The following is a 40,405-nucleotide window of genomic DNA, read 5'->3' as shown; positions in this document are numbered from 1 at the left end:
TTTTTGTTAAAAAGTTCGACTCTCTCTAAAGCCATTTAGAGGGTCGGCATCGCAATTGAAGACTCACCCATATCTATGTTTGCAGACCTGGTATCAATGTGCTCATAAGTTGTCTCAATAGCTTTTGGCTGTGCATCTATAAAACGAGTAAGCTTTTTCTGAAAAACGAGTTTAACATGTCCGGTAGGACCATTTCTCTGTTTACCGATAATAATTTCAGCATCTTCTTCTTCTTTTTCAATATATTCTGATATAAATTCTTTACCTTCAGCTTTTGCAGCTTTTTCTCTCTCTTTTTCTTCTTTGTAAAGATATACATCATCACGATACACAAAAAGAATAATATCTGCATCTTGCTCAATTGAACCAGACTCACGGATATCGCTTAGCATAGGTCGTTTATCATTTCTAGATTCTAGTCCACGGTTTAACTGAGAAAGAGCTACAACTGGCATCTCAAGCTCACGCGCAAGCATCTTAAGACCACGAGAAATCTCCGAGACTTGTATGTGTCTATCTTGATTACCGATACCCTGCATAATTTGAAGGTAGTCTATGACAGCTATCTCAATTTCTGGATGCTGGTTCTTTAGTTTTCTGAGTTTTGAGCGAAGTTGATTAATGTTTATGCTACCTTGATCATCCACAAAAAGTTTAGCCGAGTTCATTTTGTCTATTGCACCATTAAGAGAACTCCACTGATCATCATTCATATCTCCAACACGAAGTTTTTGAAGTGGTATTGAAGTCTGAACAGAAAGAAGTCTAAGCATCAGCTGTTCTGCCGGCATCTCCAGTGAGAAGAAGGCTACACCTTTTCCTTGCATGATAAGAGAATTTACCGTGTTTAAAATAAAAGAAGTTTTCCCCATTGCAGGACGAGCAGCGATAATAACCAAGTCTCCTTTACCAAAACCAGTAGTCATCTTGTTAAGTTCATGAAAACCTGTATCTACACCAACAAGGACACTGTTTCCACGAGCTTTCATCTCTTTGATATACTCCATAGTGTCAAATGTCATTTGCGGAGAGTCTTTGAAGTCGCTTGTTTGATTGTCTTGAGTTATCTCATATAGTTTTTTTTCTACTATATCTATAACTTCAGCAGATGGTAGCTCCTCTTCAACTGTAACTCTTTTTATCTCTGTTGTTAAGGTTAAAAGATGTCTCTTTAGTGATTTATCTTTTATTTCATCAACATAGGCTTTTGTATTTGATATAGGATTTGCAGATAGGATCTCTATCATTACCTGTTCATCAAATTTCTTTATCTTGATAAGCTCTTTTTTTATAAACTCTTCATCAATTGGTTGATCCTTTTGAAGAAGAGTTGTCATTGCTGAATAAATATCTTGATGAGCCGGAAGATAGAAATCATCTTTTTTTAGTGCAGTGCTAAGCTCATCAAATTGTTGAGGTTCAAATACGATTGAACTTAAAATTGAACGTTCAAAAGCGAGGTTGTATAGATTGTCTTGCATTATTTTGATTCCTCTGCCATTTTTTCTACTTCACTTACAAACTTATCGACAAGTTCGTCTTCGTTTAGGTTAGCAATAACTTCGCCTTTAACCATTACAAGACCTTTTCCTTTCCCGTATGCTATTGCTACATCAGCGTGAGCTGCTTCACCGATAGCATTTACGACACATCCCATAACCGATACATTAAGCGGTGTTTTTATATGTGCTGTTCTTTTTTCTATCTCAGCAACTGCAGAAACAAGATCTGCTTCGATGCGTCCACATGTAGGGCAAGAGATGATGTTAAGTCCATCTGGCATCGCACCGCTGTCTTTTAAAATAGCTCGCGCAACATTTATCTCTTCTTCTAATTCACCTGTAATAGATACACGCATAGTATCACCAATACCGTCAAGTAAAAGTGCACCAAGACCAATAGAGCTTTTTACAGTAGCGTGAAAAAGTGTTCCGGCTTCTGTAACTCCAAGGTGAAATGGGTAAGAGTTTTTAGGACGTAACATTCTGTACGCATCTACAGTTCTTTGTACATCACTTGCTTTTAGAGAAATCTTGATGTCTGTAAAGCCTAAATCTTCGAGGTATTTTATATTGTACTCAGCAGATGCAACCATACCTTGGGCAGTTTGACCGTACTTATTTAAAAACTCTTTTTCCAGCGAACCTGCATTTACGCCGATACGGATAGGAATATTACGAGCCTGACAAGCTTTTACTACCTCTGCAACTTTTTCTTTTGAGCCAATATTTCCCGGATTGATACGAATACAGTCAACGACTTCAGCAGCTATAAGTGCTAATTTATGGTTAAAGTGAATGTCTGCTACAAGAGGTAGTTCAATCTGCTCTTTAATAGATTTAAGCGCTAATGCATCTTCCATATCTGGAACAGCACAACGGACTATATCGCAACCTGCAAAATGAAGTCTTTTTATTTGCTCAACTGTTGTTGCAACATCGGAAGTTCTAGAATATGTCATAGATTGCGTAGATATTGGGGCATCACCACCAACTGCTACATTACCTACAAAAATCTGTTTAGTTTTTACTCTGTTTATCATGAAGAGATTTTATCTTCTTTGGCATAAAAGGGTGCTTTAGAAATTTAGTTTATATTTCTACTTTGTTTATAGCGCTATTTTTTGCTTTTAGAAGATCTGCATCTGCCATATCTATTAGTGTTTGTAAAGTGCTGTCACCAAAGTTTTGTATTTGTGCACATCCAATACTTACAGACATTTTAATATCATCATCATTTATATGAATAACTTGTTCAACTTCTGTTTTTATCTTTTGAGCCAACTTTTGAGCAGTGTTTAAATCGAGCATAGGAAAAATTAAAAGAAATCTAGCCCCTTTATATCTGCCAAATATATCTGTACTTCTAATATTATTGTGAATAGCTCTTGTTAATTCAATAAGAACTATATCACCTATTTTTTGTCCATATTTTTTATTGACTTCTTTAAGCTGATCATATTCTATGAATAGAGCTGATATTGGTGATTTTGTTCTTTTTGAGATAGCAAATTCATAGTTTGCTAACTCCAATGTATGTCGTTGATTATATATTTTTGTAAGTTCGTCATACTGAACATGATATGATGGCTTTTGATCAGCTTGTTTTAGTCTGTTTGTAAGAGTAATAAGTTTATATGAGAGTATAGGTGTTGCTATAGTCGGCACTATTAAAGACAAAATTACGCCAATGTTATAGTAACTTATAGACTCTGATCCAGCTAGCATATCTACAATGGCCATTATAAACATTACAAGAATAAATGAAGCTATGATGCTGAAAAATGTAAGTATAAAAACTGCAGCTAAAGTATTTGTATGGATAAAACTATTATATATATTTGTGATTGCTTTCATTGTGATATTCTATTTAAATTGTCTTTTGTTTTTACTTTATGAGAGGGAATTATTAACAAGAATCTACAAAGTGTAGAGACTTGTTATATATTGGATATTAGAATTTGAAGTTTAGATTTGTGTAAACGTATCTTCCAGGTTCGTTCATTAACATAATGTCTGACGAACCACCTGCTGTAATAAGAATTAAGTCCGCATATGTATTGTTCATTGCATATGTTTCATCAAACAAGTTATTTACACCAAGAGTAAAGTTGAAGTTTTTGTTAACTGCATGTTTTACTTTGAGGTTGAGAATAGTCCAAGCATCTAACACTTGCTCACCATTGTCTGAGTCTATTGTATCCCATTTATCAGAAGCTTGCACCTCTACTGTGGCCATTGAACCATTCATATACTCATAGTTTACAGCTACGTTTCCTCTAAGCGGTGCCATATCTGATAAATCTGTATCAGTTTGTCCTGTTAGAGCTTTGTCTTTTTCACCTTTTTTATAAGAAGCACCCATATCAACTGTTATATCATCTGTAGCATAAACAGAAGCAGTCAATTCGGCACCATAAACAGTAGCATCTATGTTTTCAAAGTTGTTAGAGGCAGCACCTTTATGATAGTAGATATAATCACTTAGCATTGAGTAAAAACCTTTGATTTTTACTTTAAAAGTATTATTGTCTGCTTCATATCCTAAATCAACTTCTCTATTTGTAGTTTGATTTAAATTAGGTGTACCAGACCATGAACCATTTGAACTTCTAAAGTATAGCTCTCTTGCATCCGGAACACGAGAAGCTTGACCAAAACCTAAAAATACTTTATTTTCTTTATTTAGATTATATGAAGTCATAAGGTTAGCACCAAAAGATGTATAATCGTTTGACTGCTCTGTAGCGTGTGTAATTTTTGTAGAATCATATCTTGCACCAAGACTAAATCCAAAAGCTCCATATTTTTTATCTAGTTTTGCAAAAATTGCAGCATTTTTTGTATCAGCATCATCTAAACTTTTTGAATTTCCTGCTGCTAGAGGTAAACCAGTAGTTGTATTGTAGTAGTTACCGTCCCAAGTTCTTTTGCTTCCATCAAGACCAACTAGAAGTTTAAAATTATTAATATCAAAATTATTTTTTAGCTTCAACCCTTGCATAGTTGTCTTGAGATGATTTGTATTATTTTGCGCTACTACATTTGATGACATTCTATATTTTGTAGCCATTGGATGGTCAACATCAGAGTAATAATATTTTAGGTTGATGTTTTTATATACTTCACTGATGTTTTTGATATTATATTCTACTGCATAGATATTAGAATCATCATATAAAGCATCCATTTTAGAATTACCGTAAAGAACATCATCACTCTTATTTTTTGTAACACTCAAACGCAACTCTTGGTCATCTGTTACATTTACAAATAGCTTAGCCATAATACTTTTCTTCTTGTATGCTGGCATTTCTTTATATTCAGGTTTAAACTTTGTTCCAGCAGCTGCAGGATTAGTAACAACATATTTGTCTATTTGTTCTGCTATTGTGTCTCCGTTGCCATCTTTGTATTGATCACTTGATTCACTAGAGCCACTTACTAATGCACGAACTCTGTCATTTCCACCACTAACGGTTACACCGATTTTAGTATAGTTCCAGCTTCCATAACCAAAGTCAACTGACCCATGAAGATCTTTTGTAGGCTTCTTAGTCTTGATTCTAACACCACCACTAAGTGTTCCCATGTTCTCAACATCATAAGGACCTTCGATTACTTCTATCTCATCGATTTGACTAGTGATGATATGAGAGATTGGAGGATCCATTCTGTTTACACATGCCCCTTGTACCTTCGTGCCATCAACATCAACAGAGATATTATCCCTTTTTTGTCCACGGATATATATGTCATTTGCTATACCGCTACGACGGTTCATATCTATACTAGGTACACTTGTACTTAGTGCTTGAGCCAAGTCTGCTGATACTTGAGCGTTTTGACTTACTTCTGTAATTACAGTTGATTCCACACTGATCGGAGCTAGTTCAACTTCACTTGAGTATAGTGTAGCGATAGCAATTAGTGATAGAGGAATAATCTTATTCATATAACTTCCCTTAAATATTAAAATTACTTTATCATATATAAAGAGTGTTAGGAAAGTGTTAATTTGTTCATAAAAAGCTGATAGAATTTCATCATGAGTAAAATAGAGAAAATAAAAAGAGTAGTTTTAATAGCACTTGGTTTTGGGTTAGCAACCTATTTAATAATGAGTGGAATGGCTATGTTGGACCAAGAGGATAAAGCCTCTTTAGTTGATGCTAATTCCACTGGCAAAGTTCATAGTGACACAGTGAAGTGATCCGTGTTGCTTTATAAGAGCAGAACAGTCAACTCCAATGATATCTCTGTCTGAAAATGTAGTTCTAAAGATATCTAGGGCTTCTTCATCCTGCTTAACTCCATAAGTCGGAACTATAACAGCTCCATTTACAAAAAGAAAGTTTGCGTAAGTCGCAGGCAGCCTCTCTCCTTCAAAATATACAGCATCTGTCATAGGAAGAGGGATTAGTCTAAAGCTTTCATCAGATGCTATTGCTTGGAGTTCTTCTTCCATAAGTTTTAGCTCTTTGTAATGCTCGTCATTTTTATCTTTACACTTAACATACATAATACTTTTTTCATCTACAAATCTGGCAAGAGTGTCTATATGAGAATCAGTATCATCACCTGCTAAGTAGCCATGCTCTAGGTATAAAATCTTAGTCGATCCAAAAAACGCATTTAATTTTTGTGTGATTTTAATCGAGTCAAATTCAGGGTTTCGATTTTTATTTAGCATACATGCAGAGGTAGTTAAGATGATACCATTTCCATTACTCTCAACTGCACCGCCTTCTAGAACAAAGTCTATAGATTCAAGTTTCGCATTGTAATGCTTGGAGAGACTAGTGCTCATTAAGTTGTCTTTTGAAGATTCAAACTTTGAACCCCAGGCATTAAAAGTAAAGTCTAGTAGTTTGATTTCATCCTTCTCTGATACACAAAGAGCAGAACAATCTCTAGCCCAAGTGTCATTTGTTTCATACTCTACAAATAATAGGTTTTCATTTTCTTCAAAATGTTTTTTTACAGCTTCTACTCTCTCACAAACAACTAGACACTTTTGATACTTTATAATCACATTGATAATATTTATAAAGCATTTTTGTGCTTCTTCTAGATAGTCAACCCAATCGCTCTTTGCGTGAGGAAATATAATCTGTGTAAAACTCTGTTTTTCAAATTCTGCAATAAATCTTTTTTTCATAAGCGTATTATAACTATAAACTTTGATATAATCTTCTTAATATATTTTAAAATTCATTTTTTTAGGAGTTGTAAGTATGGAACCTAAAGATCTACTCTTTGATGTGGTTAATACTCTATCATCACCTATTATCTTACTTGATACTAAAGATACTGAGTACACAATAATTTATGTAAATGAAGAGATGCAGAGGCTGTTAGAAAATGAAGCGGCTCAAGAAATACAAGAAGATGAAGAGCCTAAAGAATTAAGTCTTACGAATGATTTTCTGAACCTATTAAGCTCATATAAAAATGAATCAAACTCTGATAACTTTACACTTTACGATGTAGAAGTATTTGGCAAGATATATAACATTAACTTCAGCAAAAACTCAAATCACCTTTTTATAACTTTCATTGAGATCAGTATCGAAAGGCTTTTTGAAAATATTACTTTCCATAATCTTAGTGGAGCATGTAGTGCTATAGTTGTAGTCTTAGATGCCCAGGGAAAACTAATAGATATGAATGATTGCTTTTTAAACTCTGTAGGTATGACAAAAGATGAGGCATACGAAAAGCCTTTTTTTGAGACTTTTATTCCAGGTGATATGGAATTATTAAATCACTACTTAGAAGAGTTGATGACTAATGAATCTCCACATCAGCAATTTGTTACGCCAATGAAAGGTATAGACGATGAGGTCTTTAGAATCAATTGGCAGGTATCAAAAGTTGTAAAACAAGATCAAAACTTTATTATTGCGGTGGGAAGTGATATAAGTAAGTTTGTCGAACAAAACAGCAACCTCAAAAAGCAGATTCAGAGTATAAAAGTCGGGTTTGACTATTTTCCATTTGCCATAGGATATATGAATGTAAAAGGGGAGTTTATAAAGATGAACTCAAGTTTCTTAAAAATGTTTCGTATTAAAGATGAAGGAAAAAAAATAAGCTTTGATCAAATACCTTTGTTTAAAAAAAGTATAGGGTTTATTAAAATGCAGGAACACATAAAGCTCATTAAAGAGATGAGTTATAAAGTTGATCATATTGTTCGTGGTGAAACTGTAAAACTCAAGATAAATATCAAAATGTTGAGTGGTAAACAAGAGACTTCAAAGTTTTATATTGTAGTTGCTCAAAAAGTTACAATCTAGTAAGGTATAATTGCATTTATGGCTTATATAACTCTAAATAAAAATAATTTTTTTAACAACCTAGATAAAATCACACAAAAGACTAAGACTAAAGATAAAATCGCAATAGTCCTAAAAGATAATGCTTATGGACATGGGCTAAGAGAGATGGCTTCTCTTGCAAAAGAGTATGGTGTCACAAAAGCTGTAGTACGAAATGATGATGAAGCTTTAACAATAGAAGAATTTTTTAAATATATTTTAGTGCTTGGTGATATCCCAGAGAAACCAAGTTCTAAAATAAGGTATACAATCAATGACATTAATAGCATTGATAAATTTCAAAAAGATACATTAGTAGAGTTAAAAGTTGATACAGGTATGCATCGCAATGGTATCTCAATGAGCGAACTTCATGATTCGTTTATTAAAATCAGAGAGGCAGGACTTATTTTAGAGGGAGTATTTACTCATCATAGATCTGCGGATGAACTCACGAGCGAGTGGTTTTGGCAAAATGACAACTTTAAAAAAGTAAAAAAAGAAGCAAAATATTTAGCACAAGAGTTTGGATTCGATCCACTTAGGTTTCACTCTGCAAACTCGGCTTCACTATTTAGAACAGATTCTTTTGATGAAGATATGGCAAGAGTAGGCATCGCTTCTTACGGCTGTTTAGAAGGTTTTGAAGAACTCTCGCCTGTGCTTTCTTTGTATGCTGATAAGATTTCATCAAGAGAAATTAAACAGGGTGAAAGAGTTGGATATGGCGGTACTTTTAAGGCACAAAAAAACTGTATAGTGTCTAACTATAACTTTGGTTACGGAGATGGATTTTTGAGAAATTCTTCTAACGACTTTGTTACTTCAAATGGAGTAAAGCAGGTTGGTAGGATCTCTATGGACAATAGTTCATTTCTAAGTGATGAAGATAATCTTTTAGTTTTCAATAATGCTATAGATGCAGCAAAGTCAGCTGGAACCATAAGTTATGAAATTTTAACATCCTTAAAGGACTCTCTAAAAAGAGAGATTATTTAGTTTTTCTCTTCTATCTTTGAAATATAGTCAGCAAGCACTCTTATGTCATCGCTTGATAGATCAACGATTATACCTTTCATTAAATAGCCAAATCTATGTCTGTCTCTCTTGCCCTTTTGATATAGAGTAAGTGCTTCAATCAAATCTTTTTTGCTATAGTGAGCAATGATATCTGATTTTGTTAAAGCAGCTATTTCAGCTTTCATACCGTGACATCTTTGGCACCTTTGAAATATGGCTTTTGCTTTCTCGTTTTCGACTTTTGTATTTGGTATATCCTTGAGAACTTTTGTCTTATTCTCGCATCCACTTAAGATAAATATAGAGATTAATATTAGAAGTAAACGCATAACTTTTCTCCACTAACTTAGTTTATAAGAAAAGGTATCATATTATTTATAAATATAAATTAATATAATATAATTAGGGCAGGATTCTTCTACTCTGCCAGTATCTACTTTTCCAATATGGATTACTCAAGCTCGAGATGCTGACGCCATTTTTTTTTGAAGTGTGCATAAATTTATCTTCTTCAATAATTATACCCGCATGTCTTGTATTAAAGCCGGTTTTGAAAAAAACAAGGTCACCTTCTTTGGTAGAATTTTTACTAATTAGATAACCTTTTTTGACTTGATCTTTCGTAGTCCTAGGAAGTGAAATACTAAAAGCATCTCTGTAAACTATCTGTATTAGTGATGAACAATCAAGTCCATTTGTATTTATCCCACCAAGTTTATGCGGAGTTTTATACCATTTTTTATATTCATGATATAGAGCTGTTGTTATCCAATTTTGTTTTTTAGGTTTATATGAAGGGGTTGCTTTTGGTTTAGAGCTTGTATTTTTATTTTGTTCTTGAGATTTTGAGTGTTGCTTATAATGTTTAGTTGAGCATCCGCTAAAGAGAAGAATGAGAGAGATAATAAGAGTTAATCGCATCATCTCTTATACGCTTTAAGAGTTGATCTTTATAATAGCATTCGAGAAAATAACACCATCAACACCAAGTATCGCCAGCTCTTCAATCTCAGTTTCTTCGGTGATATGAATAAGAATCTTAGCATCAAAAAGATAGTTGTTTGCTATGTTCTGAGCTGTTTTAGCAAGCTCTTTTGGTACAACAATAAATGAAGCACCAAGTGATGAAGCGTAAATAATCTCAGTAATATTAACAGCCCCAAGTGCCAATATAACGCTGTTTGAAGTAGCATGGCTGATTATTTCTAAATTTTCTTCGCTAAAATCTAGGTAAATTGTCCCATTTGATGGAGTGTTTTGTATAGCATCTATGTTTGGTACGTGATAGAAGCTATCACTCTCTATAAATCTATGTCCATATATATACATTATGACTTCTTTAAACACTCTTGCGAGCAGTAGTATTTATTATTACTTAGGATTGTATCATCTATTTCACAGTAGATGCCACACTCTGCACACTCTATCATGTCATTGCTTTGTACTTCTTCTTTGCTTTTCATCTGGGTAGAATCTTTTTTATGTTGTCTAACTGCAGGTCTTTTCTTTATAAATATAAAGTAGACAGCTACAATAAGTACGATAACTACAATCCATTGTGGTGACATTAATCTTCTCCTATTAGTAAATAGTGTCTATTTTTAGTTTTAATAATTTTGTGTTTCATACTATTATCGACTTCATCATAAACTCTCTCGCCTTTGTAAAAAAGTAGTTTTGAGTTTTCATCACGGAAGTTTTTGCTTAAGTTTAGTAGCATCTGTGTATCTGTAACCGCTCTTGAAGTTATAATGTCAAATATTTCATCTTCCATTTCTTCTACGCGTTTTTTTACAACTCTAACATTAACAAGACCTAAGTCAGCTTTTATAAACTGTAAAAAACTGGCTCTTTTTGTCAGAGGTTCTACTAATGTTACTTTTGTATCAGGAAGAGCAAGTGCCAAGATCATACCTGGAAAACCTGCACCTGTGCCTATATCCAAAAGAGTATCAGCTTTGGGTAAGAAGCTAACAGGGAAAACGGCATCATATATAAATTCATCGATTGATTTCTCATCTTTTGCACCAGTCATATTATGGATTTTATTCCATTTAAAGAGATGCTCTTTGTATTTTTGAATATTATAAAAAAAGTCGTCTGGCAATGTAATATTGTCTTGAGAGAGTGTAGCTTTTAAGTCCACTAAAATATCCTTTTAAAAGGATATTTTATCATATTATAAGAACATCTTTTTCATAGCTGCGAAAAAGACTTTAAATAGACCGCTATTTCCAACTAAATCGTTCACAAAATCATCATAAGTAGTATTGTTTTTTTCTAAAAATTCACGAAGATAGCTTTCACTCGCTTCCATACCACCTTCTTGCTCAAGCTCTAAAAGTTTTGCATAGATAGGAATCATAGTGTTAATAGCTTTTTGAGGAGCAGCTTTTCTAAAAGCAGTGTGTGATATTATCTCATTTGTTATTGGATCTACTTTTGGCTCAAAATCTGTTACAACCCAGTAATAACTTCCATCTTTAGCTAGGTTTTTAACTACAGCCATGAAATTTTTACCTTGTTTTATTCTGTCCCACATGAGTTTAAATGCAATACGAGGCATATCAGGATGTCTTACTATTGAATGTGGTTTACCGATAAGCTCAGCTTCTGAGTAACCTGATATCTCGACAAAGTAGTCATTCCCGTACTCTATAATCCCTTTTGCATCTGTTTTAGAGACTATATATCTTTTTGTACTAAGTTTTATTTCATTGTTTTTAGGCTCAGGATGTGTCACTTGAATATCCTTAAAAAATTATTAAAACAATTATATACTTATTTTATTAATTTTATGTAATAATGTGATAAATTTAATCAGAGCATTAATAAATGGATAAAACAAAAACACTGGAATCAATTCAAAATGCAAGAAGGGCTCATGAAGCTCAGATGACTAAAATCAAGGCTGCAATAGATGGTGAAAAAGTAGATAATCCGACTGCGGTTGCAAAGACTAAATGTGCCTTTGGTATGTGGTTATACGATGATGAAAATCATCTGCGAGATATTTTAGGCTCACTTTTTTATGACAATATGGAAGTATTGCATTCCAAATGGCATAATGAATATTTTAGACTATTTGAGATATTTTTTAAAGAGCAAAAAAAAGGGTTTTTCTCAAAAATACTTGGATCTGCTAAGGTAAGTGAAATGGAATTAGACAGGGCAAAACTTTATTACTCTGAACTTGAAACGACAACACAAGAACTTTTAAAGGCTTTGGGCTCTTCCGAGAGAAGAATAGGTGCTTTACCTGAGTCTAAATTCTATTAGACATGATAATTTAAATACAATATTGATATGATGTCAATATGAAAATGATATCACTTACATTACTTTTACTTTTTTTAGCGATAGATTCAGAAGCTGATAAAAACTGGATAAAAATAAATCCGCAAGAGCAAACAAAAACTTTAAAATCAGACACAAAAGCAGATTTGAATCTATCCCAAATTCAACCTATAAACAGAATACTAAGAAATGCTACTCTAATTAAACAGCTCATAGATAATAAAAGAAAAGAAAAGCCAACTGCTAATGATAAAAATTGGTTTGTACTTAATACTAAGGATAGTAAGTGATAATCTTGGACTTTGAAACTAACTCTGCAAATATACATGATGTTATTGAGGTAGCTGCTTTTCGTGTCGAGCTTATAGATAATGAATATAAAATCATTGATACTTTTCATCGTTACTACTTATCAGAATATGAAGTAAACCCGCATGCACTAGCTGTACATAAACTCTCTCCTGATAGACTTGAGAAATTAAGAAAAGATGTAGATTATGAAGAGTACTTTGAAGATGACTCAGACTTTAAAGAGTTTTGTAAAAATGCTAAAACTTTAGTTGCTCATAACATCTCATTTGAACTTCGGCATCTTGGAGATTTACTATCTTTTGAAAATCACTTTTGTACAATGAAAGAGAATAAAAAAATTGTTAAAGCTACTAATGTTAGAGGTAATCTAAAAAATCCAAAACTTATTGAGACTTGTGCTTATTATAATATTGAGTTTGATGATGAACAGTATCATAGTGCTATATATGATGTGACTAAGACTTTGGAGATACTAAATAAGATGCAATCGCTAAATTAAGTGACCCATCTCATCTTTTTTTATGTTTAAATAATCTTCATTATGCTTATTTGAGTCCATTATTATAGGAACTCTCTCTACAATTTCTATGTCGTTTATAGAGTTTATTTTATCAGGGTTATTAGTCAGTAGTTTTATCTTTTTGATGCCAAAGTGATGAAGTATCTTAGTGACAACTTCATAAGTTCTTTCATCAGCTCTAAAACCTAGTTGATGGTTTGCCTCTATTGTGTTAAGACCTTTATCTTGAAGAGCATAAGCATTTATCTTATTTAATAAGCCTATGTTACGACCCTCTTGTCTTAAATAGATAACCATGCCTTCATTTTTACTAGCCAGACTTAGCGCATACTCAAGTTGATCCCTACAATCACACTTTAAACTACCTATTGCATCTCCGGTTAAACACTCTGAATGAACACGTACTGTTGGTACTTCAGGTAAGTTTTCTGTGTATATAACCAGATGTTCTTTTTGGCCCTCTTTAAAGGCTTTTACTTTGAAGTCTCCAAACCTTGATGGTAACGAAGCTACCTCTGAAATCTTTATATTCAATTAATGTACCCTAATTTAAACTTTAAAACGATAAAATAAATTTTTCAAAATTATAGCTAAAAAAGGTTTATTATGTTTCAAAGATTTCGTAGAACTCGTTTAAACAAGCATCTTCGTTCATTGGTAAGAGAAACAAGTGTTACTACAGATGATTTTATTTATCCACTTTTTGTTCGTTCTGGTGAGGGTATAAAAACAGAAGTTGCTTCTATGCCAGGTGTGTTTCAAATGAGTTTAGATGAAATTTTAAAAGAGTGTGTAGAGCTTAAAAAGCTTGGACTTTACTCAATTATCCTTTTTGGAATTCCAGATGTCAAAGACTCTATTGGTTCAGATTCTCTATGTGAACATGGAATAATTGCATCTGCAGTTCGCGCTGTAAAAAAACAGCATCCGGATATGTTTGTTGTGACTGACTTATGTTTTTGTGAGTATACTGATCATGGACACTGTGGAATTATTGATGAAGTAAATGAGACAGTAAACAATGACGCTACTCTAGAGATTTCTGCACAGCAAGCTATAATTCATGCAAAAGCCGGTGCAGATATGATTGCACCCTCTGGTATGATGGATGGAATCATTGAGACACTAAGAGATGCACTAGACGAAGGTGGATATGAGAATATTCCTATTATGAGTTATTCTACTAAGTTTGCATCTGGATACTATGGACCTTTCCGTGATGTGGCAGAGTCAACACCAAGCTTTGGTGATCGTGCTTCATATCAGATGGATCCGGCAAACAGAAGAGAAGCTATAAGCGAGTCTATATCTGATGAGATGCAGGGTGCTGATATCTTAATGGTAAAACCTGCTCTTGCTTACTTAGACATTGTTCGTGAGATTAAAGATAATACATCGCTTCCAATGGCAGTTTACAACGTGAGCGGCGAATATGCAATGTTAAAGCTTGCCGGAAAGCATGATTTGATTGATTATGACAGAGTTGTAATGGAGACTATGATTAGTTTCAAAAGAGCGGGAGCGGATATTATTATCTCTTATCACGCTAAAGAAGTTGCAAAGATGTTATTAAAGTAAATTACTATAGAATAACAGCTTATTTAAAAAGTTTGGGGAAATTTTGAGACATTTTTTAACACTAAAAGACTTTACAAAAGAAGAGATATTAGAGATCATAGAAGTTGGTCTTGATATCAAAAAAAATCTAAAATCTAAAATATACAAAAAAGAGCTTGAGAACCAGACTCTTGGTATGATTTTTGAGAAAAGTTCTACTAGAACAAGAGTAAGTTTTGAAACAGGAATGTTTCAGCTAGGCGGTCATGCCCTATTTTTATCAAACCGCGATATTCACCTAGGTCGCGGTGAACCTGTAAAAGACACAGCAAGAGTTATATCTAGTATGTGTAATATGGTAATGATAAGAACGTTCGAACACTCTATGATAGAAGAGTTCGCTTCTTACTCTAAAGTACCTGTAATAAACGGCTTAACAGATTCGTATCACCCCGTACAACTATTAGCTGACTACATGACTTTAGTAGAACACAGTGCAAATGAAAATATCGTATGTGCATATATCGGTGATGGAAATAACATGACTCATTCATGGATGATGCTTGCAGCTAAACTTGGATTTGAGCTTCGTATTGCCACTCCAAAAGGTTATGAAGTTGATGAACAGATCTTAAAAGAGTCACTTTTGCTAGCTAAAGAGAGTGGAGCTGTAATCAAGACTATGAATGATCCAAATGAAGCTGCAAAAGGTGCAACTGTTATTACTACAGACACATGGACTTCAATGGGTCAAGAAGAAGAAAAAGAAGAAAGGATCAAAATTTTCAAAGGCTTTATGGTTGATGAAAAGATGATGCTTCTTGCCGCAAAAGACGCTAAATTCCTGCATTGTTTACCTGCATATAGAGGACTTGAAGTAAGTGAAGCAGTTTTTGAGAAGTATTCAGAGATTATTTTTGATGAAGCGGAAAATAGACTGCACGCCCAAAAGGGATTGATGGTTTGGTTAGACAAACAAAGGTAAGCGACCTCCTCACATAAAATTAAGATTTTGTCATAATAATGTCACTCTCAGCTTCTTTCTGTTAGAATTTTGTCATATTTACAAGACATACTATAGAGTAGAAATGCTTTAATTAAAGTATGCTCAATAGGAAGAAACAAAATGAAAGTTGTTTTAATTATTGTTGCTATAGTAACAGCATTATATGCCGCAAAAGTAGTAGAAGTCTCCAAAGAATATCAAACCTCACAAAAATGTAAATCTTGTCATTTGCAAATTGTAAAAGATTGGGAACAATCTTGGCACTCCAAAAGTCATTACTTAAAAGATGAGTACTTTAGAGCTACATCAGAATATGTTGCAAGAAAAACAAGAAAAAGTTTAAACAGTGTCAAAGTAGAGTGTGCTACATGTCATAATCCAAGAATTTCTGTAACGAGCACAGGTTTTGATTATGAAGTGAAAGTTTTGATGAAGTTAGATAAAGATTCAGAAGTAAACAAAGCAACTCAAAACAGCGCTATAAGTGAAGGTATAAACTGTGTAGTTTGTCATAATATAGATAAGATACATGATGATAGAGATAGCTCTCATAGAGGTATGAATCGTGTTTCTTGGACAAAGTCTGGAACTATGGTAGGACCATTTAGTGATTCAAAGTCACCATATCATAAAACTGAACATCGTGACTTTATGGATGAAAAATCTGATCAATTATGTTTTGTATGTCATGCTAATGACAAGTCTGTAGAAGGACTAGTATTTACAGATATGCAAAGCGAGTATAAAAAAAGTGAAAAGGGCTGCGTAGATTGCCATATGGGACCAAAAGTCTCAGGAGTAGCTGCAACTCTTAGACTAGATAACGGAAAATCTAAAAAAAGAGATATCAGAGCACACACATTCTCCGGTGGGCATGTTCAAAGCCTCTGGAAAGATGCACTAGGTCTTAGTATGTGGCAAAAAGATAGTGATATTATTATTGTCATTAAAAATCCACAACCTCATAATATTCCTAGTGGTTTTGGCTCAAGAGAGTTAATTATAGACGTTTCATATAAAAATGCTAATAAAGAGATAGATAGTAAATCTATTTCTTTGACTAGATATTATAAAAGAAAAAGAGGAAAAGCTTCTATCCCTCATTTAGCAATAGAAGCTTCTGAAGATATGAGCATTCCGGCTCTTGGAAAAAGAATATTAAAAGTTAAAAACGTAGCCGGTGCCAGTAGTGTGAATGTGAAAGTTTATTATCGTTTAGTAAATGATGAAGTCAGATCAATTTTAAATCTTAAAGAGGCTATTTGGTCTAAAAAAAGTTTAATAACATCTACAAATTTAAAACTTAAATAAAGAGGATGGTCTTTATAGCCATCCTTTTGAGTCATCAAGTATAACTTTATTGTTGATATTATAAACATCAATAAGAAGAGTAATCAGGTCAGTTCCCATATTAAAATACTCATCGGTATCAAAAGAAATTTCTTTTTTATCTAGAACTTCACTGTTTGTTAGAGATATATAATTTTTACTAGATTTTTCTATAGAACTTAGTTTAGCATCTAGGTCTGAATCAAAGCTTTCCTTGTTATTTGAAGCTATAATCCTAATATCTGTAATAAGCTGAGAAGTAAGAGACTGTATTTCATGAATAATAGCTAGCAACTGAGCTTTTTGAGTGCTTGTTATCTTACCTTTAGCAATAATACCAGAACCCATCCCTCTCATCTGTCCAACATTTTCAGATAGTGGTAAGATAACCTCCATCATTACAGTAGATAATCTTTTTCCAAGAGGATTTAATTCTTTAGAACCGTGCTTACTGACTGTTTGTGCAAGCATCAATGTTTGTTCAATAAGTTCTGTATATTGCTCAAACACAATAGCAGGATCTTTTTTAAAAGCTTTACGGTTTAGTTTGATTAGAGATTCACTGATGTTAGTAGCTCTGTTGTTAATTATAGGGTCAGATGCCAAAGGTAATGATTCCATTGTCCCAATAGCTTTTTTCATTTCTTTTCTATTTCCATATACTAATAACATAGAAGTAGTATTACCATTTAAGTAGTTATTTGTAAGACCTCGAGTTTTTTGCGTTGCAATAATGAGGTCTTTAAGTGCACCGATATATTTTGAGTTGTCTGCTTGATTAGAATTACTGAATAGTGATTTAGCATTTAGGCTAAAAATTAACGCGGCTATTAAAAGAAAAATACGCATTACTGTCCCCCTGAAATTTTCGTCTAATCATTATAACGACATTTCAGGGAATTTTTCTTGTCTTGGGACAAGTAATAAAGTTGTTAGTAACTGATTCCGGTTACGCTTCTTATTTTTTCTATCATTGGCATTGCAACTTCTCTAGCCTTGAGCGCTCCCATATTTAAAATCTCTCTAACTTCATCTTGGTTATTTTCGTAGTATTCACGTTTTTCTCTAAACTCCCTAAAATACTCCCACATTACCTCACCAAGGTAGATTTTAAAGTGACCATGACCTTCTCCACCTTTTTTATATCTATCCTGAAGAGCTATGAGGTTATCACCTTCTAAAAAGAGCTTAGCCATATTGTAAACATTACAGTTTTCAAACTCTTTTGGTTCTTCCATCGCAACATTTTGGGTAACAATTTTTTTAATTGTTTTCATCTGTTTTTTCTCTTCACCGAAAATGTTCACAATGTTTCCATAACTTTTAGACATTTTTTGTCCATCTATTCCTGGAACAGTTTGAACTTCTTCTTGAACACGAAATTCAGGTATAACTAAAATATCACCATATTGATTGTTAAATTTTGTAGCTATATCTCTAGCTATTTCAACATGTTGAATCTGATCTTTTCCAACCGGGATGATTTCTGAACCAAAAAGAAGGATGTCCGCTGCCATTAGAACAGGGTAAGAAAATAGTGAGTGATTAGTAGCTTGACCACGAGCCGTCTTGTCTTTGTAACTGTGAGCACGTTCCAGCAGTCCCATAGGAGTAAATGATGATAAAACCCAGTAGAGTTCTAAAACTTCTTTTACATCTGACTGAACCCAGAATGTTGATTTGTTCGGGTCGATTCCAAGTGCAAGAAAGTCAGTTGCACATTGCATAGTCAGTTCGCTTAATCTCTTACCGTCACTAACACTAGTCTGAGCGTGATAATTGGCAATAAAAGCAAATGTGTCACTATCTTGTTGAGCGTCGACCATCTGCTTTATAGAGCCAAAATAGTTTCCAATATGTAAATCTCCAGAGGGTTGTATGCCTGTAAATACTCTCATTGATTAAAATCCTAAATCTTTTTAAGTCGTATTATACCAATCTCAGCTTTATTCTGTTATTATTAAAGCATATATAGGGTGGCTAGAAGCTACTCACTTAAAGGATTTATTATGAACGTACAAATTCGTGCGAAAGACGTAACACTACACGATAACACTAGAGCTCACATTGAGTCTGCGATTGATGGATTTTCAAAATATACATTAGATATTACAACTGTAAATGTTAACGTTAAAGCTGAAAAAAAAGGTGTATCAATTGAATTTGATATTCATATCGCTCACTCTGAGCCTGTAATTATTAATCAAACAGATGATAACTTAGATACTGCAATAGATTTAGCAATTGAGAGAGCTTCTAAAGCACTTCGTCGTCTTCATACAAAAGTTGTTGATCACAAGAACACTTCTGTTAAAGATTTAGAAATTCTTGACGTATAGTCAAGTTTCTCCAATTAATGTACACCCAAATAAGGGTGTACAAAACTCTCCAACATACCTCTATTAGGAAATATTTTTGAAATACTTAGTTTTATTGTTCTTGTTTTTAAGTTTGAGCGCAGATGATAACTACTCACTTAGAATAGCACACGGTAAGGTTACAAACAGTGATTTTGGTGAAGTGATTTTTTTAAACGTCAAGTCATATCCTGAAGACTTGAAAGTAACCGCTGTTGATGCCGGTTATCTACTAAAAAAAGATGCTTTTGATCTTCCTTTGGATTTTTATGTAAAAGGCGGTTTATCCCATTTTGATGAAGCCGGTCTACAAAATGACATCTACGAGGCTGCTCTTTACATAAAAGTTTATTGGAATATAGATTTTTTAAGCAATCGTGTCAGACTTGGTTTTGGTGAAGGTCTTTCATACACAAGTGATATCTTGTACTGCGAAAAACAGGAAGCTATACAAAACAATGACAATAACTCTGAGTTTCTAAACTATATTGATCTGAGTTTAGATTTTGACATCGGTAGATTAGTCAGATATGAACCATTGAAAGAAACTTACCTTGGTTTTGCCGTAAAACACCGTTCAGGTATCTTTGGTTTGTTTAACAATGTTGAAAAGGGCGGCTCCAACTACTACGTACTCTCTTTAGAAAAAAACTTTTAGTAGGGACATAGATGAATATTATGGATTATTATTTATGGATCGTTGTATTCCATGTTATGGCAGTTATGTCATGGATGGCAATGCTCTTTTATCAACCAAGATTATATGTATATCACACAGAACATAAAAATAAACCTGACTTTGTAGAAGTTGTGAAAATTCAAGAATACAAAATGTACAAATATATAGGACTTCCTGCAATGTGGGCAACGGTAATCAGTGGACTTTGGATGCTATTTCTAAGACCGGAATTATTACAAGGTGATATATGGATGTATGCTAAAATTTTAGTAGTTATCGTACTAATGGCATATTCATTTTCTTTAGAGTACTATAGAGTTCAACTAGAACGTGAAGACTATTCTAAAAGCGGAAACTTTTTTAGAGCTTATAACGAAGTACCGACGGTATTGTCTTTGTTAATTGTAGGGTATGTAATTACTAAAACATTTTCTTTTGCTTTTACTTTCATAACTTTAGCAATTGGTACTTTTGTAATTTATAGAGTGATAAAACAAGTGCCTAAAGACATTAAAAAGTAGAAGGAACAAGTTCCTTCTACTTTTCCCCTCTCTTCTTAGCTTTAAACAATAATGGCGTTCCCGTAAAGTTAAATGCTTCTCTCATCTTATTTGCTAGGTAACGTCTATATGTAAAGTGAAGACCACTTGGTTTATTCATAACAATAGCTACTTTTGGCGGTCTTGTCTCATACTGAGTTGCATAGTAGATACGAATTACTTGTCCGCTGACACTTGGCAAAGTGTGACGACGAAGTGCAAGTTCAATAACTTCATTTATTTTTGAAGTAGGAATTCTTTGAGAGTAGTTTTCATTTATCTCTAAAATCATATCGTGAAGTTTATCAACTCTTAGGTGTGATTTTGCAGATAGAGTGATAATTGGTGCATAAGCTAAGAACTTAAATCTATCACGAATCTCTTTTATTATTTTGTCGTGTTCATCTCTTTTAGAGATATCCCACTTGTTTAAAACAATTATAGAAGCTAGTCTATTGCTGTCAACAAGTCCGGCAATTTTCTCATCTAAGTCTAAAAAAGGCTCACTTGCATCTAAAACGATTAAAGCCATATTAGAGTTATCAAGCATCTCTGTTGTTCTCATTAGAGCATACTTCTCAATGCCTAAAATTTTACCACGACGACGAAGACCTGCAGTATCTACGAATGTAATCTGCTTATCTTTATATTGAACCGTTTCATCAATAGGATCAATAGTTGTTCCTGCAACTGAGCTTACAACAGAACGTTCTTCTCCAAGAAGAGCATTTAGAAGTGAACTTTTTCCAACATTTGTACGACCAATAATCGCAATTTTAATGTGGTTAACGTCCTCTTCATCAAACTCTCTAATGCGGTCATTGTTTCCAAAGATAGTATCATCTTCAACAATCCCGTCCATTTCATCTTCATCCCAGTAAGTAAATCCGTCATCTTCTTCATCATCATTATGGCTATGATTCGCAAAAAAGTCTTCATCACTTATTTCTGGCTCTATAACTTGAATATCTTCTTCGTCTTCATCTTCTTCCTCTTTAACTATATCACTATCAGGAATTTTTGAAGCTATCCAATCAAGAAGTTCAACTGTATTTCTATTGTGTGCAACAGAGATTCCAAAGATGGCATCTGTACCAAACTCGTAGTAGTCCCAAAGTTTCTCTTTCATCTTATCGTTGTCTATTTTATTTACAACAAGAGCCATATCCTTGCCCATCGCCTGAAGTTCATAAAAAAGTTTTTTATCTTCATCTTCAGGTAGACCTTTTCCATCAACCATAAATAAAATTATGTCTGCTTTGTATGCAGCCTTTAAAGACATCTCTTTTATCTTGTCAAAAAGCTCGCATCCTTTATCTAACCCGCCAGTATCTAAAAGTTGCACTTCTTTATTAAGAATAATGGCAGTTTTACGTTTTACATCTCTGGTTGTTCCAGCTAAGTCAGATGTAATTGCATCTCGTTTTTTAACTAAACGATTAAAAAGAGAGCTTTTTCCAACATTAGGACGACCGATAATTGCGATTTTTTTCATGATGATAACCTTGTTATATATAGAGGTAGAAATATTTATGGAATTATATCTAATTTAGAGGAGATAAAAGATTGTATCGATAAATTCTCTCATGAAGAGAGAACTTTTTTAGTCCATTACCATCCATATAAAAAGCTCTCCGGAGATCTTATCTTCGTGAACAGCTTCTATATGAGCAGTGATAGTACCTTTAGTTTGGTAGTTAGCACCCACATTCATTTGTGTACTTCCACTACCGTTTTTATAACTCTCTTGCTTAGTCAAGCTCATTTCAACTTTTACACCACGTTGGAGCGAGAGTTCATCAAGAGCACGGGTAATAGCAAGCTTTCTTTGAGTAGATGTCTTTTGGTCGTAAGTTCTCATTGAACTACCAACAGCACCATTTTTTCCACTTTGATTTGGATTTAAAATCCAAGATGGAGTCGTACTAGTTTTTGGTGCAGGCTGTGAGTTGCAACCCGCAAAAATAAATAGCACCATTAATAAAGAGCTAAGTAACTTAATCATTAGTCAGTTGGGAACTCTTTATCTAAACTCTCAAGAGCATTTTTAGCTTGAAACTGTTGCCATAGAGCTTGGTCATTTTTGAAACTAGTTTTAACTGCAGCTTTAACTTCACCATTAACAGTAGCTTCTGGAACAGTAACTAACATGTAAAGAGAACCTGATGGAGCAGTCCATGCGTCAACACCTTTTGAACCTTGAAGATCAACTTTCGCGATTTGCTTAGAAACAGCGGTATTTACTTGATCTACAGTCTCACCCTCAGCAACACCAGTTGTACGAGTGAAAGTCTCAATCTTATCTTTTACTTGAGACTTGATTTGTTGAGCTAAGTCTGAACGACCGTTAGCTAAAGCGACTCTTCTCATATGACCCATACCAGCAGCACTTTTTTGAGCAATACCAACACCAGCATAAGCACCTTCAACCATAGGAACACAAGTCCATTTAGGAGCTAATACGTTCTCTTGCTTACAACGGTTATCAAACTCTTCTTTTGGCTCTGGTGCAGCGCCACCACATCCTGAAATTGTTGCAGCTACTAAACCTGCTAATGCTATTGACGATAAAGTTTTGATCATATGATCTCCTTTTTTAAATATAATTTGATTATACTACTTGTAATCTTAAATAATATTTATCAACCACAAATCTATTTGCTTTGAACACCAATGAAGTTATATATGCCTAATTGCTTTACTTTTGTTTTTATATGTTCAATAGTTTGAAGCTTTGCATCTTTATGACTTTTTCTAGATTTACCAATGAATGTGTGTTGTCTAAAAAGTATTTTATTTTTATTTGCATCAAAAGTAGTAAACTTCACCAAGTTCTTACTTACGTTGAATGTGTACTCTTGCTTGTTGTCGGTTTTTGAACTAATTAGTAGTTTAAGAGTATGTGAATCTCTATTCTTTGTAGAAATATTTAGTCCGTCTTTTTCTATCGCATCTCTGATAGCTTTAGAATAAACTCTTGAATTACCATCACTTAGTATGTAGAAATTAATTGTAGATTGTAGATTATGGTATTCACTGCCAAGCTCCTGTAGGAGTCTAAAGTTATCATTTCCATTATATGTAGAAATACTGATTTGTGCAAAAGCTGTTCTAGATGCCAAATATGCATACTGGGACATAAGAGGTTTAAGGTATACATATCTCTCAATAGCAATAGTGTCATTATGAGCATTATATGATTTTTCCAAATTTTTGATTTTAGTATTTAAATCATCTTGAACTTTTTTAAATAATTCTACTCTTGGAATTGAGATAAGCATAAGTGTTTTAGAGTTAAATAGTTCAGATTTTTCTACTTTTACAGCTCTCATAGATAGAGTATTGGAGAGATGTGAATTAGCACTTCTTATCTCTCTAAGCATATCTGCTTGTGGAGAAAGTTGATGGTTTGGAGTTTTAAATGAAGCATCTAAATCTTTACTTATATTTTGTCTCAGTATGTTAATAGCCATACTTTTTACTTTTGTCTCATCACTCGCAGCTGCAACTGCATAGAAGTTTTTATAATCTTTTGGCGGATTTGTATACCAGCTTGGTGCCTGTTCTGGTTTTGGAGCTGAACATCCAGCAAATATAGCGATTATTATTGCAAGTAAGATATTTTTATACATTTTATTTTCCAGTTTTTTTAAAATTCTACCTTAAGAGTTTTAAATTAAGTATAATTCGACCATGAAATATTATTCCTATGAAGATTTTAGAATTGATACAAAAAAATTACTCTCCGACGTAAAAGAGTTTAAACCAGAAGTAATAGTGGGGATTGCAAGAGGTGGACTTACTCTGACTCATGCTTTAGCAGAGGGACTGGATATACGAGAGGTTCAAACATTAAGAACAGAACTTTATGATGACACACATAAAAGAGAGACCCTCAGCATTTTTGGTGATTGTGATTTTGGTGATAAATCTAGAGTTTTGGTTGTTGATGATATATCTGACAGCGGAGACACTTTAAAAGCTGTAATGCTGCATCTCACATCTAAACATGAAAATATTGAGTTTAAATCATCTACTCTTTTTTACAAAAAAACATCTGTTTATGAACCGGATTTTTGGATAAATGAAGCAGATGATTGGATAGACTTCTTTTGGGAGAGAGACTTTAAGGTTGACTAAACTTTAATCTTTATGGCCCTTATGTTCTTTAGAAAAATCTGTCTCATAAACATAAGCAGCTATCTCTTTTAGGGAGTCTAAATCATAGTGTAGATATGGCATAAGCTCATACTTTTTTATAGCTCCAAGCATTATAGAAGTCTCTTCTTTAGGGTTTTTTACCCATGTAGACATATATGCTATAAAATCCTCTTTATCTGGAAAAGCTCTAAGGTAGTTTTCTCTTACTTTCATCATTGATGGTGCTGAAACGTCTTTTACCTCAAAGTGACATGTAACACAGTTACCATGAAAGAGCATAGAACCGAAATCACTTGCCCATAGATTTAGTACACAAACTAGTACGATGAAAATCTTTTTTATTTTTTAACCTTTTTTATCATCTCATAGGCTTGGTTTATCTCTTGAGTTTTAGCAGTTGCTTCTTGCATATATGCTTCACCTTTTCCTTGAGACTTAATGATGTCAGGATGATATTCACGAATCAGTTTTCTATATGCTTTTTTGATTGTACTGATATCATCATTCTCACTTACTCCCAGAAGTTTGTAAGCATCTGAAATATTTGCTTTTGGCTGGATGTTTTTCATCATCTTTTCAAACTGGTCAAAAATAGCATGGTAATCATTTGGATCAAATTCAAAAGCTGAAGCAATAGTCTGAAGAACCAAGTCCTCACTTTGAGATACCTCGCCGTCTATAAATGCAAGCTGGATTAAGAAGCCCATAAACTGCTGTTGTTTCGATCTATCTCTTTTGATTGCCAAACCAAGTGCATGTGCAATGTCTTGAATGTTGTCAGTTCTGTCTTTTTCTTCGTTAAATATCTGTTTTAAGATATCTTTTGTTTTCTCAGGCTCTGGAAAAACATTTGATATGTCATCAAACATGATTCCGATAAGTTCAGCTTCTAGAGCATCTACTCTACCATCAGCTTTTGCTACTTTTGCAACAAGTCCTACAAAAAGACCTAGGTCACTTTTTTGAAGTGACTCTTTTGATACAGAGAAGTTTTTAAACGCTTTTTGAGAGTATGCTGTATATCTAGAATAGCTTTGAAATATCCAGTAAAAAAATCCACCAACAATAAGAAGTAGTAATAAGTTGCCCATAATTTTCCTTTATTAATTGCATAATTATACGAAATAGAAGCTAATAGCTTGCTATAATTGCATTTATGCAAAGAATAAAAAATTTAAACAGCGGTGTAAAGTATATGCTTTTTGCATCGCTAAGTTTCGCAATTATGGGTGCTTTTGTAAAGTTGGCATCTGAGCATATGTCTTCATTGGAAGTTGTATTTTTTAGAAATCTTTTTGGCGTAGCGATTATAGGTTACGCTGTATATAAAAGCCCTATGACTCATAAAGGTGGAAAACCATTTTTACTTTTGTTTCGTGGTCTAATGGGTTTTTCAGCGCTTCTTGCTTACTTTTACAATATCGCAAATATTCCTCTTGGAGATGCTGTGACATTCAGTAAAACTGCTCCAATATTCACAGCTATATTTGCTTGGCTTTTCTTAAAAGAAAAACTTTCTGCATCTGCGTGGTTGGCTGTTTTTATTGGTTTTGGCGGGATAGTTCTTATAGCTCAACCGGGTGCTATAGGACTTACAAAGTATGATGTGCTTGGAATATTTAGTGGTGTAGGAGCTGCACTGGCTTATACTTCCATAAGAGAACTCAGAAACTATTACGATACTAGAGCAATCGTGCTTTCCTTTACAATGGTAGGAACACTAGGACCGATAATTCTCTTTATCTTGTCAGAGTTCATACAAGTGCCAGAGTTAGATTTTATGATGGGTAAGTTTGTGATGCCAAGTGGCATAGTATGGCTATATGTAATCGCACTAGGACTTCTAGGGACACTCTCACAGTACTTTATGACAAAAGCGTATGGAGAAACAAAGGCCGGAATAGTCGGAGCTGTGAGTTATACAAATATCGTTTTTGCTATTTTAGTAGGTCTGCTTTTGGGAGATTCACTCCCAAACATTACTACTGCAACAGGAATTGTTTTAATTGTTATTGCAGGGATTATGGTGGCTAGAGCTAAGTAGAATTTAGATTATTCTCTTAGTTCACTAAATCTTTTTAGTAAGTACTCAAGTTCTACTCTTTTTTCAACTTTAGCATCTACTTTCTCTTCTAGAAAATCAACTACACATTTTTGTAGTTTTAATTTTTCAAGTTTGTTTATATTTGTAATTCCACCAGGGTTAAGTACATTTACTTCAAGGATTTTATCCCCTATCATATCAAGACCTACAAAGTATAATCCATCAGCTACAAGCTTAGTACCTACTTTTTTACAAACTCTTTTTTGACTCTCAGTCATTTTATATCTATGAGCTGTTCCACCTGTTTGTATATTTGCTCTTATCTCACCTTCTGCAGGCTTTCTGTTGTATGCTCCTATGAACTTACCATTTAGCATAAGTACACGAACATCGCCTTCTTCAGCCCCTTCTATGTACTCTTGAAGTATTACATAGTTGTCACCTGAATCGTCTATGTAGAAATCAAGCAGAGAGTTTATATTTGATCTTGCATTTTTTTCAAGAACGATTACTCCTCTTCCTCCAGACCCATCAAGAGGTTTCAGTATCATCTTTTCACCATCCGATTCATCAATTGTTTTATTGATGAACTTTTTACTTCCTGATACATGTGTTATTGGGAGATATGTGTTGTGCGGATCATGAAATGTTGTAGTGTATAGTTTGTTATTTGCTTTTCTTATTCCATCAACATCGTTAATCATAACAACTTCATCTTTTATAGCATCTAAAAAGTTTAATACAAGTGGGTTGATTGGAGGGTCTTTTCTAATCATCATACAGTCAAATACATGAAGAGCTTTTAGCTTTTTATCAAATGTTGCTTTCTTGTAAAATGTTGTGATGTTTTCTGGAATCTTGTCCATTACATTTATTGTCTCTATAAAACCGTGAACAACATTATTTCTAACCGTAAGATTATCTGTGTAAAGAACTGAAACTTCATGATTTCTGATTAAACATTCTCTGATTATTGCCAATGTTGAACTGTTTACAGGATCTATTTCGTCCCAGCTTGCGATGATAAAACCTACATGCATATGTTGATCTCCATGTTAATATATTTGTAGCGAGAGTATACAGCATGTTTGTATAAATAAAAGCCATTGTTTTAAAGAAAATTTATCAAATATTAGCACTTGTATTGTAGTGGATTTGTATTGGTTAATAGCACTTTAAATCAATTATGATACAATCTCTACTTTATTTTTAAACGGTATTCAAAGGTAAACTACATGGTATTACTTACAGGACCTTGTGTCATTGAGAGTGAAGAAAATATATTTAAAATTGCTAAATCTTTAGAGTCTTATCACCAAGATGAGTCTATAGATTTTTATTTTAAAGCTAGTTTTGACAAGGCAAACAGAACATCTTTAGAGAGCTTTCGCGGGCTTGGCATGGAGGAGGGTCTTAGAATCCTTCAAAAAGTCAAAGATGATTTCGGATATAAAATAGTTACAGATGTACATGAGTCAGTTCAAGTACCGACTGTTGCAGAAGTAGCAGATATGCTTCAGATTCCAGCTTTTTTATGTCGTCAGACAGATTTGTTAGTAGCTTGTGCAAAAACAGAAGCTAAAGTCAACATCAAAAAAGGGCAATTCTTAAGCGGTGATGCTATGCTTTACCCGGTAATGAAGGTTCTTCAAACTAGAGGCTGTTCAGAAGCTACTTATGAAAACTCTCTAAAACACGGAGTATATCTTTGTGAGAGAGGAAACTCTTTTGGATATGGCAACATGGTTGTAGATATGAGAAACTTGGTGACAATGAGAAACTTTGCACCAGTTATCTTTGATGCGACTCACTCTGTACAGATGCCAACAGCTCAAGATGGTAAGACAGGTGGAGACAGCTCAATGGTTCCATACCTTGCATCTGGAGCTGCAGCAGTTGGAGTTGATGGTTTCTTTATGGAAACACACTTTGATCCAAGCGTAGCACTAAGCGATGGTCCAAATATGATAAAACTAGACGAGCTAGAAGCTCTGGTAGCAAAAATTAAAAAAATACAAAACATATAAAAAAAAGGAAGTTAGATGAAAGTAGTTGAAGGTAGACTAAAAGTAATAAACGGCAAAAGAATTGCAATCGTAAGCACAAGATGGAATCACTTTATTGTTGATAGATTGGTTGAGGGTGCTGAAGACGCATTTAATCGTCATGGTGGTAATGCTGATGATTTAACACATGTTTTAATTCCTGGAGCATTTGAGCTTCCAATGGTTGTTGATCAGTTGCTTGCTTCTGGTAAGTACGATGCTGTTTGTGCTTTAGGTGCAGTTATCCGTGGAGCGACTCCTCACTTTGATTATGTCTCTGCTGAAGCGACTAAAGGTATCGCTACTATGAGTCTTAAGTACCAAAAGCCGGTTTCATTCGGTCTTTTAACTACTGATACTATCGAGCAAGCAATCGAGAGAGCTGGTACAAAAGCCGGTAACAAAGGTTTTGAAGCAATGACTACTGTTATTGAGATGCTTGACCTATATGAGAACATCTAATGGCAACTAGACATCACGCAAGAATGGCAGTTGTTAGTCTGCTGTACGCATATGACTTAGGTAATGGAAATATTGCTGATCATACTGATGAGATCTTAGAAGAGAAAAAGATTCGTAACAAACAAAAAGATTTTGCATTAGCACTTTTTGAAGGTGTTATGGAGAATCTTGAAGCTTGTGATAAAGCAATTATAGAACATTTAAAAGAGTGGGATTTTGAGAGACTTGGAGCTATTGAGAGAGCAACTCTTAGACTAGCTACTTATGAGATTCTTTTTGGTGAGCTTGATTCAGCTGTAGTTATAAATGAAGCCGTAGAGATCACAAAAGCTTTTGGAACTGAACAGTCTCCTAAGTTTATCAATGGTGTTCTTGACGCTATCTCAAAAGATAAGCCCCAATAATTTATGAATAAAATCGCTTTTTTTATCATACTTCTTTCTTCTTTGCTTTTTGGCGCTAACGAATGTATAGTTTGTCATAAAGGCATCGAAGATATCAGAGATAGAGACTCTGGTATGATGAAGGCAATTTTAGAAGTAGCCGAGAAGGCTGGTCATAAAGGCAACGATTGTATCGTTTGTCACGGTGGAAACCCGTATAACAAAAGTGTAGAGTATGCGCATAAAGGTACTGTTAAGTATTTTAAAACAAATAAGGGACCAAAAGATTATTATCCTGCACCGGGAAGTACATGGATAAATAAAAACACTTGTGGTACATGTCATCCAAATCAAGTCGGCGCTCAGATGAACTCACTTATGATGACAGAGCAGGGCAAGATACAAGGGGCTATGTGGAGTTTTGGTGCAAAAGAGGGTTATCAGCACACTGCTGGAACTTACGACACCAAAAATCCAGATGATCCAAACAAACGTCTTGGTACTGATGTATATAAAAAGTACATGGCTAAACTTGCAACCATGGAACCTCAAGCTTTTCCCCAAGAGATGCATGAACTTCCAGATGCACCTACTGTTGAGGAAGTTCATAAAGACCCATCTTTAGCTGTTTTTACTTACCTTCGCCAAGAGTGTCTTAGATGTCATACCGGAAGTAAGGGTAGGCAAGAACGAGGTGATTATAGAGGGATAGGGTGTTCATCTTGTCACATTCCTTACTCAAACGAAGGTTACTATGAAGGTGGAGATAAGAAGACTTCTAAAAAACAGGGTCATCTTCTAACTCACCAGATTCAAAGTTCAAGAAAAGTAAAAGTAAAAGTTCATGATGTAAACTACTCTGGAATTCCAGTTGAGACTTGTTCTACTTGTCATAACCGTGGAAAACGTATTGGTGTTTCTTACCAAGGACTTATGGAGACAGAGTACCAGTCAACATTTGATAGTGGAGGAAATGCTCAGCCAGAACTTCATACAAAACGTTACCTGCATATGAAAGAAGATATTCACTACCAAAAAGGGATGTTATGTCAAGATTGTCACACTTCAAATGACCTTCATGGTGATGGCTTTTTAGGTGGAGCAAATCTGGCAGCTGTTGAGATAGAGTGTCAGGATTGTCATGGTACTACAAAGAAATATCCTTGGGAGTTGCCTATCGGTTACTCTGATGAGTTTAACACAACTGTGGCAACTGGCAAAGGCAGAGGTGTAGCATCGAGCGTAGCTGAATACCTAAAACAGGGTTATGTCCCAGAACCAGAAGATGGTTATATTTTAACTGCTCGTGGAAATCCACTTCCAAAAGCGGTAAAAAAAGGTAACAAGATCATTATGCATCTGGCATCCGGAAAAGATATAGAGCTAAAACCTCTAAAGCTTTTAAAGGAGAAGAAAGCGCTATCTAAAAAAGCACTTATAGCTATGGATGTGATAGAACCTCATACTACAAAGATGGAGTGTTATACTTGTCATGCTACTTGGGCGCCTCAGTGTTATGGTTGTCATGTAAAGATCGATTATAGTGGTGGTAAGCAAAATCCAGATTTTTTAAAAGCTTCACATGATAAAGATATTCACGGAACTACTGGAGGTATGAGAGATCTGAAAAAGTATCTGGTACCAGGACAAGTGACCGAGACTAGAAGTTACCTAAGATGGGAAGATCCTGCTTTAGCCCAAAACGGTGAGGGTAGAGTGTCTCCAGTTGTTCCAGGCTGTCAGACGACTATTACAGTTATAGGAAAAGAGGGGAAAGCTCTTCTTCAAAATCATATCTTCAAGATTCCAAATGTGGAGGGTGCCGGCGAAGAGGGACAAAATGCAATAGATATGGCACCTATTCAGCCTCATACTATTCAAAAAGAATCAAGAAGCTGTGAGTCATGTCATGCATCTGACAAAGCATTAGGTCTTGGTATAGGTGGTGGAAAACTAAACGCTGATCCAAGTAAGACTACTATCATAGACCTTATGAGCGCGGACAGAAAAATACTGCCAAAAAAGACTGATAAGCAGATTCCGGCTATAGCAAATCTAAAACATGATTACTCTAAGTTTATAGATGAAAACGGTACTCAGCTAATGACGGTAGGTCATCACTTCAAACTTTCACAGCCATTGAGTAAAGAACAGAGAGAAAAGCTTGACCGTCGCGGTGTTTGTATCTCTTGCCACCAAGATATACCCAAAGGAAATCTTGCAGTCTCAGCTATCACTCATATATCGGAGATGGCAGAGATAGATATAGATAGAAAAACACACTCTAACATTCTAAACAAACTCTTAAATATTGGAGCTTGGATTCAAGTAATAGGCGGACTTTTTGTTTCTCTGCTTATAATGTACGCAATATATGTTTTCTTTTTGAAAAAAGAACCAAAAAATCCAAGAAATGAAGGATGGAAATAGTGAAAAAAATAACTAAGAAGCTGGACAATGCAAAAAAGATTAACTAAAGAAGAAGCATTAGACTTAATAAAAAATGCTGACTTAAAAGAACTTGGGCGTATGGCATCGGCTCGTAAGAAAGAGCTGCATCCAAAAGGAATAACAACATTTGTCGTAGATAGAAATATCAACTATACAAATATCTGTTGGGTAGACTGTAAGTTTTGCGCTTTTTACAGACATGAAAAAGATGCAGATGCTTATGTTCTTACTTTCGATGAGATAGATGCAAAGATAGATGAGCTTTTAGAGATTGGCGGAACTCAGATATTATTTCAAGGTGGAGTACATCCAAAGCTAAAGATAGAGTGGTATGAGGATTTAGTTGAGCATATCCATACTAAATATCCAGAGATTACTATACATGGTTTCTCATCCATTGAGATAGACTTTATAGCTAAAGTCTCTCGCATCAGTGTTGAAGAGGTTTTAGAGAGACTAAAAGTAAAAGGTCTTGCATCTATTCCTGGCGCAGGAGCTGAGATACTTAGTGATAAGGTTCGTGATATTATCGCACCTAAGAAGATTGACTCTGAAGTTTGGATTGATATTCACAGGAAAGCTCATAAGCTTGGTATCATGTCAACTGCAACTATGATGTATGGAACTGTTGAGAGTGATGAAGATATTATTGACCATTTTGAAATGGTTAGAAAACTTCAAGATGAGACAGGCGGATTCCGTGCATTCATTATGTGGAGTTTTCAAGGTCAGAACACTGAGCTTCTAAGACTTATTCCAGATATGGACAAACCATCATCAAACAGATACTTAAGACTTTTAGCAGTAGCTAGACTCTACCTTGATAATGTACCAAATATCCAAAGCTCATGGGTAACTCAGGGTGCTTACATAGGTCAGATGGCTCTTAGATTTGGAGCAAATGACTTAGGCTCGACTATGATGGAAGAGAATGTTGTAAGCAGTGCCGGAGCAGCTTACTCCATGGCTAAAGAAGAAATGGTAGCTCTTATCAAAGATATAGGTGAGATACCGGCAGTACGCAATACAGCTTATGAGACTTTAGAGAAGTTTGCATAATGAAAAAATTAATCTTTACTTTACTAATAACAGGACAAATAATTATGGCAGCAACTATAGAATATATTGAAACAAATGGATTGAGAGTACCTGTGATTTTTGAAGAAGACAAGAGACTTCCTCTTGTCACTATGCAGTTTATCTTTCAAAACAGCGGAAGCATCACTGATACTAAAAAAGCAGGACTTGCAAAATTCAGTGCAAGAGTTATGGGAGAGGGAACTAAAAAGCTTGGTTCATCAGCCTTTGCTGAATCACTCGAGAGTAAAGCTATTCATATATCTTCATCAACGGGTAAAGAGACATTTGTGATGGAAGTCGGTTGTCTAAAAGAGCAGTTTGATGAAGCTCTAAAGAAATTCAACTCTCTACTTAAAGACCCAAACTTTACCGATGAAGCGGTAAGTAAAGTGAAAACTACAACTATGGGCGCACTGAGTTCAAAAGCAAATGATTTTGACTATGTAGCATCTAATGAGTTAAAAGCAGTTCTATTTAAAGGAACTCCACTTGCAAATCCTGCATCTGGAACTTTAGAGAGTGTACAAAGTATAGAACTGGAAGATGTGCAGGCATTTATAAAAGAGCACGTTGTTAGTTCAAGACTTATTGTAGTAATCGGTGGTGATGTTGATATCAACATCATGAAGATTGAGATAGAAAAAATCATCAAGGCTATGCCTAAAGGCAAGGTCGCTCCTTTAGCTCACTACGATGTAACAAAAAAGGCTTCCCAGAGCATTTTAAAAAGAGATACTCAACAAGCATATGTATATTTTGGTTCTGCGTACAACATCAAGTATAATTCAGAGGATTACTACAAGGCTAGAGTTGCTACTTATATCTTGGGAACAGGCGGTTTCGGCTCACGCCTTATGGAAGAGATAAGAGTTAAAAAAGGCTTGGCTTACTCTGCCTATGCAAGAGTTAGTGTAAGTAAGTCTAGCAGTTATATGACAGGTTATCTACAGACCAAACTGGACTCTTTAGATGAAGCTCAAAAGACAGTTAAAGAAGTAGTGGCTGAGTTTGTCAAGAATGGTGTTACAAAAGAAGAGCTAGAGCAGACTAAGAAGTTCTTGCTTGGAAGTGAACCACTAAGAGTCGAGACAATGAGCCAAAGACTAAATCGTACTTTTATGGACTTTTATAAAGGTCAAGAGTTAGGTCACTCTGTTAAAGAGTTAGAGTTAATCAGAGAGTTGAAACTAAAAGATCTTAATGAGTTTATAAAAAATCATAAAGAGATTTTAGAGATGAGTTTTGCAATAGTTACTAAGTAATTATTGCAAATTGCAATATTTTTATATGAGGTCCATAAAAAGAGGTAGTATTAGTAACTCAAGGAAATAAAATGAACCTCACAAAAGATTTAGAGTCAAAGTTTAAAAAACTAAGTGTCAACTCTTGGTGTGAACTAGCTCTTAATATTCCTCACTCTTACGAAGACCTAACTTTTCATCCTACAATCCAAATGGGAAAACCACAATTAATAGATGCAACGGTAGAATCTATTTTTCGCGCTCCAAATACAATCCAAATAACTTTTTATGCTCACAATCTAGGTCATACAATAAGCGGTGTGTTATTCCGTCCAAAGCCATATATGATGCATCAGTTCAAAGTCGGAGAGAGAGACTACTTTTATGGAGTAGTTGATTGCAAAACTGGAAACTGTAGTATGACAATGCCTAGAAAAACTACAACTGTCGGTGCCATTACTCCAAAGTATAAATCAGCCTTGAGAGCTGATGTAATGCTTCGCCTGATACAAAATAACCTGACACTGAATAAATTACTCTCAGAGGGCTTAAAAGAAGATATAGCGTTAGAAGTTTTAAAACTTCATTTCCCTAAGCATCTAATAAATCTAAAAGAGCTAGATGTCAAAACAATAGATACTCTTAAATACTTAGAACTCTTTAGCTATATGAAACAACTCTCAGCAAAAAGAAGATATTTTGAACCAATAGTTAAAGTAGACGCTTCGTATGATGAGTGGAAAAATTCATTGCCTTTTACATTAACAAATGAACAGATAGAAGCGATAGAAGATATTAAAGATGACTTTAACAAAGACGTAGCATCTAAACGTATGATAGTAGGTGATGTTGGAAGCGGTAAGACTATGGTCATTTTAGCATCTGCATATATGATGTTGCCATGTCGTTCTATCTTAATGGCTCCAACTACAATACTTGCAAATCAGCTTTTTGAAGAGGCGCAAAAGTTCTTGCCAGATGCAAAGAGTGTTTTAGTGACCAATAAATCTAAAAAGATTGATTTAGAAGAGTTTGATTTTATAATAGGAACACATGCTCTTCTCTATAGAGAACTTCCGGATTCCGGACTTGTAATGGTGGATGAGCAACACAGGTTTGGAACTGCACAAAGAAATATGCTGGAAAAATTAGTAAGCAGTGGAGCTAAAAAACCACACTATTTGCAGTTTAGTGCTACGCCTATTCCAAGGACACAGGCAATGATAGAGACAGCTCATATTGACGTTAGCTTGATTACTTCTACTCCATTTTCTAAAGATATAACAAGTAAGGTTATACATAAAAGTGATTTTAAAGATTTATTAGAGCATATAGAGTCTGAGGTAAGTAAAAACAATCAAGTACTTTTAGTCTATCCTTTGGTTGAACAGAGTGAAGTTTTGGAGTATCAGAGTATTGATGAGGCAAGAGCTTATTGGGAAAATAACTTTGATAATGTCTATGTAACTCATGGAAAAGATAAACAAAAAGAAGAGGTCTTACTTGAATTTAGAGAGAAGGGAAGCATACTCATTGCAACAACAGTGGTTGAAGTTGGTATTTCTCTTCCTCGTCTTACTACCGTTGTGATTGTTGGAGCCGAGAGATTAGGACTTTCAACACTTCACCAATTAAGAGGCAGAGTAAGTAGGACAGGACTAAAAGGTTACTGTTATCTATACACTAATCAAAGTAATTCTGAGAGGTTAGATAGGTTTGTAGATACTATCAGTGGTTTTGATATTGCGAATTTAGATTTAAAGTTTAGAAAAAGTGGTGATTTACTCAAAGGTTCATCTCAGAGTGGAAGTCAGTTTAAATGGGTTGATTTGGCTGAGGATGTAGAGATAGTTAAAAGTGTAAAAAGTAGTTTAGTCCCAACTTAAAAGTTGGAACTACCTTTGGCTCTATTATGAGTTTCTGTGAACATTTTTCTTTAAAAAATATTCCATACACTCAAAGCCAAAGGCATTAATACAGCCCGAATCTACCGTCGTTTCTTTTGTAAAGAACACGAGTTTTATCTTCGTTGTCTAAAAATATTTCAAACATTTTACCACTGTCTTTTAAGTCGTTTAAAACATCTTCAACTTCACGAGGTTTGTAAAGATCAAGTTCAACCGGAACTATTTCATCTTCATTAGCTTCAGCTTCTTCTTTAACATTTACATTTTCTGCCTTAATCTCGTTAAGACCAACAACACGATGTCCAACTTCTTTGTCATGCATACGACGTAAAGCTTTTTGAGCACGAGCTATAGCTAAATCTATAGCAGCATATAAATCACCATCATTTTGCTTGATGATTACAGAGTTTTTGTGAGCAAGGTTAATAACGAACTCAACAACAGAGTGCTCTTTGCCTTTTTTTGTTTGAGTAGAAGCTACAACATTTACAGAAATAATATCCATATTGTATTTAGTTAGCGTCTCAATAGATGTATTCATGTGAGCTTTGATCGGCTCTGTTAGTTCTAATTGTCTTCCCGTAAGAGAAATATTCATAATTTGACCTTTTAATGTTTTAATAATGGGATTATATCATTAAAAGGTTTATGTGAAACTATAATTTTTGGATGCTTCTTCTAAAGTAGCGGATTGGTTCTGTTGTGCCTGTCGGATTTGCCGTAATAGCTATATCCATTAAAACACTGCCATTGGAATTTGGGTATGTGACAGTTGTATAGTCTGTGCCATCTGCAAGAGAATTTGTTCTACATGTGCTAGGATTTGTAAATATGTACTGCATAGTTATATTCACATCAAAAGTATTGTTGTAACGAAAATCTAAGCTAGGAACACTGCACTGTTGATTAGCTTGAGATATTTTAAGTAGAGCATATTCAGCTGCACTTTGGGAGAGTAAAGTTGCTTGTTCATAAAGGTATAGGTCAGTTGTTCTTTTTGTTGTCTGAGTTGTCAGTGATAGTGATAAAGCCATGATTGTAGCAACAATCACTAAAGTAACAATAGCCATAATCATAGCAATACCGCTACGAAAAGTTCTTTTAGAACTACTCTTTGCAGTAAATTTGAAGGGAATTAAAAAATAGTTTTTTCTTTGCATATTGAATACTCCTCATCTTTTATTAGTGAACTCTTAACACAGACTTGAATTTTTACTAGTGACTCTCTGGCGATAAATCTAAAAGAACTCACATTTTCCATGATAATGCTGCTTTTTGTATTTGCATCAGTATATCTTTCACCTTTCCATGGTTGATAGTCATACCATAGCGTAAGTGTTCCTGTCTTTGTAGCAGCATCCCAGTCATCTATTCCAACTGCATAAGCACTCCATGCTAGTTGATAAAACTCATATGCAAACACATTAGTAAAAGTGTTATTAACACCGGCTGAGTTTACAGGTTTAAATGCACTTGTTCCATTGCTGTCAATAGGATGAATTGCATTCAAATTATTCGTATCAATACCTTCTTGAGTTAAGAATTTATTAGTATCTCCGTCCCATCCCCAATTAGTATCCAAAGAGTCTGGATTTATAAAATAAATGGCTGTATCTTTAATACCACTTGTAGTGTCATCGGACAAGATTTTGATAAGTGCGTCTATATTGGCTGTATTAGTTTCTGGAGAAGTAAGCTGCGTAGAGTGAGTTAATGTTGAGTTTAAATCTATGATTCCGCTCCAATATGGGTTGGTGTCTCCTCTGAGTCCATCAACATCATAACCTACCCATTCTAAAATGTTTGCTGTAGTATTTGTATAATCTTTTAGTGGAGTGAAAGAATTATTATCTTCTCTCGCTATGGTAGAAGCTTTTATTCTGTGTTGTAGTCTTGTAGCTACAAACTCTACAGCTGTCGCAGAATTTGACTGTAGTTCATTGTTTATTTTTGAGTTGATGAAACTGCTATATGCCTGACCTACAAATTCAACGCCAAATTTTGCCAATATCCCCATAATAACTATGACAAATACAAGTTCTATCATAGTAAAAGCTTTACGATTTTTATTTAGTTGCATTATAGTGGCTCACTTTCATAGGCTACTTCACCTATATTTGCACTATAGGTTCTAAGTAGCATTACGGTTTCATTCTTGTCATTTTGTACAGTTACTGTAATCTCTTTTAAGTTAATGTTGTCTGCTTCTAGTCCAAAATCTTGACAGTTTCCACCATAGATTGCACCACATCTTGTTACATCCAGCTTACTTTTATAGTTGCTTAATTTATAACCTGAGGCTTCTGTTGTACCAGTATATATATCTTTATATGAATTTAGACCTGCAACTTCTAATGAGCTTGAATTTTCATCTATTGTTCCGGTAAAAAGTCCTGGAATAGTTGTAATATCTTCTATACATATTCTGTTAATATGCCCTGGTCTCTTTCTGCTAGCGTTACAGTCATCAGCTGCACCAGTGGTTGGTACAACTTTGGATAAATCATCCGCATCACTACTTAGTAAAGAACGCTCATCCCAAACGTAAGTGGTGGCTAGATTTATTTCCGCTACAGATGCAAAGATTGCTTCTTGAACAAGATTTTTCTCCATTCCTGAAGATGTCACTTGGGTCATCATCGGCAGAGACATAACTGACACGGCTATTATAACGATAGCAAATATTAGCTCTATTAATGTAAATGCCAATCTATGAAGTGTACGTTTACGCATTACCACATCGTTCTCCTATTTACTCTTCTTACTTTCTCTGTTTGTGTTGTCGTATTTGTCTCATGTTGACCAGTCCATTTTGTTTCAGATTGAAAGATTACAGTATGCTTGTTCATTGTTGCAACTGGATCATTTTCGTCATATACAAGCCAGTTAGGGACAGTGCTTTGCATAGTAGCTTCATGAGGTAGACCTTTATTTCCATTATAATTGTGAACAGAATCTTTGGTGTATCCATTAGTCATTGTGCGTATTGTCGGTACGGTTACAGTCACAGAAGCAGCCTGCTCGGTTGTTGCTGTTAGATTTCCGTCTCCGCTCTCAACATGATTTAGGTTCACATACCATCTACTGTCTACTTTTTGTATATATCTTCCGCCCAACTGTGGAAGAAGAGTCCTTTCGCAACTCTTTCCATTAGTATCTCCATAACAATAGGTTTCGTAGTATATAAGTACATCAGGCTCTCCGTTGGCACCAGAAAGACAGGGATAACCATTACAGACTATTCTCGTCTTTCTAGCGGCTGTTCTACCAAAGTAGTGAGTTATATTCTGCCCATTTAATCCATTTAAAGATATGTTGCTTTCAGCTGTTTTGTTTGTCAATAAATCAGCATTGATAAAAGTCCTTGGATCATATACAGTGACTTTTGAATAGTTTATATCTTCAGGGTTAGCAACCACACTTTGATTTCTATCAAAATTAAGATTCATAATACTGTCTAAAACACCATTCATCGCTTTTGCAAAAAAAGTATTTGGTGTAGTTATATTTGCATCTTCGTCTGTTACATTGGGTATAAATCCACTGACACTACCAGTTGTATTTCTGTCGTTTATAATATATCTATAATTAAGATTTGTATTTTCAGGAGTTGATTTAGAGATATTTATATCTAAAGGCTTCGCAAAGCATCCAGTCACGAAGTTAGTTAAAGATGAATCATTGTACCCTTGAGGAGTGATAATACTATTTACTTGAACAGACATATTTATATCGTTTGCATTATTTATACTCGCCATGTATACAAAGTTTGAAAAATCATCTGTTGTATTTATATCTCTATTGGTCAAGCCCATAGTAATTTCACTACTGATATTAAATTTGTATGGATGGAAAGTTACATTATAATCATTGTAAGTTAGAGAGCTTCCACTGTTAGCCTCATTATTTGTGTGGCTTGAACTAATATTACAACCATTCAATGCTGACGAGTTTTCATCTTGTGTTATTGAACTATTTGCTATACAATCTAAACTTATAGAACCATCACCTGGATGAAAGAAAGAGTTGGCATGGTGAGTCATGAACGCTGAATTACTATCAACTGCGGTCCATGAAGTATCTCTAATATTTAATCTGTACTCTCCGACTTGATTTACAGATGTATTAGCATCTACAACACCATTCATAAATGATATAGAGACCGTTTTGTTGTCTTCATCATTACATGCACC

At 34.5% G+C, this 40,405-nt stretch carries 45 protein-coding genes and 1 pseudogene; 20 read left to right on the top strand and 26 right to left on the bottom strand.

Going from position 1 to position 40,405, the window contains the following annotated elements; translation table 11 throughout:
• Positions 1-35 precede the first annotated feature (35 nt).
• The 5 genes from ABZC13_RS11855 to ABZC13_RS11835 all read right to left on the bottom strand — a co-directional run bounded on the left by ABZC13_RS11855 (position 36) and on the right by ABZC13_RS11835 (position 6,660).
• Entirely contained in the window at positions 36-1,481 is a 1,446-nt protein-coding gene (locus ABZC13_RS11855) for a replicative DNA helicase (protein ID WP_373004046.1), read from the bottom strand.
• Entirely contained in the window at positions 1,481-2,542 is a 1,062-nt protein-coding gene (gene ispG, locus ABZC13_RS11850) for a flavodoxin-dependent (E)-4-hydroxy-3-methylbut-2-enyl-diphosphate synthase (protein ID WP_373004043.1), read from the bottom strand. The genes ABZC13_RS11855 and ispG overlap by 1 nt, the downstream gene beginning before the upstream one ends.
• 49 nt (positions 2,543-2,591) lie before the next feature.
• Positions 2,592-3,356, bottom strand: a complete 765-nt coding sequence (locus tag ABZC13_RS11845) for a GGDEF domain-containing protein (RefSeq protein WP_373004041.1) — start codon at positions 3,354-3,356, stop codon at positions 2,592-2,594.
• A gap of 97 nt (positions 3,357-3,453) precedes the next feature.
• Entirely contained in the window at positions 3,454-5,454 is a 2,001-nt protein-coding gene (locus tag ABZC13_RS11840) for a TonB-dependent receptor (protein ID WP_373004038.1), read from the bottom strand.
• A 207-nt stretch (positions 5,455-5,661) separates the two neighbouring features.
• Positions 5,662-6,660, bottom strand: coding sequence for an agmatine deiminase family protein (locus ABZC13_RS11835; protein ID WP_373004035.1), 999 nt, complete (start codon positions 6,658-6,660; stop codon positions 5,662-5,664).
• 76 nt (positions 6,661-6,736) lie between these two features.
• On the opposite strand from ABZC13_RS11835, the gene ABZC13_RS11830 reads away from it, so the two are divergent.
• A complete protein-coding gene (locus ABZC13_RS11830; protein ID WP_373004032.1) occupies positions 6,737-7,801 on the top strand; it encodes a PAS domain S-box protein in 1,065 nt (354 codons plus the stop codon).
• A gap of 18 nt (positions 7,802-7,819) precedes the next feature.
• A complete protein-coding gene (locus ABZC13_RS11825) occupies positions 7,820-8,821 on the top strand; it encodes an alanine racemase (protein WP_373004029.1) in 1,002 nt (333 codons plus the stop codon).
• Here the strand turns inward: ABZC13_RS11825 and ABZC13_RS11820 are convergent.
• The 6 genes from ABZC13_RS11820 to ABZC13_RS11795 form a co-directional block, all read right to left on the bottom strand.
• On the bottom strand, positions 8,818-9,171 hold the full coding sequence (locus tag ABZC13_RS11820; RefSeq protein WP_373004026.1) for a cytochrome c: 354 nt from the start codon (positions 9,169-9,171) through the stop codon (positions 8,818-8,820). The two genes, ABZC13_RS11825 and ABZC13_RS11820, sit on opposite strands and share 4 nt — an antisense overlap.
• 73 nt (positions 9,172-9,244) lie before the next feature.
• The gene (locus ABZC13_RS11815; protein ID WP_373004023.1) at positions 9,245-9,766 is read right to left on the bottom strand and encodes a C40 family peptidase; all 522 of its coding nucleotides are present in this window, start codon (positions 9,764-9,766) and stop codon (positions 9,245-9,247) included.
• Positions 9,767-9,778: 12 nt separating this feature from the next.
• Positions 9,779-10,171, bottom strand: coding sequence for a hypothetical protein (locus tag ABZC13_RS11810; protein WP_373004020.1), 393 nt, complete (start codon positions 10,169-10,171; stop codon positions 9,779-9,781).
• The gene (locus ABZC13_RS11805) at positions 10,171-10,410 is read right to left on the bottom strand and encodes a PP0621 family protein (RefSeq protein ID WP_373004017.1); all 240 of its coding nucleotides are present in this window, start codon (positions 10,408-10,410) and stop codon (positions 10,171-10,173) included. The genes ABZC13_RS11810 and ABZC13_RS11805 overlap by 1 nt, the downstream gene beginning before the upstream one ends.
• Positions 10,410-10,988, bottom strand: a complete 579-nt coding sequence (gene rsmG / locus ABZC13_RS11800) for a 16S rRNA (guanine(527)-N(7))-methyltransferase RsmG (protein ID WP_373004014.1) — start codon at positions 10,986-10,988, stop codon at positions 10,410-10,412. Before rsmG ends, ABZC13_RS11805 begins: the two co-directional genes overlap by 1 nt.
• A gap of 33 nt (positions 10,989-11,021) precedes the next feature.
• Positions 11,022-11,585, bottom strand: a complete 564-nt coding sequence (locus ABZC13_RS11795; RefSeq protein ID WP_373004011.1) for a PAS domain-containing protein — start codon at positions 11,583-11,585, stop codon at positions 11,022-11,024.
• Positions 11,586-11,677: 92 nt separating this feature from the next.
• Between ABZC13_RS11795 and ABZC13_RS11790 the strand changes: the two genes are divergently transcribed.
• The 3 genes from ABZC13_RS11790 to ABZC13_RS11780 are packed head-to-tail and all read left to right on the top strand — an operon-like array spanning position 11,678 to position 12,950.
• Positions 11,678-12,121, top strand: coding sequence for a CZB domain-containing protein (locus tag ABZC13_RS11790; protein WP_373004008.1), 444 nt, complete (start codon positions 11,678-11,680; stop codon positions 12,119-12,121).
• A 38-nt stretch (positions 12,122-12,159) separates the two neighbouring features.
• Positions 12,160-12,429 (top strand): hypothetical protein, encoded by a 270-nt coding sequence (locus ABZC13_RS11785; RefSeq protein WP_373004005.1) that lies wholly within the window; start codon positions 12,160-12,162, stop codon positions 12,427-12,429.
• Complete coding sequence (locus ABZC13_RS11780; protein ID WP_373004001.1) at positions 12,426-12,950, top strand: exonuclease domain-containing protein; 525 nt, start codon at positions 12,426-12,428, stop codon at positions 12,948-12,950. The genes ABZC13_RS11785 and ABZC13_RS11780 overlap by 4 nt, the downstream gene beginning before the upstream one ends.
• Here the strand turns inward: ABZC13_RS11780 and ribA are convergent.
• Positions 12,942-13,505 carry a GTP cyclohydrolase II gene (gene ribA, locus ABZC13_RS11775; protein WP_373003998.1) on the bottom strand — a complete coding sequence of 188 codons (564 nt, stop codon included), beginning with the start codon at positions 13,503-13,505 and terminating at the stop codon, positions 12,942-12,944. The two genes, ABZC13_RS11780 and ribA, sit on opposite strands and share 9 nt — an antisense overlap.
• 72 nt (positions 13,506-13,577) lie before the next feature.
• Between ribA and hemB the strand changes: the two genes are divergently transcribed.
• The 3 genes from hemB (at position 13,578) to ABZC13_RS11760 (ending at position 16,845) form a co-directional block, all read left to right on the top strand.
• Complete coding sequence (gene hemB, locus ABZC13_RS11770) at positions 13,578-14,549, top strand: porphobilinogen synthase (protein ID WP_373003995.1); 972 nt, start codon at positions 13,578-13,580, stop codon at positions 14,547-14,549.
• 43 nt (positions 14,550-14,592) lie between these two features.
• Positions 14,593-15,513, top strand: a complete 921-nt coding sequence (gene argF / locus ABZC13_RS11765) for an ornithine carbamoyltransferase (RefSeq protein WP_373003992.1) — start codon at positions 14,593-14,595, stop codon at positions 15,511-15,513.
• A 141-nt stretch (positions 15,514-15,654) separates the two neighbouring features.
• Positions 15,655-16,845, top strand: a complete 1,191-nt coding sequence (locus tag ABZC13_RS11760) for a multiheme c-type cytochrome (protein WP_373003989.1) — start codon at positions 15,655-15,657, stop codon at positions 16,843-16,845.
• Positions 16,846-16,857: 12 nt separating this feature from the next.
• Here the strand turns inward: ABZC13_RS11760 and ABZC13_RS11755 are convergent, their stop codons facing one another.
• Together ABZC13_RS11755 and trpS are read right to left on the bottom strand one after the other, a co-directional pair.
• Positions 16,858-17,712, bottom strand: a complete 855-nt coding sequence (locus tag ABZC13_RS11755; RefSeq protein WP_373003986.1) for a nitrate- and nitrite sensing domain-containing protein — start codon at positions 17,710-17,712, stop codon at positions 16,858-16,860.
• Positions 17,713-17,795: 83 nt separating this feature from the next.
• Positions 17,796-18,761: a tryptophan--tRNA ligase gene (trpS, locus tag ABZC13_RS11750; RefSeq protein ID WP_373003983.1), complete on the bottom strand. Its 966-nt coding sequence runs from the start codon at positions 18,759-18,761 to the stop codon at positions 17,796-17,798.
• A gap of 111 nt (positions 18,762-18,872) precedes the next feature.
• Between trpS and hpf (ABZC13_RS11745) the strand changes: the two genes are divergently transcribed.
• The 3 genes from hpf (ABZC13_RS11745) (at position 18,873) to ABZC13_RS11735 (ending at position 20,420) form a co-directional block, all read left to right on the top strand.
• A complete protein-coding gene (hpf, locus tag ABZC13_RS11745; RefSeq protein ID WP_373003980.1) occupies positions 18,873-19,202 on the top strand; it encodes a ribosome hibernation-promoting factor, HPF/YfiA family in 330 nt (109 codons plus the stop codon).
• Positions 19,203-19,278: 76 nt separating this feature from the next.
• Positions 19,279-19,878, top strand: coding sequence for a hypothetical protein (locus tag ABZC13_RS11740; RefSeq protein WP_373003977.1), 600 nt, complete (start codon positions 19,279-19,281; stop codon positions 19,876-19,878).
• An 11-nt stretch (positions 19,879-19,889) separates the two neighbouring features.
• A complete protein-coding gene (locus tag ABZC13_RS11735) occupies positions 19,890-20,420 on the top strand; it encodes a CopD family protein (protein ID WP_373003974.1) in 531 nt (176 codons plus the stop codon).
• A gap of 16 nt (positions 20,421-20,436) precedes the next feature.
• Here the strand turns inward: ABZC13_RS11735 and der are convergent, their stop codons facing one another.
• From der to ABZC13_RS11715, 4 genes are all read right to left on the bottom strand, one after another.
• Positions 20,437-21,933, bottom strand: a complete 1,497-nt coding sequence (der, locus tag ABZC13_RS11730) for a ribosome biogenesis GTPase Der (RefSeq protein ID WP_373003971.1) — start codon at positions 21,931-21,933, stop codon at positions 20,437-20,439.
• A 108-nt stretch (positions 21,934-22,041) separates the two neighbouring features.
• Positions 22,042-22,443, bottom strand: a complete 402-nt coding sequence (locus tag ABZC13_RS11725; protein WP_373003969.1) for a hypothetical protein — start codon at positions 22,441-22,443, stop codon at positions 22,042-22,044.
• Positions 22,443-23,021, bottom strand: a complete 579-nt coding sequence (locus ABZC13_RS11720; protein ID WP_373003966.1) for an LPP20 family lipoprotein — start codon at positions 23,019-23,021, stop codon at positions 22,443-22,445. Before ABZC13_RS11720 ends, ABZC13_RS11725 begins: the two co-directional genes overlap by 1 nt.
• 71 nt (positions 23,022-23,092) lie before the next feature.
• Positions 23,093-24,070 carry a hypothetical protein gene (locus ABZC13_RS11715; RefSeq protein WP_373003962.1) on the bottom strand — a complete coding sequence of 326 codons (978 nt, stop codon included), beginning with the start codon at positions 24,068-24,070 and terminating at the stop codon, positions 23,093-23,095.
• A gap of 61 nt (positions 24,071-24,131) precedes the next feature.
• On the opposite strand from ABZC13_RS11715, the gene ABZC13_RS11710 reads away from it, so the two are divergent.
• On the top strand, positions 24,132-24,578 hold the full coding sequence (locus ABZC13_RS11710) for a phosphoribosyltransferase (protein WP_373003959.1): 447 nt from the start codon (positions 24,132-24,134) through the stop codon (positions 24,576-24,578).
• A 3-nt stretch (positions 24,579-24,581) separates the two neighbouring features.
• Here the strand turns inward: ABZC13_RS11710 and ABZC13_RS11705 are convergent, their stop codons facing one another.
• Entirely contained in the window at positions 24,582-24,878 is a 297-nt protein-coding gene (locus tag ABZC13_RS11705) for a cytochrome C (RefSeq protein WP_373003956.1), read from the bottom strand.
• 59 nt (positions 24,879-24,937) lie between these two features.
• Positions 24,938-25,690: a DnaJ domain-containing protein gene (locus tag ABZC13_RS11700; protein WP_373003953.1), complete on the bottom strand. Its 753-nt coding sequence runs from the start codon at positions 25,688-25,690 to the stop codon at positions 24,938-24,940.
• 65 nt (positions 25,691-25,755) lie between these two features.
• Here ABZC13_RS11700 and ABZC13_RS11695 point away from each other — a divergent pair, with 65 nt between their 5' ends.
• Positions 25,756-26,643, top strand: coding sequence for a DMT family transporter (locus ABZC13_RS11695; protein ID WP_373003951.1), 888 nt, complete (start codon positions 25,756-25,758; stop codon positions 26,641-26,643).
• Positions 26,644-26,651: 8 nt separating this feature from the next.
• Here the strand turns inward: ABZC13_RS11695 and gshB are convergent, their stop codons facing one another.
• Positions 26,652-27,683: a glutathione synthase gene (gene gshB, locus ABZC13_RS11690; protein WP_373003948.1), complete on the bottom strand. Its 1,032-nt coding sequence runs from the start codon at positions 27,681-27,683 to the stop codon at positions 26,652-26,654.
• Positions 27,684-27,878: 195 nt separating this feature from the next.
• Between gshB and kdsA the strand changes: the two genes are divergently transcribed.
• From kdsA to recG, 7 genes are all read left to right on the top strand, one after another.
• Positions 27,879-28,670, top strand: a complete 792-nt coding sequence (gene kdsA, locus ABZC13_RS11685; RefSeq protein WP_373003945.1) for a 3-deoxy-8-phosphooctulonate synthase — start codon at positions 27,879-27,881, stop codon at positions 28,668-28,670.
• Between the two features lie 15 nt (positions 28,671-28,685).
• Positions 28,686-29,150 (top strand): 6,7-dimethyl-8-ribityllumazine synthase, encoded by a 465-nt coding sequence (gene ribE, locus ABZC13_RS11680; protein ID WP_373003942.1) that lies wholly within the window; start codon positions 28,686-28,688, stop codon positions 29,148-29,150.
• Positions 29,150-29,554: a transcription antitermination factor NusB gene (nusB, locus tag ABZC13_RS11675; RefSeq protein WP_373003939.1), complete on the top strand. Its 405-nt coding sequence runs from the start codon at positions 29,150-29,152 to the stop codon at positions 29,552-29,554. Before ribE ends, nusB begins: the two co-directional genes overlap by 1 nt.
• Positions 29,555-29,557: 3 nt before the next feature.
• Complete coding sequence (locus tag ABZC13_RS11670) at positions 29,558-31,963, top strand: multiheme c-type cytochrome (RefSeq protein ID WP_373003936.1); 2,406 nt, start codon at positions 29,558-29,560, stop codon at positions 31,961-31,963.
• A gap of 27 nt (positions 31,964-31,990) precedes the next feature.
• Positions 31,991-33,043 carry a dehypoxanthine futalosine cyclase gene (locus ABZC13_RS11665; RefSeq protein ID WP_373003933.1) on the top strand — a complete coding sequence of 351 codons (1,053 nt, stop codon included), beginning with the start codon at positions 31,991-31,993 and terminating at the stop codon, positions 33,041-33,043.
• Positions 33,043-34,326 (top strand): M16 family metallopeptidase, encoded by a 1,284-nt coding sequence (locus ABZC13_RS11660; protein ID WP_373003930.1) that lies wholly within the window; start codon positions 33,043-33,045, stop codon positions 34,324-34,326. Before ABZC13_RS11665 ends, ABZC13_RS11660 begins: the two co-directional genes overlap by 1 nt.
• A gap of 71 nt (positions 34,327-34,397) precedes the next feature.
• Complete coding sequence (recG, locus tag ABZC13_RS11655; RefSeq protein ID WP_373003927.1) at positions 34,398-36,191, top strand: ATP-dependent DNA helicase RecG; 1,794 nt, start codon at positions 34,398-34,400, stop codon at positions 36,189-36,191.
• A gap of 85 nt (positions 36,192-36,276) precedes the next feature.
• On the opposite strand, the gene hpf (ABZC13_RS11650) is transcribed toward recG, so the two are convergent.
• The 5 genes and pseudogenes from hpf (ABZC13_RS11650) to ABZC13_RS11630 form a co-directional block, all read right to left on the bottom strand.
• Positions 36,277-36,810: a ribosome hibernation-promoting factor, HPF/YfiA family gene (gene hpf / locus ABZC13_RS11650; RefSeq protein WP_373003924.1), complete on the bottom strand. Its 534-nt coding sequence runs from the start codon at positions 36,808-36,810 to the stop codon at positions 36,277-36,279.
• 58 nt (positions 36,811-36,868) lie between these two features.
• Positions 36,869-37,372, bottom strand: a complete 504-nt coding sequence (locus ABZC13_RS11645) for a hypothetical protein (protein ID WP_373003921.1) — start codon at positions 37,370-37,372, stop codon at positions 36,869-36,871.
• Positions 37,348-38,292: a type II secretion system protein gene (locus ABZC13_RS11640; RefSeq protein WP_373003917.1), complete on the bottom strand. Its 945-nt coding sequence runs from the start codon at positions 38,290-38,292 to the stop codon at positions 37,348-37,350. Before ABZC13_RS11640 ends, ABZC13_RS11645 begins: the two co-directional genes overlap by 25 nt.
• Positions 38,292-38,945, bottom strand: a complete 654-nt coding sequence (locus ABZC13_RS11635) for a Tfp pilus assembly protein FimT/FimU (RefSeq protein ID WP_373003914.1) — start codon at positions 38,943-38,945, stop codon at positions 38,292-38,294. The genes ABZC13_RS11640 and ABZC13_RS11635 overlap by 1 nt, the downstream gene beginning before the upstream one ends.
• A pseudogene (locus tag ABZC13_RS11630) lies at positions 38,945-40,405 on the bottom strand (hypothetical protein); the annotation flags it as partial. The pseudogene ABZC13_RS11630 and the gene ABZC13_RS11635, both read right to left, overlap by 1 nt.

Origin of the sequence: Sulfurimonas sp. (assembly GCF_041563035.1) — a bacterium.
GTDB lineage: Bacteria > Campylobacterota > Campylobacteria > Campylobacterales > Sulfurimonadaceae > Sulfurimonas.
This window is presented reverse-complemented; position numbering and strand designations above follow the sequence as displayed.

What these genes read in the sequence shown, in the direction of transcription:
- ABZC13_RS11855 (WP_373004046.1), bottom strand. Translation starts at nt 1,481, where the DNA reads ATGCAAGACAATCTATACAACCTCGCTTTTGAACGTTCAATTTTAAGT.
- ispG (WP_373004043.1), bottom strand. Translation starts at nt 2,542, where the DNA reads ATGATAAACAGAGTAAAAACTAAACAGATTTTTGTAGGTAATGTAGCA.
- ABZC13_RS11845 (WP_373004041.1), bottom strand. Translation starts at nt 3,356, where the DNA reads ATGAAAGCAATCACAAATATATATAATAGTTTTATCCATACAAATACT.
- ABZC13_RS11840 (WP_373004038.1), bottom strand. Translation starts at nt 5,454, where the DNA reads ATGAATAAGATTATTCCTCTATCACTAATTGCTATCGCTACACTATAC.
- ABZC13_RS11835 (WP_373004035.1), bottom strand. Translation starts at nt 6,660, where the DNA reads ATGAAAAAAAGATTTATTGCAGAATTTGAAAAACAGAGTTTTACACAG.
- ABZC13_RS11830 (WP_373004032.1), top strand. Translation starts at nt 6,737, where the DNA reads ATGGAACCTAAAGATCTACTCTTTGATGTGGTTAATACTCTATCATCA.
- ABZC13_RS11825 (WP_373004029.1), top strand. Translation starts at nt 7,820, where the DNA reads ATGGCTTATATAACTCTAAATAAAAATAATTTTTTTAACAACCTAGAT.
- ABZC13_RS11820 (WP_373004026.1), bottom strand. Translation starts at nt 9,171, where the DNA reads ATGCGTTTACTTCTAATATTAATCTCTATATTTATCTTAAGTGGATGC.
- ABZC13_RS11815 (WP_373004023.1), bottom strand. Translation starts at nt 9,766, where the DNA reads ATGATGCGATTAACTCTTATTATCTCTCTCATTCTTCTCTTTAGCGGA.
- ABZC13_RS11810 (WP_373004020.1), bottom strand. Translation starts at nt 10,171, where the DNA reads ATGTATATATATGGACATAGATTTATAGAGAGTGATAGCTTCTATCAC.
- ABZC13_RS11805 (WP_373004017.1), bottom strand. Translation starts at nt 10,410, where the DNA reads ATGTCACCACAATGGATTGTAGTTATCGTACTTATTGTAGCTGTCTAC.
- ABZC13_RS11790 (WP_373004008.1), top strand. Translation starts at nt 11,678, where the DNA reads ATGGATAAAACAAAAACACTGGAATCAATTCAAAATGCAAGAAGGGCT.
- ABZC13_RS11785 (WP_373004005.1), top strand. Translation starts at nt 12,160, where the DNA reads ATGAAAATGATATCACTTACATTACTTTTACTTTTTTTAGCGATAGAT.
- hemB (WP_373003995.1), top strand. Translation starts at nt 13,578, where the DNA reads ATGTTTCAAAGATTTCGTAGAACTCGTTTAAACAAGCATCTTCGTTCA.
- ABZC13_RS11760 (WP_373003989.1), top strand. Translation starts at nt 15,655, where the DNA reads ATGAAAGTTGTTTTAATTATTGTTGCTATAGTAACAGCATTATATGCC.
- ABZC13_RS11755 (WP_373003986.1), bottom strand. Translation starts at nt 17,712, where the DNA reads ATGCGTATTTTTCTTTTAATAGCCGCGTTAATTTTTAGCCTAAATGCT.
- trpS (WP_373003983.1), bottom strand. Translation starts at nt 18,761, where the DNA reads ATGAGAGTATTTACAGGCATACAACCCTCTGGAGATTTACATATTGGA.
- hpf (WP_373003980.1), top strand. Translation starts at nt 18,873, where the DNA reads ATGAACGTACAAATTCGTGCGAAAGACGTAACACTACACGATAACACT.
- ABZC13_RS11735 (WP_373003974.1), top strand. Translation starts at nt 19,890, where the DNA reads ATGAATATTATGGATTATTATTTATGGATCGTTGTATTCCATGTTATG.
- der (WP_373003971.1), bottom strand. Translation starts at nt 21,933, where the DNA reads ATGAAAAAAATCGCAATTATCGGTCGTCCTAATGTTGGAAAAAGCTCT.
- ABZC13_RS11725 (WP_373003969.1), bottom strand. Translation starts at nt 22,443, where the DNA reads ATGATTAAGTTACTTAGCTCTTTATTAATGGTGCTATTTATTTTTGCG.
- ABZC13_RS11720 (WP_373003966.1), bottom strand. Translation starts at nt 23,021, where the DNA reads ATGATCAAAACTTTATCGTCAATAGCATTAGCAGGTTTAGTAGCTGCA.
- ABZC13_RS11715 (WP_373003962.1), bottom strand. Translation starts at nt 24,070, where the DNA reads ATGTATAAAAATATCTTACTTGCAATAATAATCGCTATATTTGCTGGA.
- ABZC13_RS11710 (WP_373003959.1), top strand. Translation starts at nt 24,132, where the DNA reads ATGAAATATTATTCCTATGAAGATTTTAGAATTGATACAAAAAAATTA.
- ABZC13_RS11705 (WP_373003956.1), bottom strand. Translation starts at nt 24,878, where the DNA reads ATGCTCTTTCATGGTAACTGTGTTACATGTCACTTTGAGGTAAAAGAC.
- ABZC13_RS11700 (WP_373003953.1), bottom strand. Translation starts at nt 25,690, where the DNA reads ATGGGCAACTTATTACTACTTCTTATTGTTGGTGGATTTTTTTACTGG.
- ABZC13_RS11695 (WP_373003951.1), top strand. Translation starts at nt 25,756, where the DNA reads ATGCAAAGAATAAAAAATTTAAACAGCGGTGTAAAGTATATGCTTTTT.
- gshB (WP_373003948.1), bottom strand. Translation starts at nt 27,683, where the DNA reads ATGCATGTAGGTTTTATCATCGCAAGCTGGGACGAAATAGATCCTGTA.
- kdsA (WP_373003945.1), top strand. Translation starts at nt 27,879, where the DNA reads ATGGTATTACTTACAGGACCTTGTGTCATTGAGAGTGAAGAAAATATA.
- ribE (WP_373003942.1), top strand. Translation starts at nt 28,686, where the DNA reads ATGAAAGTAGTTGAAGGTAGACTAAAAGTAATAAACGGCAAAAGAATT.
- nusB (WP_373003939.1), top strand. Translation starts at nt 29,150, where the DNA reads ATGGCAACTAGACATCACGCAAGAATGGCAGTTGTTAGTCTGCTGTAC.
- ABZC13_RS11670 (WP_373003936.1), top strand. Translation starts at nt 29,558, where the DNA reads ATGAATAAAATCGCTTTTTTTATCATACTTCTTTCTTCTTTGCTTTTT.
- ABZC13_RS11665 (WP_373003933.1), top strand. Translation starts at nt 31,991, where the DNA reads ATGCAAAAAAGATTAACTAAAGAAGAAGCATTAGACTTAATAAAAAAT.
- ABZC13_RS11660 (WP_373003930.1), top strand. Translation starts at nt 33,043, where the DNA reads ATGAAAAAATTAATCTTTACTTTACTAATAACAGGACAAATAATTATG.
- recG (WP_373003927.1), top strand. Translation starts at nt 34,398, where the DNA reads ATGAACCTCACAAAAGATTTAGAGTCAAAGTTTAAAAAACTAAGTGTC.
- hpf (WP_373003924.1), bottom strand. Translation starts at nt 36,810, where the DNA reads ATGAATATTTCTCTTACGGGAAGACAATTAGAACTAACAGAGCCGATC.
- ABZC13_RS11645 (WP_373003921.1), bottom strand. Translation starts at nt 37,372, where the DNA reads ATGCAAAGAAAAAACTATTTTTTAATTCCCTTCAAATTTACTGCAAAG.
- ABZC13_RS11640 (WP_373003917.1), bottom strand. Translation starts at nt 38,292, where the DNA reads ATGCAACTAAATAAAAATCGTAAAGCTTTTACTATGATAGAACTTGTA.
- ABZC13_RS11635 (WP_373003914.1), bottom strand. Translation starts at nt 38,945, where the DNA reads ATGCGTAAACGTACACTTCATAGATTGGCATTTACATTAATAGAGCTA.